This window comes from Streptomyces sp. NPDC036815, from assembly GCF_055609205.1.
Map to the genome: position 1 here is coordinate 227441 of NZ_JBVJPW010000010.1, position 56220 is coordinate 283660.

Annotated in this window: 54 protein-coding genes (1 of these 54 running past the window's edge); 26 read left to right on the forward strand and 28 right to left on the reverse strand. The window is 68.9% G+C overall.

Annotated features, from left to right (window positions below; genetic code table 11):
• The first annotated feature begins 109 nt into the window (after positions 1-109).
• A complete protein-coding gene (locus ACZ69I_RS22030; RefSeq protein ID WP_470834073.1) occupies positions 110-1603 on the forward strand; it encodes a YibE/F family protein in 1494 nt (497 codons plus the stop codon).
• A gap of 63 nt (positions 1604-1666) precedes the next feature.
• Here ACZ69I_RS22030 and ACZ69I_RS22035 read toward each other — a convergent pair whose 3' ends face one another.
• From ACZ69I_RS22035 to ACZ69I_RS22050, 4 genes are all read right to left on the reverse strand, one after another.
• Positions 1667-2104, reverse strand: a complete 438-nt coding sequence (locus ACZ69I_RS22035; RefSeq protein WP_470834075.1) for an SsgA family sporulation/cell division regulator — start codon at positions 2102-2104, stop codon at positions 1667-1669.
• A 103-nt stretch (positions 2105-2207) separates the two neighbouring features.
• The gene (locus ACZ69I_RS22040) at positions 2208-2921 is read right to left on the reverse strand and encodes an IclR family transcriptional regulator (RefSeq protein WP_470834166.1); all 714 of its coding nucleotides are present in this window, start codon (positions 2919-2921) and stop codon (positions 2208-2210) included.
• A gap of 386 nt (positions 2922-3307) precedes the next feature.
• Complete coding sequence (locus ACZ69I_RS22045; protein WP_361719010.1) at positions 3308-3529, reverse strand: DUF5326 family protein; 222 nt, start codon at positions 3527-3529, stop codon at positions 3308-3310.
• Positions 3530-3745: 216 nt separating this feature from the next.
• Positions 3746-4063: a cupin domain-containing protein gene (locus ACZ69I_RS22050; protein WP_470834077.1), complete on the reverse strand. Its 318-nt coding sequence runs from the start codon at positions 4061-4063 to the stop codon at positions 3746-3748.
• 111 nt (positions 4064-4174) lie between these two features.
• Here ACZ69I_RS22050 and ACZ69I_RS22055 point away from each other — a divergent pair, with 111 nt between their 5' ends.
• From ACZ69I_RS22055 to ACZ69I_RS22065, 3 genes are all read left to right on the forward strand, one after another.
• Complete coding sequence (locus ACZ69I_RS22055; protein ID WP_470834079.1) at positions 4175-4555, forward strand: phage holin family protein; 381 nt, start codon at positions 4175-4177, stop codon at positions 4553-4555.
• A 163-nt stretch (positions 4556-4718) separates the two neighbouring features.
• Positions 4719-5888: a cystathionine gamma-lyase gene (locus tag ACZ69I_RS22060; RefSeq protein WP_470834080.1), complete on the forward strand. Its 1170-nt coding sequence runs from the start codon at positions 4719-4721 to the stop codon at positions 5886-5888.
• A 248-nt stretch (positions 5889-6136) separates the two neighbouring features.
• Entirely contained in the window at positions 6137-6619 is a 483-nt protein-coding gene (locus ACZ69I_RS22065; RefSeq protein WP_467679123.1) for an NUDIX domain-containing protein, read from the forward strand.
• A 13-nt stretch (positions 6620-6632) separates the two neighbouring features.
• Here the strand turns inward: ACZ69I_RS22065 and ACZ69I_RS22070 are convergent, their stop codons facing one another.
• The gene (locus ACZ69I_RS22070) at positions 6633-8072 is read right to left on the reverse strand and encodes a globin domain-containing protein (RefSeq protein WP_470834083.1); all 1440 of its coding nucleotides are present in this window, start codon (positions 8070-8072) and stop codon (positions 6633-6635) included.
• A gap of 369 nt (positions 8073-8441) precedes the next feature.
• Positions 8442-9074 carry an HAD family hydrolase gene (locus tag ACZ69I_RS22075; protein ID WP_470834085.1) on the reverse strand — a complete coding sequence of 211 codons (633 nt, stop codon included), beginning with the start codon at positions 9072-9074 and terminating at the stop codon, positions 8442-8444.
• A gap of 178 nt (positions 9075-9252) precedes the next feature.
• On the opposite strand from ACZ69I_RS22075, the gene ACZ69I_RS22080 reads away from it, so the two are divergent.
• Positions 9253-10122 carry a GNAT family N-acetyltransferase gene (locus ACZ69I_RS22080; protein ID WP_470834086.1) on the forward strand — a complete coding sequence of 290 codons (870 nt, stop codon included), beginning with the start codon at positions 9253-9255 and terminating at the stop codon, positions 10120-10122.
• 72 nt (positions 10123-10194) lie between these two features.
• On the opposite strand, the gene ACZ69I_RS22085 is transcribed toward ACZ69I_RS22080, so the two are convergent.
• Both ACZ69I_RS22085 and ACZ69I_RS22090 read right to left on the reverse strand, forming a co-directional pair.
• Positions 10195-10623, reverse strand: a complete 429-nt coding sequence (locus tag ACZ69I_RS22085) for a GlcG/HbpS family heme-binding protein (RefSeq protein WP_467679131.1) — start codon at positions 10621-10623, stop codon at positions 10195-10197.
• Between the two features lie 64 nt (positions 10624-10687).
• A complete protein-coding gene (locus ACZ69I_RS22090) occupies positions 10688-11959 on the reverse strand; it encodes an MFS transporter (RefSeq protein ID WP_470834088.1) in 1272 nt (423 codons plus the stop codon).
• A gap of 139 nt (positions 11960-12098) precedes the next feature.
• Here ACZ69I_RS22090 and ACZ69I_RS22095 point away from each other — a divergent pair, with 139 nt between their 5' ends.
• Both ACZ69I_RS22095 and ACZ69I_RS22100 read left to right on the forward strand, forming a co-directional pair.
• Positions 12099-12557 (forward strand): MarR family winged helix-turn-helix transcriptional regulator, encoded by a 459-nt coding sequence (locus ACZ69I_RS22095; RefSeq protein WP_389716103.1) that lies wholly within the window; start codon positions 12099-12101, stop codon positions 12555-12557.
• Between the two features lie 78 nt (positions 12558-12635).
• Positions 12636-13088: a GNAT family N-acetyltransferase gene (locus ACZ69I_RS22100; RefSeq protein WP_470834091.1), complete on the forward strand. Its 453-nt coding sequence runs from the start codon at positions 12636-12638 to the stop codon at positions 13086-13088.
• Between the two features lie 68 nt (positions 13089-13156).
• Here ACZ69I_RS22100 and ACZ69I_RS22105 read toward each other — a convergent pair whose 3' ends face one another.
• The 3 genes from ACZ69I_RS22105 to ACZ69I_RS22115 form a co-directional block, all read right to left on the reverse strand.
• Positions 13157-14536 (reverse strand): serine hydrolase domain-containing protein, encoded by a 1380-nt coding sequence (locus ACZ69I_RS22105; RefSeq protein WP_470834093.1) that lies wholly within the window; start codon positions 14534-14536, stop codon positions 13157-13159.
• 62 nt (positions 14537-14598) lie between these two features.
• Positions 14599-15063, reverse strand: a complete 465-nt coding sequence (locus ACZ69I_RS22110; RefSeq protein WP_467679140.1) for a carboxymuconolactone decarboxylase family protein — start codon at positions 15061-15063, stop codon at positions 14599-14601.
• A gap of 64 nt (positions 15064-15127) precedes the next feature.
• Positions 15128-15598 (reverse strand): MerR family transcriptional regulator, encoded by a 471-nt coding sequence (locus tag ACZ69I_RS22115; RefSeq protein ID WP_470834095.1) that lies wholly within the window; start codon positions 15596-15598, stop codon positions 15128-15130.
• A 58-nt stretch (positions 15599-15656) separates the two neighbouring features.
• Between ACZ69I_RS22115 and ACZ69I_RS22120 the strand changes: the two genes are divergently transcribed.
• The 3 genes from ACZ69I_RS22120 to ACZ69I_RS22130 all read left to right on the forward strand — a co-directional run bounded on the left by ACZ69I_RS22120 (position 15657) and on the right by ACZ69I_RS22130 (position 18834).
• The gene (locus ACZ69I_RS22120; protein ID WP_470834096.1) at positions 15657-16610 is read left to right on the forward strand and encodes an SDR family NAD(P)-dependent oxidoreductase; all 954 of its coding nucleotides are present in this window, start codon (positions 15657-15659) and stop codon (positions 16608-16610) included.
• Positions 16611-16807: 197 nt separating this feature from the next.
• Positions 16808-17821, forward strand: coding sequence for an NADPH:quinone reductase (locus ACZ69I_RS22125; RefSeq protein WP_470834098.1), 1014 nt, complete (start codon positions 16808-16810; stop codon positions 17819-17821).
• A 167-nt stretch (positions 17822-17988) separates the two neighbouring features.
• Complete coding sequence (locus tag ACZ69I_RS22130) at positions 17989-18834, forward strand: class I SAM-dependent methyltransferase (RefSeq protein WP_470834100.1); 846 nt, start codon at positions 17989-17991, stop codon at positions 18832-18834.
• Positions 18835-18914: 80 nt separating this feature from the next.
• Here the strand turns inward: ACZ69I_RS22130 and dnaB are convergent, their stop codons facing one another.
• The gene (dnaB, locus tag ACZ69I_RS22135) at positions 18915-20390 is read right to left on the reverse strand and encodes a replicative DNA helicase (protein WP_470834102.1); all 1476 of its coding nucleotides are present in this window, start codon (positions 20388-20390) and stop codon (positions 18915-18917) included.
• 460 nt (positions 20391-20850) lie between these two features.
• On the opposite strand from dnaB, the gene ACZ69I_RS22140 reads away from it, so the two are divergent.
• Positions 20851-22188, forward strand: a complete 1338-nt coding sequence (locus ACZ69I_RS22140) for an MATE family efflux transporter (RefSeq protein WP_470834104.1) — start codon at positions 20851-20853, stop codon at positions 22186-22188.
• 124 nt (positions 22189-22312) lie between these two features.
• Here the strand turns inward: ACZ69I_RS22140 and rplI are convergent, their stop codons facing one another.
• The 4 genes from rplI to rpsF form a co-directional block, all read right to left on the reverse strand.
• Complete coding sequence (rplI, locus tag ACZ69I_RS22145; RefSeq protein ID WP_389716134.1) at positions 22313-22759, reverse strand: 50S ribosomal protein L9; 447 nt, start codon at positions 22757-22759, stop codon at positions 22313-22315.
• An 18-nt stretch (positions 22760-22777) separates the two neighbouring features.
• Positions 22778-23014, reverse strand: coding sequence for a 30S ribosomal protein S18 (gene rpsR / locus ACZ69I_RS22150; protein ID WP_003949403.1), 237 nt, complete (start codon positions 23012-23014; stop codon positions 22778-22780).
• A 73-nt stretch (positions 23015-23087) separates the two neighbouring features.
• Complete coding sequence (locus ACZ69I_RS22155; protein ID WP_470834105.1) at positions 23088-23690, reverse strand: single-stranded DNA-binding protein; 603 nt, start codon at positions 23688-23690, stop codon at positions 23088-23090.
• Positions 23691-23768: 78 nt separating this feature from the next.
• Positions 23769-24059 (reverse strand): 30S ribosomal protein S6, encoded by a 291-nt coding sequence (rpsF, locus tag ACZ69I_RS22160; RefSeq protein ID WP_016644628.1) that lies wholly within the window; start codon positions 24057-24059, stop codon positions 23769-23771.
• A gap of 266 nt (positions 24060-24325) precedes the next feature.
• On the opposite strand from rpsF, the gene ACZ69I_RS22165 reads away from it, so the two are divergent.
• The 3 genes from ACZ69I_RS22165 to ACZ69I_RS22175 all read left to right on the forward strand — a co-directional run bounded on the left by ACZ69I_RS22165 (position 24326) and on the right by ACZ69I_RS22175 (position 27006).
• Positions 24326-24640 carry a hypothetical protein gene (locus ACZ69I_RS22165; RefSeq protein WP_470834107.1) on the forward strand — a complete coding sequence of 105 codons (315 nt, stop codon included), beginning with the start codon at positions 24326-24328 and terminating at the stop codon, positions 24638-24640.
• A gap of 147 nt (positions 24641-24787) precedes the next feature.
• Positions 24788-25909: a lipid II:glycine glycyltransferase FemX gene (locus ACZ69I_RS22170; RefSeq protein ID WP_470834109.1), complete on the forward strand. Its 1122-nt coding sequence runs from the start codon at positions 24788-24790 to the stop codon at positions 25907-25909.
• A 65-nt stretch (positions 25910-25974) separates the two neighbouring features.
• Positions 25975-27006: an alanine racemase gene (locus ACZ69I_RS22175; RefSeq protein WP_467679167.1), complete on the forward strand. Its 1032-nt coding sequence runs from the start codon at positions 25975-25977 to the stop codon at positions 27004-27006.
• A gap of 97 nt (positions 27007-27103) precedes the next feature.
• Here the strand turns inward: ACZ69I_RS22175 and ACZ69I_RS22180 are convergent, their stop codons facing one another.
• Both ACZ69I_RS22180 and ACZ69I_RS22185 read right to left on the reverse strand, forming a co-directional pair.
• Positions 27104-28597 (reverse strand): glycosyltransferase family 87 protein, encoded by a 1494-nt coding sequence (locus ACZ69I_RS22180; RefSeq protein WP_470834167.1) that lies wholly within the window; start codon positions 28595-28597, stop codon positions 27104-27106.
• A gap of 176 nt (positions 28598-28773) precedes the next feature.
• Positions 28774-31536, reverse strand: coding sequence for a transglycosylase domain-containing protein (locus ACZ69I_RS22185; RefSeq protein WP_470834111.1), 2763 nt, complete (start codon positions 31534-31536; stop codon positions 28774-28776).
• A gap of 373 nt (positions 31537-31909) precedes the next feature.
• Between ACZ69I_RS22185 and ACZ69I_RS22190 the strand changes: the two genes are divergently transcribed.
• The 4 genes from ACZ69I_RS22190 to ACZ69I_RS22205 all read left to right on the forward strand — a co-directional run bounded on the left by ACZ69I_RS22190 (position 31910) and on the right by ACZ69I_RS22205 (position 35713).
• Complete coding sequence (locus ACZ69I_RS22190; protein WP_467679173.1) at positions 31910-32596, forward strand: PadR family transcriptional regulator; 687 nt, start codon at positions 31910-31912, stop codon at positions 32594-32596.
• A gap of 59 nt (positions 32597-32655) precedes the next feature.
• The gene (locus ACZ69I_RS22195; protein ID WP_467679175.1) at positions 32656-33738 is read left to right on the forward strand and encodes an inositol-3-phosphate synthase; all 1083 of its coding nucleotides are present in this window, start codon (positions 32656-32658) and stop codon (positions 33736-33738) included.
• A gap of 79 nt (positions 33739-33817) precedes the next feature.
• Positions 33818-35074 carry an MFS transporter gene (locus tag ACZ69I_RS22200; RefSeq protein WP_470834114.1) on the forward strand — a complete coding sequence of 419 codons (1257 nt, stop codon included), beginning with the start codon at positions 33818-33820 and terminating at the stop codon, positions 35072-35074.
• Between the two features lie 252 nt (positions 35075-35326).
• On the forward strand, positions 35327-35713 hold the full coding sequence (locus tag ACZ69I_RS22205) for an LppU/SCO3897 family protein (protein ID WP_467679179.1): 387 nt from the start codon (positions 35327-35329) through the stop codon (positions 35711-35713).
• A 114-nt stretch (positions 35714-35827) separates the two neighbouring features.
• Here ACZ69I_RS22205 and ACZ69I_RS22210 read toward each other — a convergent pair whose 3' ends face one another.
• Entirely contained in the window at positions 35828-37270 is a 1443-nt protein-coding gene (locus tag ACZ69I_RS22210) for a CCA tRNA nucleotidyltransferase (protein WP_470834115.1), read from the reverse strand.
• Between the two features lie 193 nt (positions 37271-37463).
• Here ACZ69I_RS22210 and ACZ69I_RS22215 point away from each other — a divergent pair, with 193 nt between their 5' ends.
• The 7 genes from ACZ69I_RS22215 to trxA all read left to right on the forward strand — a co-directional run bounded on the left by ACZ69I_RS22215 (position 37464) and on the right by trxA (position 47438).
• Complete coding sequence (locus ACZ69I_RS22215) at positions 37464-39842, forward strand: DUF6049 family protein (RefSeq protein ID WP_470834117.1); 2379 nt, start codon at positions 37464-37466, stop codon at positions 39840-39842.
• Positions 39843-39888: 46 nt separating this feature from the next.
• Complete coding sequence (gene murJ / locus ACZ69I_RS22220; protein ID WP_470834118.1) at positions 39889-42369, forward strand: murein biosynthesis integral membrane protein MurJ; 2481 nt, start codon at positions 39889-39891, stop codon at positions 42367-42369.
• Between the two features lie 118 nt (positions 42370-42487).
• A complete protein-coding gene (locus tag ACZ69I_RS22225; protein WP_470834119.1) occupies positions 42488-44203 on the forward strand; it encodes a protein kinase family protein in 1716 nt (571 codons plus the stop codon).
• A 40-nt stretch (positions 44204-44243) separates the two neighbouring features.
• Positions 44244-44984 carry an RNA polymerase sigma factor SigM gene (gene sigM, locus ACZ69I_RS22230; RefSeq protein WP_467679189.1) on the forward strand — a complete coding sequence of 247 codons (741 nt, stop codon included), beginning with the start codon at positions 44244-44246 and terminating at the stop codon, positions 44982-44984.
• On the forward strand, positions 44981-45871 hold the full coding sequence (locus tag ACZ69I_RS22235) for an anti-sigma factor family protein (RefSeq protein ID WP_470834122.1): 891 nt from the start codon (positions 44981-44983) through the stop codon (positions 45869-45871). The genes sigM and ACZ69I_RS22235 overlap by 4 nt, the downstream gene beginning before the upstream one ends.
• 213 nt (positions 45872-46084) lie before the next feature.
• A complete protein-coding gene (gene trxB / locus ACZ69I_RS22240; protein WP_467679193.1) occupies positions 46085-47062 on the forward strand; it encodes a thioredoxin-disulfide reductase in 978 nt (325 codons plus the stop codon).
• A 43-nt stretch (positions 47063-47105) separates the two neighbouring features.
• Positions 47106-47438, forward strand: a complete 333-nt coding sequence (gene trxA, locus ACZ69I_RS22245) for a thioredoxin (RefSeq protein ID WP_389716176.1) — start codon at positions 47106-47108, stop codon at positions 47436-47438.
• 121 nt (positions 47439-47559) lie between these two features.
• Here trxA and ACZ69I_RS22250 read toward each other — a convergent pair whose 3' ends face one another.
• The 9 genes from ACZ69I_RS22250 to rpmH all read right to left on the reverse strand — a co-directional run bounded on the left by ACZ69I_RS22250 (position 47560) and on the right by rpmH (position 54539).
• On the reverse strand, positions 47560-48177 hold the full coding sequence (locus ACZ69I_RS22250) for a GNAT family N-acetyltransferase (RefSeq protein WP_467679196.1): 618 nt from the start codon (positions 48175-48177) through the stop codon (positions 47560-47562).
• Between the two features lie 307 nt (positions 48178-48484).
• Positions 48485-49600, reverse strand: a complete 1116-nt coding sequence (locus ACZ69I_RS22255) for a ParB/RepB/Spo0J family partition protein (RefSeq protein WP_470834125.1) — start codon at positions 49598-49600, stop codon at positions 48485-48487.
• Positions 49597-50673, reverse strand: a complete 1077-nt coding sequence (locus tag ACZ69I_RS22260; protein ID WP_467679200.1) for a ParA family protein — start codon at positions 50671-50673, stop codon at positions 49597-49599. The genes ACZ69I_RS22255 and ACZ69I_RS22260 overlap by 4 nt, the downstream gene beginning before the upstream one ends.
• A gap of 316 nt (positions 50674-50989) precedes the next feature.
• The gene (gene rsmG, locus ACZ69I_RS22265) at positions 50990-51706 is read right to left on the reverse strand and encodes a 16S rRNA (guanine(527)-N(7))-methyltransferase RsmG (protein WP_470834127.1); all 717 of its coding nucleotides are present in this window, start codon (positions 51704-51706) and stop codon (positions 50990-50992) included.
• Positions 51707-51805: 99 nt separating this feature from the next.
• Positions 51806-52321: a Jag family protein gene (locus ACZ69I_RS22270; RefSeq protein ID WP_361719130.1), complete on the reverse strand. Its 516-nt coding sequence runs from the start codon at positions 52319-52321 to the stop codon at positions 51806-51808.
• 14 nt (positions 52322-52335) lie between these two features.
• Positions 52336-53652: a membrane protein insertase YidC gene (gene yidC, locus ACZ69I_RS22275; protein WP_470834129.1), complete on the reverse strand. Its 1317-nt coding sequence runs from the start codon at positions 53650-53652 to the stop codon at positions 52336-52338.
• 3 nt (positions 53653-53655) lie between these two features.
• The gene (gene yidD / locus ACZ69I_RS22280; RefSeq protein ID WP_467679208.1) at positions 53656-54012 is read right to left on the reverse strand and encodes a membrane protein insertion efficiency factor YidD; all 357 of its coding nucleotides are present in this window, start codon (positions 54010-54012) and stop codon (positions 53656-53658) included.
• Complete coding sequence (gene rnpA / locus ACZ69I_RS22285; RefSeq protein ID WP_467679210.1) at positions 54009-54380, reverse strand: ribonuclease P protein component; 372 nt, start codon at positions 54378-54380, stop codon at positions 54009-54011. Before rnpA ends, yidD begins: the two co-directional genes overlap by 4 nt.
• A 21-nt stretch (positions 54381-54401) precedes the next feature.
• Positions 54402-54539 carry a 50S ribosomal protein L34 gene (rpmH, locus tag ACZ69I_RS22290; RefSeq protein ID WP_006381191.1) on the reverse strand — a complete coding sequence of 46 codons (138 nt, stop codon included), beginning with the start codon at positions 54537-54539 and terminating at the stop codon, positions 54402-54404.
• A 367-nt stretch (positions 54540-54906) separates the two neighbouring features.
• Between rpmH and dnaA the strand changes: the two genes are divergently transcribed.
• Positions 54907-56220, forward strand: the 5' portion of a protein-coding gene (gene dnaA, locus ACZ69I_RS22295; RefSeq protein ID WP_467679212.1) for a chromosomal replication initiator protein DnaA. The gene runs 561 nt beyond the window's last position; the window shows 1314 of its 1875 coding nt (coding positions 1-1314); the start codon lies at positions 54907-54909; its stop codon lies off the right edge, out of view.

The window sequence follows — 56220 nt, forward strand, 5'->3', positions numbered from 1 at the left end:
CTCTCAGCCCGGTGCTCCGAGCTCCCGCGATTGCAAAGGTGGCTCCACGCTAGCGTCATCTCGGGCGCGCTGAACAGAGGGCCCCCTCCGTTCTTGCGATGATCGGGCAGTGACCACCACAGAGCCGCCGCTTCCGCCGCCCTCTCGTCCCCCGTCGCAACCGCCGGGCCCGACCCCGCCGTCGGACGGGAAGGGGCACGGCCACGGAGGAGATGGGCATGGAGGACATGGGCACGGGGGCCACGGACACGGGGGCCACGGGCACTCGCACAGTCACGGCCCCGCCGCGCCCGTCTCCAAGCACCTGCGCAAGGTCATCGCCGCGGTACTGATTCCCTTCGCCGCCGCGGTCGTCGTCGGCCTGGTGGTGCTGTGGCCGGGCGGCACACCGGGCCACGAGCGCACCGGTGTTGGGTTCGACCGGCAGACCCAGGCGGCGAAGGTCACGAAGGTGCAGGAGCTGCCCTGCAAGGACCTCAGCCCCTCCCAGACCCCGCCGAACGGTGACACCTCCACCGCCGAGGGCCAGTCCGCCCAGTCCCGGGCCGCGGGCACCTGCAAACGCGCGACGGTCGAGGTCAGCAGCGGCGACGACAAGGGCCGCACCTTCACCGAGATCATCCAGCCGGACTCGCCCCGTCAACTGCGGCAGGGCCAGCAGGTGGTGGTCGCCTACGAGCCCAAGGCCCCCGAAGGACTGCAGTACTCCGTCACCGACGTGAACCGCAAGCTCCCGATGGCACTGCTCGCCGGCATCTTCGCCCTCGCCGTCGTCGTGGTGGGACGGCTGCGCGGCGTGATGGCCCTGGTCGCGCTCGCCATCAGCTTCATGGTGCTCACGTTCTTCATCCTGCCGGCGATCCTGCAGGGCTCGAACCCGCTGGTCGTGGCGGTGATCGGGGCGAGCGCCATCATGCTGATCGCGCTCTATCTCTGCCACGGCCTCACGGCCCGCACATCGGTCGCGGTACTCGGCACGCTCATCTCCCTCCTGCTGATCGGCCTGCTCGGCTCGCTCTTCATCGGCTGGGCCTCCCTGACCGGCAACACGGACGACAACACCGGTCTCATCCACGGCCTCTACCCGTCCATCGACATGAGCGGCCTCCTGCTCGCGGGCGTCATCATCGGCTCCCTCGGTGTACTCGACGACGTGACGGTCACGCAGACCTCCGCGGTCTGGGAACTGCACCAGGCCAACCCGACGATGGGCTGGCGCGGCCTGTACCGCGCGGGCATCCGCATCGGCCGCGACCACATCGCCTCCGTCGTCAACACCCTCGTCCTCGCCTACGCGGGCGCCGCGCTTCCCCTCCTGCTGCTCTTCTCGATCGCGCAGTCCAGCGTGGGCACGGTGGCCAACAGCGAGCTGGTCGCCGAGGAGATCGTGCGCACCCTGATCGGCTCGATCGGCCTGGTCGCCTCGGTCCCCGTGACGACCGCGCTGGCCGCCCTGGTCGTCTCGGCGGACCGCACGACCGGGACTCCGGCGCCCGTCGGCGGCACGGGGCCCGGCATGGGCCTCTCCGCCCACACGGGCGCCACCGCTACCGGCCCTGCCCGCCCTTCCCGCGGCGGAAGGGGACGGCGCCGCAAACGGTGACCGCTCCCAGTGCCAAGAAATGCACCAAAATGCCACCCTCATCCGCCCCTTGACGGCGGCAGATCAGCCCGCGTTCTGCTCCTCCGCGAGGATCCGGTCGAGCGCCTCGTCGAGGTGGGTGTCGAAGTCGGCGAGCAACCGCTCCTGCCCGAGCGGCACCAGCCTGTCCGTACGGTCGAGGAAGGCGAGCAGCGGCGGAATGCCCACCCGGAACAGCGCCTGGTCCGCGCCGACCTGAAGCCTGATCAGCGCCTCGTCGAGCAACCCGGAATCGGTCGGCTCGACCCTCACATCCCCCTCCCCGCACGGCCTCCCCACCCCGTCGATCAACAACTCCCGCCCAAAGGTCCAGGTCACCGGGGCGTCCCCCGGCAGATGGAACGTCAGCTGCACGGCATAGGGGTCGTCGATCTCGTAGCGCAGCTCCACCGGGATGCGAAACGACAGCTCCTCGGAAACAAGGAAGCTCATCATGACCTCTGCCTGAACCGTCTCGCCCATCGCGCCTTACCCCGTCACGTAGCCCTCGAGGAGCCAGAGACCGACTCCCTGGCACCCTTGGCATCTTGCTCAACGCGCACACCAGATCACAAGGAGTGAGTTTTCAGATGCTGATAGAGAAGGCGAGTGTCCCTAGTAGCTTTCCGAGTTCACGCTGCAAACGCTGGGCTGCGGGCAGCAACCGATCGGCCTGGTAGGCGGGTACAGAGATGGCCATGGTCGCGGCGGTGTCACCCACTGTGATCGGAATCGCCGCGCAGACCGTGCCGAGCGCGTACTCCTGACGCTCCACGACGGGCTGCATCGGCTCCCTCGCTTCGAGTCGCCGCATGAAGGTGCGGTCGTCCCGGACCGAATAGCGAGTGACCGACCGGACCGGATAGCGGTCGAGGTGGTCCAGCCGCGCCTCACTGTTGAGTTGACCCAGCAGACACTGCCCGATCGCGTGGGCGTGCCCCGTCTCCCGGAAGTCCGCCCACTCCTCGACGGCGGGATTGCCCGGTGTGTCCGCGACGGCCACGAGGTCGATCTCGCCCTCGCGGTAGACCGCGAAGTACACGGGAACCCCGATGGTGTCGCGCCAGTGCGCCAGGGTCTCCTCGATCGCGCCACGCCGGTTCTGCTGCGCCCCGCTGCTGCCCAGCCGCTCGGCCGCCTCGCCGAGTACGAACACGCCCTTCTCCCTGCGCAGATAACCCTCGTGGGTGAGGGTGCGCAGCAGGTGGTAGGCGGTGGGGAGGGCAAGCCCCGCCTCCCGTGCCAACTGCTTCGCGGGCGCCCCGCCTTGATGCGCGGCGGCGGCTTCCAGCAACCGCATCGCCCGCTGTACGGAGCCGATGAGGGTCGGTCCGACGGAGGCGGTGGTGGCGTCGGCCGCTGCGGTGGGGGCATCCGCCGGTACGGCTGTGTCGACCGGTGTGGCGGACGCGTCGGCCGGTGCAGGGGTGGCGTCAATCGCTGAGGTGGTGGCGTCGACCGCAGCCAAGGTTCACTCCCGAAGCGCGTGAGGGGTCCGCCCGTGCCCGCAGGAGCGAGCGAAGGGCAGTGCACGTGCACCCGTCCACGGAGGGTCGACCTCCGCGTCGGATTCCGGACTCTAATCCTTGGCCACCGCTCTACGGCTCCGCTCGGGAAAACTTCCCCCTGCCGAGGGAACCGTTGCGAAAAATCACCCCTGCGAGGTCACCGGTTTCGGGCCCGCGGTCACCAGTCGGTGCGGGACGAAGAGGAGCCGGATATGAACTTCCGTACGACATAGATGAGTCCACCGACCAAAGCTACGAATAGCAGGGCCTTGAACAGCAGTCCGACCACGAATCCGACAACGGTCGCTATCACGCTGCCGAAGACGACGAGTGCGATGACGGGCACGGCCACCCACTTCACCCACCACGGCATTCCCGCAAAGATCTCCTTGGCTGCCATCGTCCTTACCTCTCTCCGCTCTGTCCGCACTTCCGCGCTCTTCGCATCGGTGCGGGTCTCTGAATCTCCGCAGGTTCCCGGCTTCTCGCATTCGATGCTAGGGCGCCAAAGGGCTCCGCGGGGGCCGCGGAGCCCTTGTCCTCCCCTGATCCGACCCTTAGAGAACCCCGAGGTCGCAGCCCTGAAGAGGTCAGCCTGCGGAGGGAGCTCGGACTCTCAGGACTCGGGCGGGGAGAAGACGACGAGTACGCGCAGGTCCTCGCTGATGTGGTGGAACTTGTGGGCCACCCCGGCCGGCACGTAGACGACGCTGCCCCGCGCCACCTGCGTGGTCTCCATGCCGACCGTGATCGAGGCACGGCCACTGACGACCATGTACACCTCGTCCTGCTGGTGCGGCTGCTGCGGGTCGGGCTCGCCGGCATCCAGTGCGTACAGCCCGACCGACATGTTCCGCTCACGCAGGAACTGCAGATACGCGCCGTCGTTCGCGGCGCGTTCCGCCTCCAGCTCGTCCAGTCGGAAAGCCTTCATCGCTCTCGTACACCCCTCGCTGATGCCCGTAGGACCGCCGGTGGGCCTGTCACTGGTCGCGGACCCCCACGAGCCGACCGTTCCCGGCCCGTGTCTGCCACGATCAGACACATGAAGAATTTTGTAGTCAAGACGATCGCCAACGCAGCGGCTCTCGCCGTCGCCGTGTGGCTGCTCGACAAGATCACCCTCACCGGCGACAGCACGGGCAAGAAGGTGGGCACGCTCATCGTTGTCGCCCTGCTCTTCGGGCTGGTGAACTTCCTGGTCAAGCCGGTGGTGAAGGTCCTCACCTTCCCCTTGTTCATCCTGACGCTCGGCCTGATCACCTTCGTGGTCAACGCCCTCATGCTGCTGCTCACCTCGTGGCTGGCCGACAAGCTGGACGTGAGCTTCCACGTCGAGGGCTTCTGGACCGCCGTTCTGGGCGGCCTGATCATCTCGATCGTCTCGTGGGCCATGAACGTCGTCCTTCCCGACGACAAGGACTGATCTCGACGGACAGTCGAGGGTCCCGGGGGAGCAAGGGAGCCGAGGGGCTCGCGGGTGTGTCCGAGAATGCTGGGGACGGCGAGCCGTAGCCTGCTCGGCGTTGTGTGTTTGTGCATTCGTGCATTCGTGCGTTTGTGCGTGAAGCAGTGGAGAGGCGGGCGGCATGACGGAATCGGGACCCATAGGCGACGGTGCGCCGCGCATCGGCGACGGCACGCGGGCGGTGCGGGCCGGGCTGCCCGAACCCGTGAAACACGAGCCGACACTGCCCGGGCCGGTATTCGCCGCCCACTTCCACCTGTCCGGTGACCCCACGGGCGGGTACGCCTACGGCCGTGACGACAACCCCACCTGGACGCACCTGGAGCGCGCCATCGGCGAGCTCGAGGCACCGGACTCCGCCGACGACGTCGAGACGCTGGTCTTCGGCTCCGGCATGGCCGCCATCTCGGCGGTGCTGTTCTCCCAGCTGCGCGCCGGTGACGCCGTGGTCCTGCCGGACGATGGCTATCAGGTGCTTCCGCTGGTCCGCGAGCAGCTCACCGCGTACGGCATCGAGGTGCGCACCGCCCCGACCGGCGGCGACGCCCAACTCGACGTCCTGGACGGCGCCAAGCTGCTGTGGATCGAGACGCCCTCCAACCCCGGCCTCGACGTGTGCGACGTGCGGCGGCTCGCCGACGCGGCACACGCGCGTGGCGCCCTGGTGGCCGTCGACAACACCCTGGCGACGCCGCTCGGCCAACGCCCCCTCGAACTCGGCGCCGACTTCACGGTGGCCAGTGGCACCAAGATGCTCACCGGCCACGGCGACATCCTCCTGGGGTACGTCGCCTGCCGGGACGCACAGCTGACCGCCTCCGTACGGAACTGGCGCAAGATCGTCGGCGCGATCCCGGGGCCGATGGAGGCCTGGCTCGCCCACCGTTCGCTCGCCACGCTCCAACTGCGCGCCGACCGCCAGAACGCGAACGCCCAAGCCCTCGCCGAGGCCCTGCGCGACCGCGCCGAGGTGTCCGGACTGCGCTATCCCGGATTGCCCGACGACCCCTCGTACAAGATCGCCTCGCAGCAGATGCGGCGCTTCGGGTGCGTGGTCTCGTTCACGCTGCCCACGCGCGCGCGTGCCGAGCGTTTCCTCGAGGCACTGCACCTCGTGGACGACGCCACGAGTTTCGGCGGGGTGCGGTCCACGGCCGAGCGCCGCCGTCGCTGGGGTGGAGACGCCGTTTCGGAGGGCTTCATCCGCTTCTCCGCGGGCGCCGAGGATCCCGACGATCTTGTGGCGGACGTGCTGCGGGCGCTGGACGAGTCGGCCGAGACGGCGGGCTGACCGCGCGGACCACCTCGCCACCCCGGACCGCCTCGCCACCCCGGACCGCCTCATCGCCCCGGACCGCCTTTCCGAGAGCGCGGCGGCGCCCCGGTCATAACGGTCCGAGCCTCCCTCTCCCGGCTCGGACCGTGGCCACACCGCTCGGGCGTACGAGCGGCTGCTGCGCGTCGGCGTCGACTGGGCTTGATGGGGGCGCGGCCGGTCCGCGATGTTTCACGTGGAACAGTCCGGGCCACATTCCCCCCATGACCGTCCGACCCGTGGTCAAGCGCACCGCACGCGCCGTCCTGCTGGACGGTGACGACCTGATCCTGATCAAGCGCACCAAGCCCGGTGTGGATCCGTACTGGGTCACCCCCGGTGGTGGCGTGGAGGCGGAGGACGACTCCGTCGTCGACGCGCTCCACCGCGAGGTCCACGAGGAGCTCGGCGCCAAGATCACCGACGTCGTGCCGTGTTTCGTCGACACCGTGGAGCACATCGGCGAGGACGGTGGTGCGACCGGAGTGAAGGTGCAGCACTTCTTCGTCTGCCGTCTGGAGTCCATGGACACCAGCCAGCGGCACGGCCCCGAGGTCGAAGAGCCGTGCGGCGAGTACGAGATCGTGCATGTGCCCTTCACCCGGGTCGGCATCGCCTCGGTCCACCTCGTACCGCTGTCACTGCGGCACTACCTGGACGGCAATATCGAGGGCGTACGCGCGATGCACGCCCCCGACCTGGGGTAGGTCCTGTCCGGCCCTACGGCGCCGCCATCAGTTCCTCGACGGAGTCGTGGCGGATCCGCCCCTCCGGGATGCCGATGTCGCGCAGGGCGTCCACCCCGTTGCGAATCATGCCGGGCGGACCCGAAAGATAGGCGTCGTACTCGTTCCACGGCCCGTACTCGCGCACGGCGTCCGGCAGTTGGGCCCGCTGGTCGACGATCGGGCGCACGGCCAGCCACGGATGGGTCTGCTGCAGTCGCAGCATCGTGTCGATGTCGTACAGGTCGTGATCGGTACGGGCCCCGTAGAACACCTCGACCGGGCGGCGACGGCCGTGCTCGGCCACGTCCTCGACGAGGGCCTTGATGGGCGCGATGCCGGTGCCACCGCCCAGGCAGAGCAGCCCGCTGTCCGTGGTGTGGTCGACGGTCATCGAACCGGCGGGCGCGCCGAGCCGCAGCACGTCACCGGGGCGGGCGTGATGCACCAGGGCGTTGGAGACCCAGCCGGCCGGTACCGCCTTGACGTGGAAGGACAGCAGCCCGTCGGAGCGAGGCGCCGACGCGAAGGAATAGTGGCGCCAGATCCGCGGCCACCAGGGAGTCTCCAGGCTGGTGTACTGCCCGGCGAGGAAGGGGTACGGCTGGTCGGGCCGGACCGTGACGACCGCTATGTCCGAGGTCCTGAGATCGTGCGAGACGACCTCGGCGAACCACCAGGCAGGGGCGCGCAGTTCGTCCTCGGCGGCCGCGTCGATCATGATCTGGGAGATCGTCGTGTACGTCCGGACCCAGGCGGCCTCGGTCTCCTCGTCCCAGACCGCGCTCGCGTACCGGCTCAGGGAGCCGATCAGGCACTCGCCGACGGCCGGGTAGTGCTCGGGCTGGGTGCCGTACTTGCGGTGCCCGCGGCCGAGGTTCTTCAGATACGAGACGAGCACGTCGGTGTGGTCGATGTGCTCGGCGGAAGTCAGCAGTGCCTTCAGGATCCGGTCCCGCTGGGTGTCCATCGCCGCGGGGAACAGGGCGCGCAGATCCGGGTGGCGGGTGAAGAGCAGCGCGTAGAAGTAAGAGGTGACCTGGTCGGCGACGGGAGCGATCTCGGCCATCGTGCGCTGCACCAGGACCGCGTCGGGAGAGGCCTTCCCCGCGGGCTTCGCCGTTGGGGTGGGCATGGGCGGCGAGGCCGGGTGCGGCTGAGGCGCCGAGGTCTGAGGGGCTGAGGGCTGCGGAGCCGGAGTCTGAGGAGTCGGAGTCTGAGGAGCCGGTGCCTGAGGAGGCGCGGCGGTGGGTATTCGCTCGTCGGCCGGCTCCGTGGCGGGCGTCGGTGCGGAGGTGTCGGTCGGCTGCCGCTCGCCGTCCTGGGGCCCCTGCGGGGGCTTGCGCGGGGTGAACCATCCGCTCCCGTCGCTGGAAGTGCCGTCGTCAGCCGACATGGTGGTCGGAGCGTCCATGCTGTGCCTCGCCTCGAACATCTCTCGGTCGGTCTGCGTACTCCCTGCCGGAAGCTGCCTGCTTTCCCCGCTCTGCCTCGACGGCCGTTACGGCCACATTGAACCCCGGCTTCCCGGACCCTACGGACAAGTAGGTCGAGAATGTGACATTGGCCGCAGTCGTCTCACGGCAGCATCCCATTACCTGCCGTCGCGCCGCCCCCATAACGGCAAGTACGGGTTCTGGATCTTTTCGCCCCGTTAGGCTTCTTTGCCTGCGTGCGTGCCCCCCGGAGTGCGAAGTGGCGCACCCGGCACGAACCGTGATCGACCCTACCGGCAGCCGCCGAACGCACAAGACCTTCTACCCTGCGCCTGCAATTCCATTGCCTCCTCCGCCAATTACCTCAATTACCGGTCGTGCCGGACCAATTCGTATGCCTTCCGCAGATCCCGCCCGACATACGAGTGGGTGGCCAGTCTCACCAGCCGCTGATCCGCATTGACCGCCACAGAAACGGGCACGACGCCGAACAACTCCAGGTCGGAAAGCGAGTCCCCATACGCGACGCAATCGCTCCGCCCCACCCCGAACTCTTCACAGAGGCGGTTCGCGATCTTCACCTTGGCCGCCGCGTTCAGAATGCCCGTCGGATCGACCGGCTCGGTGAACGGCACGGCCGGGAAACGCGATCCGTGTGCGGCGTGCGCGCCCCACCCGGTGAGCCGCTCCACGAAGAACGACGGCGAGAGAGACACGACAGCGCAGTAGTCCCCGCTCTCCCGGATCTCGGCCCATGTCTCCCGGATGCCGGTGAGCCAGGGCGCCCCGTCGAAGGCCGCCGTCACCTGTGCGTCCGTGAGCTCCGCCCACAGGGCGTGCACCCGCTCCGCGTACTGCGGTGAGTCGATGTGCCCCGCCACGAAGTCCCGCTCGAGCTCGGCGATCTCCGCGTCCAGGCCGAGCTGCCGCGATATCTCCACGGGGGCCGCTGTGCCGTGCAGCAGCGTTCCGTCCAGATCGAAGAGGTGTAGGCGTGCCATGCCGCCGAGGCTAGTACCCACGGTTACGCCCGCTGCCGGACGCCCCTGCCCTCGCTGCTGGGCACCGTGTTTCACGTGAAACACAGCCACCCAATCAGGGGCAAGGTGGCCGGAACCAGCGTGCTTCTGCCCACAAACGGGTGGACGCCGAGGATGTACGTCAGACAGCCTGACCCGCGTGTCGACACCTTCCCTCTCCGCACTGCCCATCCGCCGACTGACGCCCCGCGATCTGCTGGCCTGCGCCGACCTCTCCGAAGACCGGGGCTGGCCGCGTGAAGAACACAAGTGGGGTCTGCTGCTGTCGGCCGGAACGGGCTACGGCATCGACGACCCCGATGGCAACGGCCTGATCGCCGCCTATGTAGTGACCCGGTACGGCGCTCAGGAGCGCCCCGATCTGGCCGCGATCGGCATGGTCCTCGTCGCCGAGCGATACGCGCGCCAGGGCATCGGCCGTCAGCTGATGGAGTACGCCGTCGAGGAGGCGGGCACCACCCCGCTGACTCTCCACGCGACGCCGTTCGGCCGCCCTCTCTACGAACAGCTCGGCTTCAAGGTGATCGGCCGGGCCGAGATGGTCAGAGGGCACCTCACCCCCGCCGGACCGCTGCCCGACATCGCCACCCGACCGGCCACCGCGGAGGACCTGACCACCGTCCTCCGGCTCGACACCGAGGTCTTCGGTCACGACCGGATGCATGTGATCACCCGGCTCCCCGCCTTCACGGACCAGTTCCGGGTCGCGGTGGCCGACGGCGAGATCGTCGGTTACGCGGGTGCCTGGCCCAACATGGAGACCCATGTCGTGGGCCCGCTCGTCGCGCGGGACACCGAGACCGCGAAGGCGCTCGTCGCCTCGCTCGCCGCACACACCGAGCGTCCGCTGCGCACCGACATCGACGTACGGCACGAAGAGTTGCTGACGTGGGTGAAGGAGAGCGGCCTGGAGCACGTCGCCGACAACGCCGTCATGGCGTACGGAACGCCGGAGCTGCCCGGCGACTGGACCCGCCGCTTCGCGCCGCTGACGGTCGCCGCCGGCTGAGTCGGCCGCCCTGACACAGAGAGGCCCGTGCCCCAGGGTCCGGGGGACGGGCCTCTCTCGTACGCGCGTGCCTTATGCGAGGGCCTCCACGGCCGCCGTGGCGAAGCCGTGGTCCTGCTCGGGAGCGCCGCCACCGACGCCGACGGCACCGATCAGGCGGCCGTCGCGGTGGACCGGAACCCCGCCCGCGATGAAGAGCAGGGGACGGTCGAGGGCGGTGGGCAGAGTGTGGAAGAGGCCGCCGGGCTGCACCGCGTCGACGAGGTCGGCGGTCGGGGCGTTCAGCTGCAGGGCGGTGTAGGCCTTGCGGGTGCTGGTCTCACCGGAGATCAGGACGGCCCGGTCGTCCCGCCGGAAGGCGAGGAGGTGGCCGCCCGCGTCCAGGACGGTGACGCTGACCGTCACGCCGGCGGCGTCGGCCGCGCGACGGGCCGCGGTGACGAGTGCCTCGGCGTCCTCACTGGTCAGCGGGGCGACGGCGGTGGCGTGGGTGGTGCTCATGAGGGAGTTCTCCTTGCGGGGTGGTGCTGGGGGTGGGGGAAGTGGGGGACGGGAGCCGGGGGAGTCAGTGGTGGACGGGCGTCGGCTGCTCGACGGGCACGGATGACACTCCCGCCACACTCGTCTCACCCGTCGTACTCGCACCCGCACCCGCACCCGCACCCGCACCCGCCAAGACAAGGCCGGAACCTCCGGAGCGACGCTCCAGCGCCGCCGAGACGAGTGCCAGGACGAGGGCGGAGGCGGCGAGCACCGCACCGACCCAGTTCGGGGCGGTGTAGCCGAGACCGGCGGAGATGACGAGCCCGCCGAGCCACGCCGACAGCGCGTTGCCCAGGTTGAAGGCGCCGATGTTGACCGCGGAAGCGAGCGTCGGGGCGCCCGAGGCGTAGTCCAGGACACGCTTCTGCAGCGGCGGCACGGTCGCGAAGCCCAGGGCTCCGATCAGCAGGACGGTCACGGCCGCCGAGACCTTGTTGTGCGCGGTGAGGGTGAACAGGCCGAGCACCAGGGCGAGGGAGCCCAGCGTCACGTACAGCATCGGCATCAGCGCACGGTCCGCGAGCCGTCCGGCGACGAGGTTGCCGCCGACCATGCCGAGCCCGAAGAGGACGAGCAGCCAGGTGACGGAGGAGTCCGCGTATCCGGCGACGTCCGTCATCATCGGCGTGATGTAGGTGATGGCCGCGAAGACACCGCCGAAGCCGAGCACCGTCATCGCCATGGCGAGCAGCACTTGTACGTTGCGGAAGGCACCGATCTCGTCGCGCAGCCGCACGCCTTCGGGCTTGGGCAGGTCCGGTACGAGCTTGGCGACTCCGAGGAGGCCGAGGACGCCCAGGGCGGCGACGAGCACGAAGGTGGTCCGCCAGCCGATGGCCTGGCCGACGAGCGTGCCGAGCGGAACACCGACCACGTTGGCCACGGTGAGGCCCGAGAACATCATGGCGATCGCCCCGGCCTTCTTCTCCGGAGCGACCAGTTCGGCCGCGACGACCGAGCCGATGCCGAAGAAGGCGCCGTGGGCGAGGGAGGCGACGACGCGGCCGGCCAGCATCACGCCGAAGACCGGGGCCACGGCGGAGAGCAGATTGCCGACGACGAAGAGGCCCATCAGGAGCATCAGCATCCGCTTGCGCGGGATCCGGGTGCCGAGGGCGGTCATCAGGGGAGCGCCGAGCACGACGCCGAGGGCGTAGCCCGTCACGAGGAAACCGGCCGTCGGGATGGAGACACCGAAGTCACCCGCGACCTCGGGAAGCAGCCCCATGATCACGAACTCGGTGGTCCCGATCCCGAAGGCCCCGATCGCGAGAGCCAGAAGCGCGAGAGGCATGGATCTACCTTTCAAACGATTGCAGGTGCGCTTAACGTGCGTCCACAATAATTGCAGACGCGGGATATTTGCAAGCGCTGGATATTGCATCGGTGGACTACTCTGGGTGCAGCCACTCCGGGACGGAGGAACAAGAGCCATGACAGCGACAGACCCCGCACTCACCGCGCTCGCCCAAAGCTGGTGCGCCCTCTCCCTGCTCCACGGGAAGATCGAGGCGCGTGTCGAGCGCGCGCTCCAGGCCAAGCACGGCCTGAGCGTGCGGGAGTACGGACTCCTCGACGTCCTCAACCGCCAGCACGACGGCGAGGGCGGCCACCTGCAGATGAAGCAGGTCGCCGACGCCGTGGTGCTGAGCCAGAGCGCGACCACCCGCCTGGTGACCCGGCTCGAGGAGCGCGGCCTCCTGTCCCGCTACCTGTGCCCCACCGACCGCCGCGGCATCTACACGGACGTCAGCGAGACCGGCGCCGCGCTGCTCGCCGAGGCGCGTCCCACCAACGACGCGGCCCTGCGCGAGGCACTCGACGAAGCCGCGCAGAACCCGGAGCTGGCCCCGCTGGTCAGGGCCGTCGAAACGCTGCGCGTACCGGCTTAGCGGTTGTCGATGACCAGCCGGGAGCGGTCACGGAAGGTACGCCCCGGGCAGCGCGAGCGATCCACATAGGCTGCGGCCATGGGAGAACTCGAAATCCGCCCCGCCATAGCCGCAGATCTGTCCGCCATCGTGGGCATGCTCGCCGATGACCCCCTGGGCGCCGCGCGCGAGTCGCCGGACGACCTCACTCCGTACGCCACCGCGTTCGAGCGACTGGCCGAGGACCCGAACCAGCACCTGGTCGTCGCCGAGCGCGAGGGCCGCGTCGTCGGCACGCTCCAGCTCACGATCGTCCCGGGACTCTCCCGGAAGGGCGCCACTCGGTCGATCATCGAGGGCGTACGTGTCCACGCCGACGAGCGCGGCAGCGGGCTCGGCACGCGCTTCATCGAATGGGCCGTCGAGGAATCCCGCCGCCAGAACTGCCAGTTGGTGCAGCTGACCTCCGACGCCACCCGTGTCGACGCCCACCGTTTCTACGAGCGGCTCGGGTTCTCGGCATCCCACGTGGGCTTCAAGTTGCAGCTCTGAGGGACACGACGAGGCGGCTTGTTTCACGTGAAACAAGCCGCCTCGTCGTGCTATCCCCAGGAATGCGTCTACGGGAAGCCGCGCCACCCCTGCAGGTCCACCCCGCCAGGGACCGGCGCCCCCTCGTCGTACGGCGTGCGGGTGAAGACGAACGACCCCAGGTCGAGGTGGCTCACCGAACCGTCCACCCGCCGCACCGCCCGCAGCAGCTCCCCCGCGTAGTAGCCGTTGAGCCCCGTCCAGGTGCCGTCCCCGTTGGACCGGAACCGGGCTTGGCGCCCCGCCCCGGAGAGCGGGCCCACCTCGACCCCGCCGTCGGCCGTCAGCCGGAGCGCGAGCACCTGAGTCCCCCAGTACCAGGGTCCCGCCAACTCCAGCGCCTTCTCGTCGACTTCGGTGAGCGGCCGCCACGGCTCGGGGATGCGGGGCTCGGCGTCGGCCACGATCTTCACCAGGTCCACGGCCAGCGCCGCCACCTGCGGCCCCGACGTGCAGTTGGCGAGGGCGACCGTGGCCAGCCCGTCCGCCTCGCTCACCCACAGAGCGGCCACGAAGCCCGGAAGCGACCCACCGTGCCCGGCCAGGCTGCCCCTCTCCCACCGCAGCAGGTCCAGGCCCAGGCCGTACGCCCTGTCCCATTCCCCCGACTGCAACGGCGCCGACGGCGTCCGCATCTCCCGTACGGACTCCAGGCACAGCACCCGGTCATCGCCCTTCAGCAGGAAGGCCCCGAAGCGCGCCAGGTCCGCCGCGGTGGACCACAACTGCCCTGCCGGAGCCATCAGCCCCAGATCCTCGACGGGCTCGGGCATCATCACGTCCGCCCAGGGGTGCACGGCGAAGCCACCCGCGTGCGGTGCCTGAGGCTGTGCGCTCGTACGGCTCAGGCCCAGCGGTTCGAGCACCTCACGGCGCAGCACTTCCTCCCACCGAACGCCCCGCAACGCCTCCACCAGCGAACCGAGCAGCGTATAACCGGGATTGGAGTAGTGGAAACGACGACCCGAAGGGTGCTTGAACGGGTCCTGACCCAGTACGTCGGCGAGCTCCGGACGCGTCGAGCCGGGCGTGCGCTCCCACCATGCCCCAGGCGTCTCCGCGGCCAACCCGGCGGTGTGGGAGAGGAGTTCAGCAATGGTGACCTCTCCCGCTCCGGTCCCCGGAAGATGCTTCTCCAGCGGGTCGCCCAGGTCGAGCACGCCCTCGTCCCGGAGTCGCATGACCAGCACGGCGGTGAAGGTCTTGGTGATCGACCCGATGCGGTACTGGACGTTCTCGTCCGGTGCGTGCCCGTCCACCATGCTGCGGCCGCCGCTCCACACCAGCTCGCCGTCCCGGGCCACCGCGGCGACCAGCGATGGGGTCCGGCCCTCCGTCTGCGCGGTGGCGACGCGGTGCAGCAGGGATCGGCGGGTGAACGGGAGGAGCTCTTCATGGGGTGTTGTCATGAATCCAGTTGACCTGGGAGTCGTCGCCGAGTCGAGCGAATTCGTACCCGTACCCCGTCGGGTCAGGTCTCCCAGGGCATCGAGCCCGCGACCCGCCGCGTGGCGACGTTGATCCGGTCGAACATGTTGGACACGCCGACGGCGAGGACGATCGCGGCCAACTCCTGTTCGGTGAAGTGCTTCGCGGCCTCGTCCCAGACCGCCGCCGGCACCGGATCGGGCCGGTCGGCGAGCCGGGTGGCCGCCTCCGCGAGGGCGAGGGCGGCGCGTTCCGCGTCGGTGAAGCAGGCCGTGTGCCGCCAGGCGGCCACCGCTGAACGCTGCTCGTCCGTGACGCCCGCCGCTCCGGCACTCCGCGCGCTCGCGTCCACACAGACGCTGGATCCGTTGATCTGGCTCACGCGCAGTTGCACCAGCTCGATCGTCGTCTGGGGCAGGCCTTGCTTCCTGGCGATCCCGGACAGGACCAGCAAGGGCTTCATGGCCTCGGGGATGACCACGGCGGGGTTCTGCATACGAGCCTGCATTGAGTGTTCTCCTCAAGCGTCTGCCCGGCGCCGCTGCCTGCCGAAGCGACGTCGTGGTGGTCCGTCACTGCACCGACGAATCGCGACGCGGGAGTGTGAGCGGCGTCGGCGACCAGAGCCCGGCCGCCGTACCGTCGCGCAGGTGCCGCTCGTAGGTGACGACCTTGCCGTGGATGACGTCCAGGCAGGCGCCGAGGTCGTCGATCTTCGCGCGTACGGCCCGTTCGTGCTCCTGCAGGAGCGCCAGACGGTCCGGCTCGTTGCCGGGACCGGAGCGCACGAGCGCCGCGAATTCCCGGATCGTGGCGATCGGCATGCCCGAGTCCCGCAGCCGACCGCACAGCAGAAGCCAGTCCACATCGGCCTGTTCGTAGACCCGTTGTCCCCCGCCGGTACGTGGGATCTCCCGCAGGAAGAGCCCCTCCCGCTCGAAGAACCGCAGCGCGTGCACGCTCAGACCGGTCGCCTCGGCGACCTTCCCTATGGACAGCCCACGCTCCTTGGCGTCGGGCCGTCCGCCCGCATCCTCACTCATGCCGCGACCGTACAGATCCCTTGACCTAGCGTGCGGTCCAGGTTTTAGCGTCCAATCCATGATCACCGAACAGCAGAAGCTCGGCACCGGATTCGGCGCCCGCAGCACGGCCGACGACGTGCTCGCGGGCGTGGACCTGGCCGGCACCACGGCCCTGGTCACCGGCGGCTACTCCGGTCTCGGGCTCGCGGCCACCCGGGCCCTGGTCCGTGCGGGAGCGCATGTCGTCGTCCCCGCCCGCCGCCCCGAGACCGCGGAGAGCGCCCTGCGCGGTCTCCCCAGAACCGAGGTGCACACCCTCGACCTCGCTGACCAGGACAGCATCCGCGTGTTCTGCGACCGCTTCCTCGAGAGCGGCCGCTCCCTCGGCGTCCTCATCAACGGCGCGGGCGTGATGGCCTGTCCGGAGACGCGCGTCGGCCCGGGCTGGGAAGCTCACTTCGCCGTCAACCACCTCGGGCACTTCGCGCTGACCCAGCGCCTGTACCCGGCGTTCGCACCCACCGGCGCGCGGGTCGTGGCCGTCGCCTCCTCAGGACACTTCCTGTCCGGCATCCGCTGGGCCGACCTCCACTTCCGCACCGGCTACGACCGATGGCTGGCCTACGCCCAGTCCAAGACCGCCAACGCCCTCTTCGCCCTGCACCTCGACCGCCTCGGCGCCGACCGCGGCCTGAGCGCCTTCGCCGTGCACCCCGGCAGCATCCTCACCCCGCTGCAGCGCCACATCCCCCGCGAGGAGTGGCTCGCCCAGGGCTGGGTGACGCCGGACGGCACGCCGGCCGAGGGATTCAAGACGCCGGAACAGGGCGCGGCGACAGCGGTCTGGGCGGCGACGTCGCCGTTGCTGAACGGCCGCGGAGGGGTGTACTGCCAGGACTGTGACATCGCCGAGCAGGCCACCACCGACGACATGCTGACCGGCGGCGTCAAGCCCTGGGCCGTCGACCCCGACGCGGCATCCCGGCTCTGGGACCTCTCCTGCGAACTCACCGGTCTCAGCGCCTTCTGACGCCGGGCCAGGCGCGCGACCGCCCCTCGGAGCCCGGTCCCCTGAGATCCGCCAGGCCAGGTGGGGAGATCAGGTTTCGTCGAGACTCTCGGAATACCCGGATCCGCAAGGAGGTTCAGAGGGTGCCCCATACAGGGCGGTGTCCTCCCCAGGTGCCGGGCGACTGTCCCCAGGGGCGAACGAAGGAAGGGTGGGAGATGAAGTCCGTCATCCGGACGGCTGCCGGGGGCCCCGAGGTCCTCCAGCTCGTCGAGCGTCCGGTGCCCGAGCCCGGCCCCGGCGAGGTACGGGTCCGTGTGCACATCTCGGGCGTCAACCCCACCGACTGGCGTAGCCGCAGACGCGCGCTGCCGCAGGGCATGAACGAGCAGGTGCCCCACCAGGACGGCGCCGGGGTGATCGATGCCGTCGGTTCGCAGGTCGACCCGGAGCGGCTCGGACAGCGGGTGTGGATCTGGGAGGCCGCGTGGGAGCGGCCCTGGGGGACGGCACAGCAGTACACACTCGTCCCCGACCGGCATGCCGTCGCCCTGCCCGACCACGCGCCGTTCGAACTCGGCGCCGCCCTGGGTGTTCCGGCCCTGACCGCCCACCGCGCGCTGACCGTTCATGACAGCGGACCGGGGCGTATCGCGCCCGGCACCCTGCGGGGCACCACCGTGCTGGTGGCGGGCGGCGCCGGTGCTGTCGGCAACGCGGCCGTCCAACTCGCCCGCTGGGCCGGAGCGCGTGTCATCACCACGGTCAGCAGCCCCGCCAAGGCCGCGCTGGCGCGCGCGGCCGGGGCCCACCGCGTGGTCGACTACCGCACGCAGGACGCGACCGCCGAGATCCTGGACTTCGCCCCCGGGGGCGTCGATGTCGTCGTGGAGGTCGCACCGGGCGCCAACACCGAGCTCGACATCGCCGTGGCCGCCCGGGGTGCTGTGGTGGCCTACTACTCGGGTGGCGAGGGCGAACATCTTTCCGTCCCGGTGCTCTCCTCGCTGTCGGCGAACCTGCGCTGGCAGAGCGTCTTCGTCTACACCGTGCCACCGGCGGCGAAGCAGCAGGCAGTCACCGACGTCGCGGCGGCCGTAGCCGCGGGGGCGCTGCGGGTGGGCGAGGAAGCCGGGCTGCCGCTGCACCGCTTCGCGCTGGAGCGCGTCGCTGACGCCCACGCCGCGCTTGAGCAGGGTGTCGTGGGGAAGGTCCTGCTCGACATCCCGTGACCGTGGCACCGGCCGCTCGGCGTCGTGTACCTGTGTCCCGTCGCGTCGGAGCTGTCTCTCGGTCTTGATTCCTCACCTCAGGCCTGTGGCTGTCAGGGCGCTTCAGGCGCATCCTGTGCAGTGCGCGGAGTGGGCACGCGTGGGTTCTGGCCGGCCAGGAGGAATGCATGGAGAGCGCTCCGAGCAGGACGGCGATGTTTGCGGCCGTGTCGCGTGGATTGTTTCGCCTGGAGACAGCGTCGCCGTGGGTCCTGGATGACGTGCTGGCCCTGGTGCTTGTCGGTCCGGTATGGCGGGAGCTGCGAGACCGGTTCGATCCGCTGTTCCCCGACCCGGTCCGTCGCGAGTCCCGCGCGGCTGTCTGCACCCGCAGCCGGTACGCCGAGGACCGGCTGGCTGCCGGCGCCTTCACGCAGTACGTGATTCTTGGCGCGGGGCTCGACTCGTTCGCGTGGCGGCAGCCGGATCTGCTCGGCTCGCTGACGGTGTTCGAGGTTGATCATCCTGCTTCCCAGGCCTGGAAGCTCGATCGGGTCAGGGCGCTCGGCCTGCCGCTCAGCGACTCGCAGGTGTTCGTGCCGGTTGATTTCGAGGCCGAACCGCTTCAGGACGTTCTGGGCGCGGCCGGGTTCGACTGGGCGCAGCCGACGATGTTCTGCTGGACGGGTGTCGCTCCCTATCTGACGGCGCAGGCGATCGAGTCGACGTTGCGCACGGTCGCGGCGGCTGCTCCCGGGTCTGAGGTGGTGTTCTCCTACCGGGCCGAGGACTCTGTGCTGGACGACCTGGGAACGGAGTTCGCCCGGATCTACACACCGATCGCGGCTTCTGCCGACGAGCCTCTTCAGCCCGGCTGGCCGGTGATCGAGATCGACAGGCTGATCGGCCGGTGCGGGCTGGAGGTCGTGGACCATCCCGCACGTGCAGACCTCCAGCAGCGGTATTTCGCCGGCCGTACCGATGGGCTGCGGCCCTATACCTTCGAGACCCTGGTGACCGCGCGGGTCACCTGAACGAACGCAGCTCCGCGCTCATCAGGGGAGCGCGGCACGGGCCTGCCGACCTCTGTCTTACGAACCTACGACCCTGCAGATCAGGTCTGCGCCATGTCCACGAAGCGCGAGTAGTGCCCCTGGAAGGCGACCGTGATCGTCGCCGTCGGGCCGTTACGGTGCTTGCCGACGATGATGTCCGCCTCGCCCGCGCGAGGCGACTCCTTCTCGTACGCGTCTTCACGGTGCAGCAGGATCACCATGTCCGCGTCCTGCTCGATCGAACCGGATTCACGCAGGTCGGAGACCATGGGCTTCTTGTCCGTGCGCTGCTCGGGGCCACGGTTCAGCTGCGAGAGGGCGATCACCGGCAGCTCCAGCTCCTTGGCCAGGAGCTTCAGGTTTCGCGACATGTCCGAGACTTCCTGCTGACGGCTCTCGGACCGCTTGGAACCGCCGGACTGCATCAGCTGCAGGTAGTCGATGACGACGAGCTTCAGGTCGTTGCGCTGCTTGAGGCGGCGGCACTTGGCGCGGATCTCCATCATCGACAGGTTCGGCGAATCGTCGATGTAGAGGGGGGCGGCCGAGACGTCCGGCATGCGCCGGGCGAGACGGGTCCAGTCCTCGTCGGTCATGGTGCCGGAGCGCATGTGGTGCAGCGCCACCCGCGCCTCGGCGGACAGCAGACGCATCGCGATCTCGTTGCGCCCCATTTCGAGCGAGAAGATCACGCTCGGCATGTTGTGCTTGATCGAACAGGCTCGGGCGAAGTCCAGTGCCAGCGTCGACTTACCCATGGCGGGCCGGGCCGCGATGATGATCATCTGGCCCGGGTGCAGACCGTTGGTGAGCTGGTCGAGGTCGGTGAAGCCGGTCGGAACGCCGGTCATCTCCCCCGACCGCGAGCCGATCGCCTCGATCTCGTCGAGAGCGCCCTCCATGATGTCGCCGAGCGGCAGATAGTCCTCGGTGGTGCGCTGCTCGGTGACCGCGTAGATCTCGGCCTGGGCGCTGTTGACGATCTCGTCGACGTCGCCGTCGGCCGCGTATCCCATCTGGGTGATCTTCGTGCCGGCCTCGACGAGGCGGCGCAGCACCGCGCGCTCGTGGACGATCTCCGCGTAGTACTCGGCGTTCGCCGCGGTCGGAACCGTCTGGACCAGCGTGTGCAGATACGATGCGCCGCCGACCTTGGTGATCTCACCGCGCTTGGTGAGCTCGGCCGCCACGGTGATGGGGTCGGCCGGCTCGCCCTTCGCGTAGAGGTCGAGGATCGAGGCGTAGATCGTCTCGTGCGCGGGGCGGTAGAAGTCGTGGCCCTTGAGGACCTCGACGACATCGGCGATGGCGTCCTTGGAGAGCAGCATGCCGCCGAGCACGGACTGCTCCGCGTCGAGATCCTGCGGCGGAACGCGCTCGAACGACGACCCTCCGCCGTCCCAGCCGCTGTCCCTGCCGCGATCGTGCTGCTCGTCGCGGCCCCGTCCTCCGTCGCGGCGCTGACGGGATACGGGCAGACGGTCACTGGGACCGCTGTCGGCCCAGGGGTCGTCCAAAGGCTCGGAGATACTCACCGGGCCACCTCCTCCCGTCCGCCGAGCGGACCTCGCCGTGCCCCTCTTTCCTACGGCACGACACTGACAAATAAGGGGGCCCAACTCCGGTTCTGACGCGTCGGTTTTTCGGGGTTTCCGAGGTCGTACGACGAGGCGGGCGCCGGTCCACGGTAGGCCTGTGGGCACCGTCAGCCAATCTGGTTATCCACAGGCGGTGTGGATGACGGACCCTATGCTGTGGAGAACTCCGCCAAACCTGTGCACGGGCCGGTGGACAGCCCTGTGAACAAGCCCTCAGCGTCTTTCACACAGCGGCTCTGACCTGCACGTTTCCCGTCCACCGGCTGTGCAGAAGAAAAACTTCCCCAGTCGGACCAAGATCATCGGAAACCAGGCGTGACGGCGCGCCAAAGGACGGCTCAGGTAAGGGTCGCAATAGCATTGCATCTCTTACCTGTGGAAGATTACATTGGTGTCCATGACACAGGCTCCCGCGGCACCCAGGGCCGCCCGGCGACGGCACGACCGAGAGATCATCGCGCTCGCCGTTCCCGCCTTCGGCGCACTCGTCGCCGAGCCCCTCTTCGTCCTGGCCGACAGCGCCATCGTGGGGCACCTCGGCACGGCGCAACTGGCCGGTCTCGGCGTCGCCTCGGCACTCCTGACCACCGCGGTGAGCGTCTTCGTGTTCCTCGCGTACGCCACCACGGCCGCTGTCGCCCGCAGGGTCGGGGCGGGAGACCTCCCGTCCGCCATCCGCCAGGGCATGGACGGCATCTGGCTCGCGCTCCTCCTCGGTGCCTCCGTCATCGCCGTCGTCCTGCCCACCGCTCCCGCTCTCGTGGAACTCTTCGGCGCATCGGACACCGCGGCCCCGTACGCCGTCACGTATCTGCGGATCTCCTCGCTCGGCATCCCCGCCATGCTCGTCGTCCTCGCCGCCACCGGTGTGCTTCGCGGTCTGCAGGACACCCGGACCCCGCTGTACGTCGCGATCGGCGGCTTCGTCGCCAACGGCGCCCTCAACGTCGGCCTGGTCTACGGCGCGGACCTCGGCATCGCCGGCTCCGCCTGGGGCACCGTCCTCGCCCAGTGCGGCATGGCCGCCGTGTACCTCTACGTCGTCGTCCGCGGCGCGCGGCGGCACGGCGCCTCGCTGCGTCCCGACGCGGCCGGGATCCGGGCCTGTGCACAAGCCGGTGCGCCCCTCCTGGTCCGCACACTCTCACTGCGGGCCATCCTGATGATCGCGACCGGTGTGGCCGCCCGTCTCGGCGATTCCGACGTGGCCGCCCACCAGATCATTCTGTCCCTGTGGAGTTTGATGGCCTTCGCGCTCGACGCCATCGCCATCGCCGGGCAGGCGATCATCGGGCGTTATCTGGGCGCCGACGACCCGGAGGGCGCGCGCGCCGTCTGCCGTCGGATGGTGGAGTGGGGCGTCGCCTCGGGATTCGTCCTCGGCCTGCTGATCGTTCTCGCCCGGCCGCTGTTCATCCCGCTCTTCACCGGCGACGCCGCGGTGCAGGATGCGGCGCTGCCCGCTCTCGTGGTGGTGGCCATCGCCCAGCCGGTGTGCGGCATCGTCTTCGTCCTCGACGGAGTCCTGATGGGCGCCGGTGACGGGCGTTACCTTGCCTGGGCCATGATCGTCACGCTGGCCGTCTTCACGCCGGTCGCCCTGCTCGTGCCGACCTTCGGCGGCGGCCTGACCGCGCTGTGGGGGGCGATGACACTGATGATGGCGGTTCGGATGCTGACCCTGTGGCTGCGCTCCCGCTCCGGGCGCTGGATCGTCACGGGCGCCACGCGCTGAACGTCTGCGGGTGCTGTTTCACGGGGGTGCTGTTTCACGTGAAACAGCACCCCCGTGAAACACGTCGGGCCGCACCCCGAAGGGTGCGGCCCGACATGTGCTTCAGCTCTGCCAAGCGCAGTGCTTAGGCGGAGACGACCTCGACGTTGACCTTCGCGGCAACCTCGGGGTGCAGACGCACGGACGTCGTGTGGGCGCCCAGGGTCTTGATCGGCGAACCGAGCTCGACGCGACGCTTGTCGACCTTCGGGCCACCGGCAGCCTCGATCGCCGAAGCGATGTCAGCCGGGGTGACGGAGCCGAAGAGACGACCGGCGTCGCCGGAGCGGACGGCCAGACGGACCTTGACACCCTCGAGCTGGGCCTTGATCTCGTTGGCCTGCTCGATGGTCGCGATCTCGTGGATCTTGCGCGCACGACGGATCTGCGCGACGTCCTTCTCGCCACCCTTGGTCCAGCGGATCGCGAAGTTCCGCGGGATCAGGTAGTTGCGGGCGTAGCCGTCCTTGACGTCTACGACCTCGCCGGCGGCGCCGAGGCCGGAGACCTCGTGGGTGAGGATGATCTTCATTTTTCGGTCACCCTTCCCTTATCGCGCGGTGGACGTGTAGGGCAGCAGCGCCATCTCACGGCTGTTCTTCACGGCCGTAGCGACGTCACGCTGGTGCTGCGTGCAGTTGCCGGTCACGCGGCGGGCACGGATCTTGCCGCGGTCGGAAATGAACTTCCGCAGCATGTTCGTGTCCTTGTAGTCCACGTACGTGACCTTGTCCTTGCAGAAAGCGCAGACCTTCTTCTTCGGCTTGCGCACAGGCGGCTTCGCCATGGTGTATCTCCTGTGTGATCAAGAAGTGGGGTTACGGCCCACCCTCGGCCCGAGGGCCTGAAAGCCCTGAGGCTTAGAAGGGGGGCTCGTCCGAGTAGCCGCCACCGGAGCCGCCGGAGCTTCCGCCCCAGCCGCCACCGCCGCCGCCCTGCTGCTGGCCGCCGCCGGCCGGAGCACCGGTCGCCCAGGGGTCGTCGGCGGGAGCACCGCCGCCGCCCTGCGGCTGGCCGCCGCCGGGGTTTCCACCCCAGCTGCCGCCACCCTGCTGACCGCCGCCACCGCCGCCGCCGTAACCGCCCTGGCCACCTCGGCCGGTGGTCTTGGTGACCTTGGCCGTGGCGTTCTTCAGGCTGGCGCCGACTTCCTCGACGTCCAGCTCGTAGACCGTGCGCTTGATGCCCTCACGGTCCTCGTAGGACCGCTGCTTCAGCCGGCCCTGCACGACGACGCGCATGCCTCGCTGAAGCGACTCCGCGACGTTCTCCGCCGCCTGCCGCCAGACCGAGCAGGTCAGAAAGAGGCTTTCGCCGTCCTTCCACTCGTTCGTCTGGCGGTCGAAGGTGCGGGGGGTGGACGCGACACGGAACTTCGCGACCGCCGCACCGGAGGGGGTGAAGCGCAGCTCGGGGTCGTCGACAAGATTGCCGACGACCGTGATGACGGTCTCGCCTGCCATGGGGGAACCTCTCGGCGGGTTTGCTGCTGGCTGCTTGTTGCTGCTACTCGATTCCCGGGTGCTACTGAGCTAGGAAGCTCAGTGCATCTCGGGACGGAGGACCTTGGTCCGGAGGACCGACTCGTTCAGGTTCATCTGTCGGTCGAGCTCCTTGACGACCGCAGGCTCGGCCTGCAGGTCGATGACCGAGTAGATGCCCTCGGGCTTCTTCTTGATCTCGTAGGACAGACGACGACGGCCCCAGGTGTCGACCTTCTCGACCTTTCCGTTGCCCTCACGGACGACGGAGAGGAAGTTCTCGATCAGCGGGGAGACAGCGCGCTCCTCGAGATCGGGGTCGAGGATGACCATCACTTCGTAGTGACGCATGTGGAACCCACCTCCTTTGGACTCAGCGGCCACGGTCGTTCCGTGGCAGGAGGGTCGTGATGCGTACGCAACGGTATCCGCGACCACTGACAATCGGCTCCCGCGAGCGGGGGCTCATGCTGTGGCCAGGGCAGACACCGGTGCAGACGGTACAGAGTACCCGCACCGAGGCTTCCGGTTGAAATCCGGCGCCGGACGGGCAGAATCTGTACACATCGGGTGTCTATGGCGCTACGATGCGCCGCCTTACGCAGGAGGTGCCTCACATGGCACAAGCAATGCGACCGCACACCGCCACTTCCCTCTTCGCCACGGACGGCAAGGCCCATCCGTTCCAGGACACGCTCGTCGGCGTGACGCTGGTGCTGGGGGTGATCGCCTTCGTGACGGCGATGTTCCACAACCTCCATCTGATCAGCTCGTGGGCAGGCCTGATCGGGATCGCCACCGGCGCGTACGGCCAGTTCATCTCGGTGACCACGCGCGAGCGCTTCGGCCTGATCCTGGGGCTCGGCGCCTCGGCGGTCGGCTTCTTCCTCGGCATGGCGCACGGCGGACTCTTCGGCGGAATCGTCGGCTGACGGCCTTCCGGTGCCCCGGTCGCGGGAACGGCCGGGGCACTGAGTTCCGTACGCCCAGACGGGGCGCTCGCAGGGCGCAGTAGGCTTCGGCGCGAGAGCCGGAGCCCCTGAACCCATGGGGACACACCAGCCCGAGGAGCGCCCCGAATGAGTCTGACCCTGAGGACCATCAGTCGCGAGCAGCATCTGGCGTACATCCAGACACTGCCGTCGGCGAGTCATTGCCAGGTCCCGGCATGGGCTGACGTGAAGAGCGAATGGCGCTCGGAGAACCTGGGCTGGTCCGACGACAGGACCGGTCAGCTGGTCGGCGTCGGTCTGGTCCTCTACCGACAGCTGCCCAAGCTGAAGCGCTATCTCGCGTACCTCCCCGAGGGCCCGGTCATCAACTGGTACGCCCCGAACCTGGACGAGTGGCTGCAGCCGATGCTGGCCCATCTGAAGCAGCAGGGCGCCTTCTCCGTGAAGATGGGTCCGCCGGTCGTGATCCGCCGCTGGGACGCTCCGGCGATCAAGGCAGGCATCCAGAACCCGGACGTGAAGCGCCTGCGGGACACCGAGGCCACGCACATCGAGCCGCGTGCCTTCGAGGTCTCGGACCGGCTGCGGCGGATGGGCTGGCAGCAGGGCGAGGACGGCGGCGCCGGCTTCGGTGACGTGCAGCCCCGCTTCGTCTTCCAGGTGCCGCTGGCCAACCGCTCCCTGGACGAGGTCCAGAAGGGCTTCAACCAGCTGTGGCGGCGCAACATCAAGAAGGCCGAGAAGGCCGGCGTCGAGGTTGTCCAGGGCGGCTACCAGGACCTCGCCGAGTGGCAGCGGCTCTACGAGATCACCGCCGTGCGCGACAAGTTCCGCCCGCGGCCCCTCGGCTACTTCGAGCAGATGTGGCGGGCCCTCAACTCCGAGGACCCCAACCGCATGCGGCTGTACTTCGCGCGGCACAACGGCGTGAACCTGTCGGCCGCGACGATGCTCGTCGTCGGCGGACACGTCTGGTACTCCTACGGGGCCTCGGACAACATCGGGCGTGAGGTCCGGCCCTCGAACGCGATGCAGTGGCGGATGCTGCGCGACGCATACGCCATGGGGGCCACGGTCTACGACCTGCGCGGCATCTCCGATTCGCTGGACGAGACCGATCACCTCTTCGGCCTGATCCAGTTCAAGGTCGGCACCGGTGGCGAGGCCGCGGAGTACATCGGCGAGTGGGACTTCCCGCTCAACAAGCTGCTGCACAAGGCGCTGGACATCTACATGTCGCGCCGCTGATCCCGCACGATTTCCGCCACAACTCCGATACACCGCAGACACGAGAAAGGTTCCGGGATCCAGCCATGGCGCTCACGCTCTATGTCGACACCGCGCGCTGGCGGGCACACCAGAAGCACCTGCTGGAGCAGTTCCCGGGCATCGTCCCGGTCTGCAAGGGCAACGGCTACGGCTTCGGTCATGAGCGCCTCGCCGAGGAAGCCACGCGCTTCGGCTCAGACGTCCTCGCCGTGGGCACCACCTACGAAGCCGCCCGGATCAAGGACTGGTTCAGCGGCGACCTGCTGGTCCTGACCCCGTTCCGGCGGGGCGAGGAGCCGGTGCCGCTGCCCGACCGCGTCATCCGCTCCGTATCGTCGCTCGACGGCGTGTACGGCCTCGTGGGCGCCCGCGTCGTCATCGAGGTCATGTCCTCGATGAAGCGCCACGGCATCAGCGAGCAGGAGCTTCCGCAGCTGCACGCGGCGATCGAGGACGTACGTCTCGAAGGTTTCGCGATCCACCTGCCGCTGGACCGCACCGACGGCTCGGACGCCGTCGAGGAGGTCATCGGCTGGATGGACCGGCTGCGTGCCGCGCGCCTTCCGCTCCACACGATGTTCGTCAGCCACCTGAAGGCCGGTGAACTCGCCCGTCTTCAGCAGCAGTTCCCGCAGACCCGCTTCCGTGCGCGCATCGGCACGCAGCTGTGGCTGGGCGATCACGAGGCCACGGAGTACCGCGGCGCCGTCCTGGACGTCACCGCCGTCGCCAAGGGCGACCGCTTCGGCTACCGCCAGCAGAAGGCCGCCTCCGACGGCTGGCTCGTCGTGGTCGCGGGCGGCACCTCGCACGGTGTCGGCCTGGAGGCTCCCAAGGCGCTGCACGGCATGATGCCGCGGGCCAAGGGTGTGGCGCGTGCGGGCCTGGCGACCGTCAACCGCAACCTTTCGCCGTTCGTCTGGGCAGGCAAGCAGCGCTGGTTCGCCGAGCCGCCGCACATGCAGGTCTCGATCCTCTTCGTGCCCTCCGACGCCCCGGAGCCGAAGGTCGGCGAGGAGTTGGTGGCCCATCTGCGGCACACCACGACGCAGTTCGACCGGATCGTCGACCGCTAGAAGGCAACGCAAAAGAGCCGGTACGACTCGTCGTCGTACCGGCCCTTCCGCTTGTTCTCCTCCGGATGTTCGCCCTGAGCGAACACTCCGGAGGGCCTCAGCGCGGCAGGTCGGTGGCCGAACCCCACCGCACGACGGGCGCCCCTGTCGAGCGCCTCACCGCCTGCGTCACACGACCCGCGTGCCCGAGGACGAAGACGTCTCTCGCGCCGTCCAGGACACCCCCTGACGGGTCGTCCTCCCCGCCCTGCCGCACCACGTCCCGCTCCGGCATCAGGATGTCGCGCACGACCACGGCACACAGATACATGGTGCCCAACAGGTGCACGACGATGGCCAGTTGATAGCCCTCGGTCGGCAGGCCCTTATGGGCGTCCCCACTCGTCGTGTACGCCAGGTACATCCAGATCCCGAGGAAGTACGCGATCTCCCCCGCCTGCCAGATCAGGAAGTCACGCCAGCGCGGGCGGGCGAGCGCGGCGAGCGGAATCAGCCACAGGACGTACTGCGGCGAGTAGACCTTGTTGGTGAGGACGAAGGCGGCGACCACCAGGAAGGCGAGCTGCGCGAGGCGCGGGCGGCGCGGCGCGGTGAGCCCGAGCGCGCCGATGCCCAGGCAGGCCAGGAGCATCAGCGCCGTCGCCAGGGCGTTGACGGTGTCCGTGGTCAGCGGGGAATCCATGCGCTGGGAGAGGATCAGCCAGAAGGACCCGAAGTCGACGCCGCGCTCCTGGCTGAATGTGTAGAACTTCGACCAGCCGTCACCGGCGAGCAGTATCACCGGAAGGTTCACGACCAGCCAGGTGCCCACCGTGCCGAGCAGGGCCGTGCCGAATTCCCGCCATCGCCCGGCCCGCCAGCACAGGACCAACAGGGGCCCGAGCAGCAGTACGGGGTAGAGCTTGGCAGCAGTCGCGAGCCCGAGCAGCACACCGAAGGCGAGGACACGCGCGCGTGCCCACATCAGCATCGCGGCGGCCGTGAGAGCCACCGCGAGCAGGTCCCAGTTGATGGTGGCCGTCAGCGCGAGGGCCGGCGCCAGCGCGACGAGCAGCGCGTCCCAGGGGCGGCGCCGGTGGGTGCGCGCGACACAGATGGCGAGGACCGCGGTGCAGGCCATCAGTATCCCGGCGTTGACCATCCAGTAGATCTTCTCCTGGTGCTGGATGGATCCGCTGCCGGGAGTCACCCAGGAGGCCATCTCCATGAACACACCGGTCAGGACCGGGTATTCGAGGTATTCCATGTCGCCGGGCAGCCGGTCGAAGTACGGCACGAGCCCGTCAGCGAAGCCGCGCCCCTGGTAGAGGTGCGGGATGTCGGAGTAGCACGCGTGCGTGTACTGCGAGCTGGCTCCGAAGAACCACGCCCCGTTGTAGCACGGCATCTTCTGGATCATCCCGAGCGCGAACATCCCGAGTGCGACGAGCAGGATGACGCGCACGGGGGTCCACCAGCTCGCCGTGAACAGCACTCTTCGGCCGACGGGGCCCCCGATCAGCTCGCTGCCGGCCCTGGCGACCTCGTCCTCCTCGGTCGGCCGTACGGGCTCCCGCGGGCTCGCGGGCTCGTACGCGTTCGTACGGGCCATCTCCGCGCCGGGGTCTGCACTGTGGGGGTCTGCGCTGGGCATGCCCGCCATCCTGCCGTACGTAGCTGGGAACGCGGAGAGGACCGCCGCACCCATCGGTGCGACGGCCCTCGTTTCACGTGAAACATCCGTGGGGGAGTCCCGGCGGCCTGCCGGGGAGCGCCCACAGAACCGGCTCAGCCTCCCGCGCCGCGAATGAAGCCTCCGCCTCCGCCGTCTTCGTTGCCCTCGTTGGCTCCGCCACCGGCCGGATCCTCTGTCGCCGGTGGTGACTCGCCCCCTGGGCCGCCGTCGACGCCGCCCTGGCCTCCTCCGTTCCCCTGACCGCCGTTGTGGTTGCAGTCCCAGTCGAACGGGTCACAGGACTCGCCGGGGTCGGGCGACTTTGTCGGAGGCTTCTTCGTGGTCTCGGACGGCGAGGGCGTGGGTGACGTGGTCTTCTCCGGCTCCTCGGTCTTCGTCGGGGCCGTCGTCGGGGGCGGGGTCTCACCGACGAGCTCGCCGATCGGACCAGGCACGGGGAAGGGGATGGCTCGCGCGTTCTTGAGCGCCTGCTCCATGTAGTCCTGCCAGATCTTCGCCGGGAACGAAGCGCCGTGGATCTTCTCCTCGCCGCCCGTGCCGAACATCTCCAGGAACTCGCGCTTCTTGTTGGTCTCGTCGTCGTCGAGCCGGTACATGCTCACCGCCGTCGACAGCTGCGGGGTGTAGCCCACGAACCAGGCGGACTTGTTGCCGTCGGTCGTACCGGTCTTGCCGGCGACCTGGCGTCCCGCGAGCTTGGCCGAGGTGCCGGTGCCCCGCTCCACGACCGTCCGCAGCACGTCCGTGACGTTGTTGGCGACGTCCTCGTCGAAGGCCTGCTTGGTCTCCGTCTTGTGCTGGTAGACCGTGTCGCCCTCGTGCGTCACCTCCGTGACGGAGTACGGATCGTTCTGCTTGCCGCTGGCCGCGAAGGTGGAGTACGCGCCGGCCATCCGGATCGCACTCGGTGACGAGGTACCGAGCGAGAACGACGGGTAGTTGGCGCTGGCCATGGACCCGTCGTCCTTGAGACCGGCGGCCATGGCCGACTCCTTCACCTTGTCCAGACCGACATCCATGCCGAGCTGCACGTAGGCGGAGTTGACCGACTCCCGCATCGCCTCGCGGAGGTCGATCTGGAAGCTAGGAGGGTTGTACGACCGGCCACCGTCGTTCTTCTGGTTCCACTGCTTGCCCTCGCGGTCCGTCCAGACTTGGCCGTTGTACTTCTGGATCTTGAGCTCGTTCTTGCCGCTGTACAAGCTCTTCGGGTTGACGATGGTGCGCTCGGAGTTCGACTGCACCTCACCGAGATCCGGGTTCCGCACGCCGTACTTGAAGGCCGCGGCCAGCACGAACGGCTTGTACGTCGAACCGACCTGGGCACCGGTCTGGTCGGCGTTGTTGGTGAAGTGCTTCGTCGCGTCCACACCGCCGTAGATGGCCTGGATCGCACCGTCCTTCGGACGGACGGAGGCGCCGCCGAACTGGACGTGTGTGTCCTTCTCGGGCCGGACCTTCGGGTTGATCCGCTTCTTGCGGACCTTGTTCACCGACTTCTCGAGCTCCTTGACCTTCGTCCTGTCGAAGGTCGTGTGGATCTCGTAGCCGCCCCGCTGGAGCTGCTCGGCGGTGATGCTGGTGTTCCTGATGACGTACGCCTTGGCCAGGTCCACCAGGTAGCCGGTCTGGCCGCGCAGGTCAATGTTCGACCGGGGGTTCTGCAGCTTGGGGAACTTCCTGTACTTGTCCCGCTCCGCGGCGGTCAGACGGCCGTCCTTGACCTCCTCGTCGAGGATCCACGACCAGCGCTTCTTGGCACGCGCGGTGTTGTCGGTCTTGTTCGCCGCGGGGTCGATCTCCGGGGCTCCTGCGGGGTCGTAGTACGTGGCGCCCTTGAGCACGGTCGCCAGGAGAGCGCACTGGCTCGGGTCCAGTTCCTTGGCCTCGATGTTGAAGTACGCCCGCGCGGCCGCCTGGATGCCGTAGGCCCCACGCCCGTAATAGGCGGTGTTGAGGTACCCCGCCATGATCTCTTCCTTGGGGACCGTCCGGCCGACCTTTATGGAGATGAAGAGCTCTTTGAACTTACGCGAGAAGGTCTGCGACTGGTCGCCCAGACGCGCGTTCTTCACGTACTGCTGGGTGATCGTGGAGCCACCCTGGGTCTGCCCGCCCTTGGCCATGTTGACCAGGGCACGGGTGATGCCCATCGGGTCGACGCCCTTGTCCTTCTCGAAGGTCTTGTTCTCCGCCGACATGACGGCGAAGCGCATCTCCTCGGGGATGTCGTCGTAGTCGATGATCTGACGGTTGCGCTCACCACCGGTCGCGACCATCTGCTTGCCGTCGGCCCAGTAGTAGACGTTGTTCTGGGCCTTGGCCGCCTTGTCGACCTCCGGCACCTCCACCAGGGCGTACGAGATGCCGGCGACCGCCATCAGGCTGCCGAGGAACCCGAGGAACAGGCCGCTGACCAGGCGCCACGAAGGAACCCAGCGCCGCGCACCGGTCTTGTTCGCGCGCGGGTAGTCGATGAACCGCTTCTTGCGCGGCGGCTCCGCGCCGCGGCCTCTGCCCCGGCCGGCCCCGCCCGGGCCTCCTGAGCCGCCACCACCGCGTCGGCCGCCACCGCCGCCCGAGCGCCCACCGCCGTCGGGTGCCCGGCGTCGCCCACCGCTCGCACCGACCGAGCCACTGCGCTGTGCGGCACGCCGGGCCTCGGCCCTGCCGCCGTAAGTTCGGCCTCCGTCGTCCGGAGCGCCCGGTGCGGGCGTCCCGTAGGAGGAAGAGGGCGACCCGGTGTCGCCTCGCGGTGCCGCACGGCGGCCCGAAGGCGGCGCTTGGGCGCCACGCCTGGCCGCGGCGCGTCCGCCGCCCTGCGGCTGCGGCGGTTTGCGACGGTGCTCGCTCATCGAACGATTACTCCTCGGGCAGGCGCAGCTGTCCACGCCTGGAAACGGCGGCTGGTTTCCGGTCCCCCCGAAGTGCGGTCGCGCCCGGTCCGGAACGCACCCGCACTGCACCGGGGACCACGACGCTCCCCGGCGTCACTTGGTTCCCGGCGGCATACATGGCGCACAGACTACGCACCGTCAAAACCCTCGTAGAGCCGAAGTTCACCCCAAATCAGGCAAGTTACTTCCTACGAATCGGTGATGTGACGCCGTTCACCGTGCCCCCTCTTGTATCAACCGGATCGCCGTTCTATCGTCTCGATGTATCGAGTCGATACATCAGCTCGGCATAAAGGCCGTACTGAGGGACCGTGGCAGACGGGAGGCGAAGATGAGCAGGCGCTCCGGCATCCTGGAATTCGCCGTGCTCGGTCTGCTCAGGGAGTCCCCGATGCACGGCTACGAGCTGCGTAAACGACTCAATACGTCACTGGGAGTGTTCCGCGCCTTCAGCTACGGGACGCTCTACCCCTGCCTCAAGACGCTGGTCGCCAACGGCTGGTTGATCGAGGAGTCGGGCGGCACCCCTGAAGACGCCCTCGCAGCTCCACTCGCAGGACGTCGCGCCAAGATCGTCTATCGGTTGACGGCGGAAGGTAAGGAGCACTTCGAGGATCTGCTGTCGCAGACCGGCCCCGACGCATACGAGGACGAGCACTTCGCCGCCCGCTTCGCCTTCTTCGGGCAGACCTCGCGGGACGTACGGATGCGGGTGCTCGAGGGCCGCCGCAGCCGCCTCGAAGAGCGTCTGGAGAAGATGCGCGCCTCCCTGGCCCGTACCCGGGAGCGCCTGGACGACTACACGCTCGAGCTTCAGCGGCACGGCATGGAGTCCGTGGAGCGCGAAGTGCGCTGGCTGAACGAGCTCATCGAGAGCGAGCGAGCGGGGCGGGACCAGCAACGGTCCGCCCCCGACAGCTCCGCTCAGCAGAACAGCACATCTGGGGAGTCGGCGGGCCTGCCCCGGCGGCGGGAGACCAACCCGCCGCCGGATCCGTCCGACGACCCCGCCAAGTGAGACCCAGCGTTCCGCAGGGTTTCATCCGGAATACCGAGATCACACAGGGAGCAACCGGAATGGGTTCGGTTCGCGTAGCCATCGTCGGCGTGGGCAACTGCGCCGCCTCGCTGGTCCAGGGCGTCGAGTACTACAAGGACGCAGACCCGGACGCCAAGGTCCCGGGCCTGATGCACGTCCAGTTCGGCGACTACCACGTCGGTGACGTCGAGTTCGTCGCCGCCTTCGACGTCGACGCGAAGAAGGTCGGCCTCGACCTCTCGGACGCCATCGGCGCCAGCGAGAACAACACCATCAAGATCTGCGACGTGCCGAACAAGGGCGTCACCGTCCAGCGCGGCCACACCTACGACGGCCTGGGCAAGTACTACCGCCAGACCATCGAGGAGTCCGCCGAGGCCCCGGTCGACATCGTCCAGATCCTCAAGGACCGCAAGGTCGACGTCCTCGTCTGCTACCTGCCCGTGGGCTCCGAGGACGCCGCGAAGTTCTACGCGCAGTGCGCCATCGACGCCAAGGTCGCGTTCGTCAACGCCCTCCCGGTCTTCATCGCCGGCACCAAGGAGTGGGCGGACAAGTTCACCGAGGCCGGTGTCCCGATCGTCGGCGACGACATCAAGTCGCAGGTCGGCGCCACCATCACGCACCGCGTGATGGCGAAGCTGTTCGAGGACCGCGGTGTCCGCCTCGAGCGCACGATGCAGCTCAACGTCGGCGGCAACATGGACTTCAAGAACATGCTCGAGCGCGACCGCCTCGAGTCCAAGAAGATCTCGAAGACGCAGGCCGTCACCTCGCAGATCCCGGACCGTGAGCTGGGCGAGAAGAACGTCCACATCGGCCCGTCGGACTACGTCGCGTGGCTCGACGACCGCAAGTGGGCGTACGTGCGCCTCGAGGGCCGTGCCTTCGGCGACGTCCCGCTGAACCTGGAGTACAAGCTCGAGGTCTGGGACTCCCCGAACTCGGCCGGTGTCATCATCGACGCCCTGCGCGCCGCGAAGATCGCCAAGGACCGCGGCATCGGCGGCCCGATCCTCTCCGCGTCGAGCTACTTCATGAAGTCGCCGCCGGTGCAGTACTTCGACGACGAGGCCTACGCGAACGTCGAGAAGTTCATCAAGGGCGAGGTCGAGCGCTAAACAGCCCTCTCCTCGTCGCTTGTCGAGGGTCCCCGGGCATTCCGCCCGGGGGCCCTCCTCGTATGTGAGGCTGTGTCCCATGGCTGTCGTCGGTGACCTGCGGATACTGCTGCGGCTGCGGGACTTCCGGCGGCTGCTCGCCGTACGGCTGCTCTCGCAGGGCGCGGACGGCGTCTACCAGGTCGCGCTCGCCACGTACGTCGTCTTCTCCCCGGAGAAACAGACGTCTCCGGCGGCCATCGCCTCCGCCATGGCGGTCCTGCTCCTGCCGTACTCGCTGATCGGCCCCTTCGCGGGGGTTCTGCTCGACCGCTGGCAGCGCCGCCAGGTCTTCCTGTACGGCAACCTCCTGCGGGCCGCCCTGGCCGCGCTGACGGCCGTCCTGATGCTCAGCGGCGTCCCCGACTGGCTCTTCTACATCTCCGCCCTCTGTGTCACCGCCGTCAACCGCTTCGTCCTGGCCGGACTCTCGGCCGCGCTGCCACGCGTCGTCGACGCCGAACGCCTGGTCATCGCCAACTCCCTCTCGCCGACCGCGGGGACGCTCGCCGCGACCGTCGGCGGCGGACTCGCGTTCGTCGTCCGTCTGGTGGCGTCGGACTCGGACGCGGCGGTGGTCCTCCTCGGCTCCGGCCTGTACCTCTGCGCCGCGCTCGCCTCGCTCCGCATGGCCCGTGAACTGCTCGGCCCGGACCCGGACCTGGTGCCGCCACGGCTCGCTGCCGCGCTGGCCGGAACGGCACACGGGCTGAAGGCAGGGGTGCGCCACCTGACCCAACGACCCGCGGCCGCCCGCGCGCTGGCCGCGATGACGATGATGCGGTTCTGCTACGGCGCGCTGACGGTCATGGTCCTGATGCTGTGCCGGTACGCCTGGTCGTCGACGGAGCCCGACGGGCTCGCGCTGCTCGGCCTGGCCGTAGGGGTCTCCGGGGCGGGGTTCTTCGTGGCGGCTCTGGTGACGCCTGCGGCGGTGGGGCGGCTGGGGGCGGGCGGCTGGATCGTCGCCTGCGCGGCGACGGCGGCGGTTCTCGAACCCGGGCTCGGCCTCTCCTTCGAGTCCGCCCCGCTCCTCGTCGCGGCCTTCGTCCTGGGCCTGACGACCCAGGGCGCGAAGATCGCCACGGACACGGTGGTGCAGTCCGCGGTGGACGACGGCTTCCGCGGGCGGATCTTCAGCGTCTACGACGTGCTCTTCAACGTCGCCTTCGTCGGCGCCGCGGCAGTGGCCGCCCTGATGCTGCCGCCTGACGGCCGATCGGTTCCGCTGGTCGTTTCGGTGGCTCTGGTCTACGCGGCGGTTGCTGGCGCTATGGCCCGGTTTGACGCGCAGTAAGTGTCACATCAGTGACACAGAGGCTCTCTGGAGTTCAGAGATAGCGCTGCGCACGGATAACTTACGGGCGTCGTATTCGCGCCATCGCGCTTCCGTTCGAGGGGGACCCCCAAAGTGACCACTCCGCCGCCCCAGGGCCAGATGCCGTACCCGCCCCAGGGCCAGAATCCCTATGGCCAGCCCCAGGGCGGCGCTCCGTACGGCCAGCAGGCCTCGACGGCCCCGTACCCGGCGCATCAGGGACAGCCGGGTATGCCGCAGCAGCCGTACCCGCCCTACAACCAGGGTGGTCCGGTGCCCCCGCCGGCCGCCCCGCGTGGGCGTGGCAAGAAACTGCTCCTGCGGATCGGTGGCTTCATCCTGGTGGCGATCCTCATAGCCGTCGGCAAGACGATGCTCAACAAGAGCGACGCGGAGTCCACCTCGGTCGGCAGCTGCATGCACAACGAAGGCACGCAGTTCTCGCCGGACCTCAAGGAAGTCGACTGCTCCTCCAGCGAGTCCGAGTTCAAGGTGGTCGAGAAGTTCGACGACACCAGCGACAGTGACAAGTGTGAGGCCGTCAAGACCTCCGAGGTCGCCTACTACCAGAGCGGCAAGGGCCACAACGTCGTGCTCTGTCTGAAGAAGACCAAGTAGCAGACCGCCGAGGGGCGCTGTCTCACGGTTTCACGTGAAACAGCGCCCTTCGGCGTTTCCCGGGGTGGGGATGTTTCACGTGAAACATCCCCACCCCGGCTCCGTTCTCGAGCCTCAGCTCTGCGCGGCCCACCACTCCTTGAGTGCCGCCCCCGCCGCCTCCCGCTCCATCGGCCCGTTCTCGAGGCGCAGCTCCAGCAGGAACTTGTACGCCTGGCCGATCACCGGACCCGGGCCCACGCCCAGGATCTCCATGATGGCGTTGCCGTCGAGGTCGGGGCGGATCGAGTCCAGCTCCTCCTGCTCCTGGAGGCGGGCGATGCGCTCCTCCAGGCCGTCGTACGCGCGCGACAGGGCATTCGCCTTGCGCTTGTTGCGCGTCGTGCAGTCGGAGCGGGTCAGCTTGTGCAGACGCTCAAGGAGCGGGCCCGCGTCGCGTACGTAGCGCCGTACGGCCGAGTCCGTCCACTCTCCCGTGCCGTAGCCGTGGAAGCGCAGGTGAAGCTCGACCAGGCGCGAGACGTCCTTCACGAGCTCGTTGGAGTACTTGAGCGCCGTCATGCGCTTCTTGACCATCTTGGCGCCGACCACCTCGTGGTGGTGGAAGGAGACCCGGCCGTCGCCCTCGAAGCGCCGTGTCCTCGGCTTGCCGATGTCGTGCAGCAGCGCCGCGAGCCGCAGCGTCAGATCAGGGCCGTCCGTCTCCAGTGCCATCGCTTGCTCGAGGACGATCAGCGAGTGGTCGTACACGTCCTTGTGGCGGTGGTGCTCGTCCCGCTCCAGACGCAGCGCCGGCAGCTCGGGCAGGACCCGCTCGGCCAGCCCCGTCTCCACGAGCAGGGCGAGGCCCTTGCGCGGGTGTGCGGAGAGGATCAGTTTGTTCAATTCGTCCCGCACACGCTCCGCGGAGACGATGTCGATGCGCTCGGCCATCGCCTTCATCGCGGCGACGACCTCGGGAGCCACCTCGAAGTCGAGCTGCGCGGCGAAGCGCGCGGCACGCATCATCCGCAGCGGATCGTCCGAGAAGGACTCCTCGGGCGTGCCGGGGGTGCGCAGCAGGCGCTCCTCGAGATCGTCGAGGCCGCCGTGCGGATCCACGAACTCCTTCTCGGGGAGTGCCACGGCCATCGCGTTGACGGTGAAGTCGCGGCGCACGAGGTCTTCCTCGATGGAGTCGCCGTAGGACACCTCGGGCTTGCGCGAGGTCCTGTCGTACGCCTCCGAGCGGTACGTCGTGACCTCGATCTGGTAGCCCTCCTTCTGGCAGCCGACCGTGCCGAAGGCGATCCCGACCTCCCACACCGCGTCGGCCCACGGGCGGACGATCTTCAGTACGTCCTCGGGGCGGGCGTCGGTGGTGAAGTCCAGGTCATTGCCGAGCCGGCCCAGCAGGGCGTCCCTGACCGAGCCGCCGACCAGGGCGAGGGAGAACCCGGCCTCCTGGAAACGGCGGGCGAGATCGTCCGCGACAGGGGACACACGCAGCAGTTCGCTGACCGCGCGGCGCTGCACCTGGCTCAGTGCGCTGGGATTGTCTTCGTTGGCGTTCGGCACAACAGAAAAGGGTACGTGGCCCGGACGCCCGCGGCCGACCCGATTCCTCCCCGGCCCCACAGGGCTCCCGCCGCCGCTCCGGACAGGTCTTCCGATCACGTGGAGCAGTCCGCGGCACTTCGCCACAGCGCGCATCGTTACCATGCGTGGACGCACAACCGACGACCACTGACGACGAGGGACGGGCGAACGCGTGGCCGAGGCGGCAGACACCCCGGGGACAAGCCCCTCACCTGCCCGCCGGTGGCTGCGGCGCACCGCAGCACTGCTGGTGGGTACCCCCTTGCTGGCCGGCCTCCTGCAGGTCCCGGCAGGTCCTGTGGCACACGCCACAGTGCCCGGCGCCCAGGGCGCCGCCGTGCAGAGCGCGAAGGCCGACGCGACGGGCTCCCGCACCGTCGATGTCTCTGTGGACTCGCTCACCCCCACCGTTCCCGGCGAGGGCGACACCCTCACGGTGTCGGGGACGGTCACCAACAACGGCAAGCAGACGGTGAGCGGTGCCCAGGTCGGCCTGCGTGTCGCACCGGTCGGCTCCCGGAGCTCCATCGACAGCGCCGCCCGGCGCACGGGCTTCCAGCCCGGGTCCGAGGGCACCGAGGTCGGCGGGAAGTACGTCGACAAGTTCAGCAGGCTCGCTCCGGGGGTCCGGCAGGACTTCAGCATCTCCGTGCCGGTCAAGGAACTGCCCCTCGACGTGGACGGCGTCTATCAACTGGGGGTCGCCCTCACCGGCCAGACGAGCGCCCAGCCCTACCCGCAGGTGCTGGGCATCGAGCGCACCTTCCTGCCGTGGCAGCCCGACGCCGCGGGCACGAAGACGAAGACCTCGTATCTCTGGCCGCTCGCCTCCACCAACCACCTCACGGCGAAGACCGGCTCCGACGAACAGCAGACGCCCGTCTTCAAGAACGACGACCTGGCCGACGAGCTGGCCACGGGCGGGCGCCTGGAGCAGCTGCTGTCCCTCGGCAGCGGCCTGGACGTCACCTGGGTCGTCGATCCGGACCTGCTCTCCTCGGTGGATGCGATGACGAAGAGCTACCGCATCGAGAACCCCGACGGGAAGACCACCAGGCCGGGCAGACACCAGGCGGTCGCCAATCAGTGGCTCAACAACCTCCAGGCCGCCGTCAAGGGCAAGAAGGTCGTAGCCCTCCCCTTCGCCGACCCCGACCTCGCGTCCCTCGCGCACACCGGCAAGGCGGTCACCGGCTCGCTCGGCCACCTCAAGGAAGCCACCGACGTGGGCGCCAACGCGGTGAAGACGATCCTCCAGGTGAAGCCGAGCACCGACTTCGCGTGGCCCGCCGAAGGAGCGATCGACCCGTCGATCGTCGACGTCGCCACTTCCGCGGGCGCCCACTCGGTGATCGCCCGCAGCGACAGCATGGGGGAATCGGACGACCTGCAGTACTCGCCGAACGCCGCCCGCCCCATCGGCGGCGGCACGACCGCCGTGGTGGCCGACGCGCGCCTCTCGACGGCCTTCCAGCGCGATATGACCGACGCCGGGAACTCCACGCTCGCCGTCCAGGAGTTCCTCGCCCAGAGCTTGATGGTCAACCTGCAGAACCCCGACAAACAGCGGCACATCGTCGTCGCCCCGCAGCGCATGCCCACGGCCAGCCAGGCCCAGGCCATGCACAAGGCGCTCTCCGCTCTCGCCGACGAGAAGTGGTCGCAGTCCGAGGACCTGACCGCCGCGGCGAAGGCGAAGCCGGACCCGCAGGCCACCACCCGGGTCCCGTCGGCCGGTTCCTATCCGGCGTCGCTGCGCAAGCAGGAGCTGCCGCAGCGGTCCTTCGAGAACATCCAGAACACCCACAACCGGCTCGCCCGCTTCCAGGTGATCCTCACCGAGAAGGACCGCGTGGTCACCCCCTTCGGGAGGGCCATAGACCGTGAGATGTCCACGTCCTGGCGGGGGCGCCCGAAGGAAGCCAGGGCCTACCAGGACAGCGTCTGGGCCTACCTGAACGACCTCACCAGGCAGGTGTCCCTGATCCAGCGGGCCGACGCGAAGCTCTCCGGTCGCAGCGCGACCATCCCCGTGTCGGTGCAGAACAACCTGGTGCAGGGCGTCGAGCACCTGGTCCTGCGGCTTTCCTCGAAGAACCCCACCCGTCTGAAGATCGGCGACGGGCAGTTCGAGGAGAAGCCGATCAAGATCTCGGGTGGGCACTCCCAGTCCGTGAAGTTCACGACCACGGCCAATGCCAACGGCCCCGTCCCCGTGTACGCCCAGCTGTACACGGAGGACAACGAGCCCTACGGCGAGCCCGTCCGCTTCGACGTCAACGTCACCGAAGTCACCCCCACGGTGATGCTGGTCATCGCCGGCGGGCTGCTGCTCCTCGTACTGGCCGGGTTCCGGATGTACACGCAGCGCAAGCGCGCGGCCCGGAAGCAGGCCCAGGAAGGCCCGGACACGGGGCCGGACGACGGACCGGAGGGCGAATCCGGCACCGAACCCGGCAAGGACGACCCCGAGCAGCCGAGTGACCCGACACCGGACACCGCCCCGGAAAGCACCGACCCGTCGGACACGGGTGAGAGAGTGGACCGTTGAGCGATGTCGTGGCCGGTGGGCCCGGGGACGATGAGGTGGGGTAACCATGAACGCGCCGTACGACGGTGACCGTGGCCAGGGCACGGGCGGTTCCGCTTCGCCCGAGGGCCCACCGCCCGGCTCCCCCGAGCACGGGCAGGTACCACCGCAGCCCGCGCCGGACATGTATCTCCAGGACGCCTACGACCAGGACCCCTACCGGGCACAGGACCTCTCCGCCCAGGATCCGGTGACCGAGGCGCTCTACGACCGCGCGGCGCACCCCCCGCCGCCGCCCGGCACCTACCCTCAGCAGCCGCTCTACGCCCAGCCACCCGCCTCGCAGCACTCGCCGGACCCGCGCGTGTGGGCGCAGACCCCGCCCCCCGAGCCGGAGGGGGTGACCCGGCACCTCCCGTACGGCGACGACGCCCGTACGACGCAGTTCGTGGGCGTCGACGACCTGGTCACCCAGGCCGGCGAGGAACGCCACGAGCCGGATGCCTTCGCTCACCTCTTCCGCGACCAGCAGCCCGGTGGCTACCGCGGTCAGCAGGCCGACCACCAGCAGGACGCGTACCCGCAGGCCGGTTACCAGCAGGAGGGGTACCAGCAGAGCGGCTACCCACAGGGCGGCTACCCACAGGGCGCGTATCAGCAGGACGGCTATCCCCAGGACAACGGTTACCCCCAGGACAACGGCTACCAGCAGGGCGGCGGTTACCCGCAGGGGGACGACTACCAGCAGGGCGGCTCGTATCCCCAGGGCAACGGTTACCCGCAGGACAACGGCTACCAGCAGCCCGTCAGCGGTGGCTATCCGCCCGCCGTGGAGCAGCCGATCGTCCCCGCGCCGGCCGCCGACCCGACTCCGCCCGTCCCGGCGCCCGCACCCGTGCCCGCCGGCAAGTCCGGTGGCCGCGCGTCGAGCTTGCTGAAGTCCAGCGCCGTCATGGCGGCAGGCACGCTCGTCTCACGCCTCACCGGCTTCGTCCGCTCCGCCCTGATCGTCTCGGCGCTCGGCGTCGGCCTGCTCGGTGACACCTTCCAGGTCGTCTACCAGATCCCGACGATGATCTACATCCTCACCGTCGGCGGCGGCCTCAACTCCGTGTTCGTACCGCAGCTCGTGCGCTCCATGAAGGAGGACGACGACGGCGGCGAGGCCTACGCCAACCGCCTGCTGACCCTCGTGACGGCCGCACTGGGCGTGCTCACCGTCCTCGGCATCGTGCTGGCCCCGCAGCTGGTGCGGCTGATGTCCGTCCCGGTCGCCAACGATCCGGCGGCCACCGAGGTCGGCACGACGCTGCTGCGGTACTTCCTGCCCTCGATCTTCTTCATGGGCGTCCACGTGGTGATGGGGCAGATCCTCAACGCACGCGGCAAGTTCGGCGCGATGATGTGGACGCCGGTCCTCAACAACATCGTCATCATCTCCACGCTCGGCATGTTCATCTGGGTGTACGGCACCTCAGAGTCGTCCGGCATGACGGTCACCAGCATCCCGCCGGAGGCCGAGCGCCTCCTCGGTATCGGTGTGCTTCTCGGTCTCGTCGTCCAGGCCCTGGCGATGATCCCGTACCTGCGCGAGACCGGGTTCAAGCTGCGCCCGCGCTTCGACTGGCGGGGCCACGGCCTGGGCAAGGCCGCCAAGCTCGCCAAGTGGACGATCCTGTTCGTCCTGGCCAACCAGGCGGGCGCCCTCGTCGTCACCCAACTGGCCACCGCGTCCACCGTCGACCTGCCCTCGACGAGCGGCATCGGCTTCGCGGCCTACGCCAACGCGCAGCTCATCTGGGGCCTCCCGCAGGCGATCATCACGGTCTCCCTGATGGCGGCCCTGCTGCCCAGGCTCTCCCGTTCCGCGCAGGACGGGGACACGGGCTCCGTCCGCGACGACATCTCCCAGGGGCTGCGCACGACGGCGGTCGCCATCGTGCCGATCGCCTTCGGGTTCGTCGCGCTCGGCATCCCCATGTGCACGCTGATCTTCGGCTCCTCGGGCAGCGCGCAGGCCACGAACATGGGCTTCATGCTGATGGCCTTCGGCCTCGGCCTCATTCCCTACTCCGTGCAGTACGTCGTGCTCCGCGCGTTCTACGCCTACGAGGACACGCGGACGCCCTTCTACAACACGGTCATCGTCGCCGTCGTGAACGCCGCCGCGTCAGCTGCCTGCTACGTCGCCCTGCCCACTCGCTGGGCGGTGACCGGCATGGCCGCCGTCTACGGCCTCGCGTACGCCATCGGCGTGGGAGTGGCCTGGCGCAGGCTGCGCAAGCGTCTCGGCGGCGATCTGGACGGCGCCCACGTACTGCGTACCTACGCCCGCCTGGGCATCGCCGCACTGCCGGGCACCCTGCTCGGCGGCGGCGCCGCCTACGTGGTCACCAAGGGCCTCGGACAGGGCGTCGTCGGATCCCTGGCAGCGCTCCTCGCAGGGGGTGTGGTGCTGCTCGGCGTCTTCTTCGTCGCCGCGAAGCGCATGCGCATCGCGGAGCTCAACTCGATGGTCGGCATGGTGCGCGGCCGTCTCGGTCGCTGAGATGGTCGGCCTCGCACAACCATCGTCGGCCACCGTGTGTCGTGCATAGCGCCAGACTGTGGGCACAATTGGCTTTGGCGTCTGACGAAGCGCAATGGATGGGGAGGCAGGAACGACGGTGGCGGAACGGAGCACGGCTGCCGTCGACGTGGCAGACAACAGCGGTGACGAGCCGCTGACCGCCAAGGCGGAGCAGGCCACGGCCGACGGGGTGGCCCAGACCCGGGAGCGGGAAACGGCAGCAGAAGAAGACGTGGCGGAGAACGACGAGCCCACGGGCCACGGGGCCTCCTCACCCCCAGAACTGCACAGCGGCCACAAACTCGCCAGACGCTATCGACTCGAAGAGTGCGTCACCCGTCTGGACGGTTTCAGCAGCTGGCGCGCGGTCGACGAGAAGCTCCGCCGTGCCGTCGGCGTGCATCTCCTGCCCGCCGACCACCCGCGGGCCCGCTCGGTCCTCGCCGCGGCCCGTTCCTCGGCGCTGCTGGGCGACCCGCGCTTCGTGCAGGTCCTGGACGCCGTGGAGGAGAACGACCTCGTCTACGTGGTCCACGAGTGGCTCCCCGACGCCACGGAGCTGACGACGATCCTGGCCGCCGGCCCGCTGGAGGCGCACGACGCCTATCAGCTCGTCAGCCAGGTCTCCCAGGCCATGGCCGCCGCCCACCGTGAAGGCCTCGCGCATCTGCGGCTGACTCCGGGCGCCGTGCTGCGCACCTCCACGGGCCAGTACCGCATCCGGGGTCTCGCCGTGAACGCCGCGTTGCGCGGCATCAGCTCCGAAACCCCCCAGCGGGCGGACACAGAGGCGATCGGCGCCCTCCTGTATGCCTCACTGACCCAGCGCTGGCCGTACGAGGACGACGCGTACGGCCTCTCCGGGCTCCCCAAGGACATTGGCCTCATCGCCCCCGACCAGGTGCGCGCGGGCGTCCACCGCGGCCTGTCAGAGCTCGCCATGCGTGCTCTCGTCAACGACGGTGCGACCGCGTCCCGCCAGGACCCCCCGTGCACGACGCCGGAGGAGCTGGTGAAGGCGATCGGCGAGATGCCCCGCATCCGTCCGCCCGAGCCGGTGTTCACCGCGCCGCCCGAGTATCAGCGCACCACGTACCAACAGGGCACGTACGGCCGCCCCGCGGCCCATCCAGGAGTCACCCAGCCCGTACCGGCTCCGCTGCCGCCGTTGCAGAGCCGTACCGGCAAGGCACTCAAGTGGACCGTCTCCGCACTGCTCATCGCCGCGCTCGGACTGGGCAGCTGGCAGCTGGCGGATGCCCTGATGGACCGCGAGAACTCCAGCGATCCCGGCACGTCGCACACCAACGGAGGCGACGGCGACAAGGGTCAGCCGAAGCCCGCGAAGCCGATTCAGATCAAGAGCGGCCAGGAGCTGGTCCTCAAGGGCGATCCCCAGGCTCCGAGCGACGTCCCCAAAACCTTCGACGACGATCCCTCCACGCTCTGGCGCACCAAGACGTTCAGGGAAGGCCCGCGTCTTGCCCCGTACAAGCCCGGTGTCGGTATCGTCTACGACCTCGGATCGGAAAAGGACGTCTCGGAGGCGTCGGTGGCCCTGCGCTACCAGGGCGACCGCACCACGGTCGCGCTGTACGCCACGGACTCGCTGACTCCCTCCACCGACATCGCGTCCATGAAGAAGATCGGCACCGCCACCACTTCGGGCAAGACGGCGACGATCAAGAGCAAGAAGCCCGTGAAGTCGCAGTACGTTCTCCTCTGGATGACCGAGGTGCCCAACTCCGGCCAGGACGGGTACTACCAGGCGGGATACAAGCAAGCCATCACGGACGTGAAGCTCAGGGGCTGAAGGATCGGCCCGTCACGGCGCTGGGGGAGGGGGTTCGGCGATGGACGGCACCGCGCACGGTGACCTGAGCGATCAGGAACTCCTCACTCGGCATGTGGCCGGTGACAAGGACGCTTTCGGCGAGATCGTGCGGCGTCATCGTGACCGGCTCTGGGCCGTGGCCCTGCGCACGCTAGGAGACCGCGAGGAAGCCGCCGACGCGGTGCAGGACGCCCTGGTCTCCGCCTACCGTGCCGCGCACACGTTCCGCGGGCAGTCCGCCGTGACGACCTGGCTGCACCGGATCACCGTGAACGCCTGCCTGGACCGGGCGCGAAAAGCCGCCTCACGCAAGGCCACACCGATCGACGACACCGAGCGCCTCGAGCAGCTCCTGGAGCCGGAGGAGTCGGCTGCCGCGCCGGTCGAGCGGGGCGACCTGCACCGGGAGCTCATGGAGGCGCTGGGCACTCTGCCCCACGATCAGCGCGCCGCTCTCGTCCTGGTCGACATGCAGGGCTACCCCGTGGCCGAGGCGGCCAGTGTCCTCGACGTCCCCACCGGGACGGTCAAGAGCCGCTGCGCACGCGGCAGAGCCAGACTCCTGCCGCTCCTCACCCATCTGCGTACGGAGTCCGCTCCGGGCAAGGGGGACGAGGACGGCGGCGACGGCCAAGGGAGCGAGAAGCCCGGCTCGGGAAGGAACCGGACGCAGGGGGCATCCGTCCCACCGGCAGCGGAACCACGGGATACGGGACCGAGCGATTCAGCTGCTGTGAAGGGCGGAGGTGGGCGAGCGTGACAAGCACGACCGATACGGCCGGGCACCCGGACGTCGCTGAGATCTCCGATCTGACCGAGGGCCTCCTCCCCCCGTCGCGCACGAGCGACGTGCGCAGGCACCTGGACGGCTGCGAGCTCTGCGCCGACGTCTACGCCTCCCTGGAGGAGATCCGCGGCATGCTCGGCACCCTTCCGGGCCCGTCGCGGATGCCGGACGACGTCGCCGGGCGCATCGACGCCGCCCTCGCGGCCGAGGCACTCCTCGACTCTGCGCCCGCTGCCGCTCGTGTTTCACGTGAAACATCGTCCGCCCCAGTCTCGGCCGGGGGCACCGACAGGCCCGCAGGACATTCCCGCGCGGCCACCGGACCAGGACGCGGCGGCCGCTTCCGGAGCACGCGCCGACGGACGACCGTGCTCGGCGCCGTCTTCACCGCAGCCGCCATCGGCCTCGGGACCCTGCTGATCCAGACCCTGGGCAGCGACACCGACGGGACGGCCGGATCTGCCTCGAAGCGGCCCAACACCGCGAACTCCTTCACCGAAGGCAAGCTCGAGGGACGCGTCGCCGATCTCCTCAACAAGAACCACGTACGTAAGCCCCAAGGGCAGTCGGACGCCTCGACGCCGTCCTTCGACACACGCTCCAGCTCGGAGTCCCCCGAGAAGAACTCTCCGATGATCACGGTCCAGGTGCCGGAGTGCATCCAGCGCGGCATCGGTGACAGGACGCCGCTCGCCGCCGAAGAGGGCTCCTACGACGGCAAGGACGCCTACCTCGTGGTCGTCCCCCATGACTCCGACAGCACCAAGGTCTCCGCGTACATCGTCGATGCCGCCTGCGTGGGCGAGTCCTCACCGGACACCGGCAAGGTTCTCGCGAAGCACGCCTACCCTCAGGGCTGACAGCCCCGGGCTTTTTCCTCGCCTCGCCCTGCCGCGCTCGACGCTTCGGCCAGCGCTCTTGTGGCACATGGCACTCTTCCGCCTGTCGTGCTTCCGTGCGCTCGGCCATGTCGGGGAATGCATGCCCCGTAGGATCCGTTGGGTGGGGTGAGAGTCCTGAGACGGGCACCCACCAGCACTACACAGCAGTCCCCAGAGACGAGGAATCAAGCCGTGACCGACGTCCGTAACGTGATCATCATCGGCTCCGGGCCCGCAGGCTACACGGCGGCGCTCTACACCGCGCGCGCGTCGCTGAAGCCGCTGGTGTTCGAGGGCGCCGTCACCGCCGGCGGTGCGCTGATGAACACCACCGAGGTGGAGAACTTCCCCGGCTTCCAGGACGGCGTCATGGGCCCCGAGCTCATGGACAACATGCGGGCCCAGGCCGAGCGCTTCGGCGCCGAGCTCGTGCCCGACGATGTCGTCGCCGTCGACCTCAGCGGTGAGATCAAGACCGTGACGGACACCGTGGGCACCGTGCACCGCGCGAAGGCCGTCATCGTCACGACCGGCTCGCAGCACCGCAAGCTGGGCCTGCCGAACGAGGACGCCCTCTCCGGACGCGGCGTCTCCTGGTGCGCCACCTGTGACGGCTTCTTCTTCAAGGACCAGGACATCGCCGTGATCGGCGGCGGCGACACCGCGATGGAGGAGGCCACCTTCCTCTCGCGCTTCGCCAGGTCCGTGAAGATCGTGCACCGCCGTGACACCCTGCGTGCCTCCAAGGCGATGCAGGAGCGTGCCTTCGCCGACCCGAAGATCTCGTTCGTCTGGGACAGCGAGATCGCCGAGATCAAGGGCGACCCCAAGCTCGAGGGTCTGACGCTGCGCAACCTGAAAACGGGCGAGACGTCCGAGCTGCCGGTGACGGGCCTCTTCATCGCGATCGGTCACGACCCGCGCACCGAGCTCTTCAAGGGGCAGCTGGAGCTGGACGACGAGGGCTACCTGAAGGTCGACGCGCCCTCGACCCGGACGAACCTGACCGGTGTCTTCGGCGCCGGTGACGTCGTCGACCACACGTACCGTCAGGCGATCACGGCGGCCGGCACCGGCTGCTCCGCCGCTCTCGACGCCGAGCGCTACCTGGCGGCACTGTCCGACGCCGAGGCTCCCGAGCCCGAGAAGACCCCGACCGCCAGCGTCTGACCTACCCCATCTGTGCACCACCCCGAGAAATGAGGAGCCCGCAGTGGCCGGCAACCTGAAGAACGTGACGGACGCCTCCTTCGAGGAGGACGTCCTCAAGAGCGACAAGCCCGTCCTGGTGGACTTCTGGGCCGCCTGGTGTGGCCCGTGCCGTCAGATCGCGCCCTCCCTGGAGGCGATCGCTGCCGAGCACGGCGACAAGATCGAGGTCGTCAAGCTCAACATCGACGAGAACCCGGGCACGGCCGCCAAGTACGGCGTCATGTCCATCCCGACGCTGAACGTGTACCAGCACGGCGAGGTCGCCAAGACCATCGTCGGCGCCAAGCCCAAGGGCGCCATCGAGAAGGACCTGGCGGACTTCATCGCCGAGTAGCCATTGGCGATGTTTCACGTGAAACACGAATGGACCAGCCCCCGAGGGGCTGGTCCATTCGTCGTTCAGTGACCTTCGTTCTGCTCCGGCTCCGTTCCTCCCGTGAGGACCGCCCGCGAGTTCACAACGGTCGGAGCGCAGGCTCCTTCTGCACCGCCCCCAGCAGTCGGTCGAGCGCCAGCTCGACGTCCTCCTTCCAGGAGAGCGTCGTCCGCAGTTCGAGCCTCAGCCTCGGATAGGCGGGGTGCGGGCGGACCGTCTTGAAGCCCACCGCCAGAAGATGCTCCGCAGGCAGCACACACGCGGGCTTCTCCCACCGCGCGTCCCCGAAGGCCTCGATCGCCTTGAACCCTCTGCGCAGCAGGTCCTTCGCGACCGTCTGGACCATCACTCGGCCCAGCCCCTGCCCCTGGTACCCGGGCATGATCCAAGCCGTCATCAGCTGGACGGCATCCGGAGACACCGGGCTCGTGGGGAAGGCCGTGGAGCGGGGCACGTACGCCGGAGGGGCGTAGAGCACGAAGCCGACCGGCACGTCGTCGACGTAGACGACGCGACCGCAGGAGCCCCATTCCAGCAGGACGGCGGAGATCCACGCCTCCTTCTCCGTCTCCGCGGTGCCGGCCTTTACCGCGGCCTGGCCGCTGACCGGGTCCAGCTCCCAGAAGACGCATGTCCGGCACCGTTTGGGGAGATCCGGGAGGTTGTCCAGTGTGAGCGGTACGAGCCGACGCCCCATGAAGGCGGTTCCTCATTTCCATCGGCCGCCGCACTACGGGCAGCTGTCAGAGCGCTGCGTTCCCTGAGCAGGCTGCCGACGAAGCCGCCGACCGCTCCCAACCCCAGGCCCGCGGTCATCAGTCCGGTGCGGCTCATCGATCGCATGGCCCCCGCCTCCCCAAAGAGGTGCCGTCAGGTGGATGCGCCATACCCGATCGCATCGTATCCACGATGTGATTGCATCGAAACCGTAAGAAAGCAAAGAGCGGGCCGTGTTCCGGTACCAACCGGACACGGCCCGCTCTCGCGGTGCCGATCCCCGAGGATCAGCCCTTGTCGTCCTCGTGGGCGTCTTCCGCCTCGTCCTCGCCCTGGCCGCTCTTCAGCACCGGGCCCTCGCCCGGAGCCAGCGTGCTGAGGATGCGCTCCAGGTCCTCCAGAGAGGCGAAGTCGACGACGATCTTCCCCTTCTTCTGGCCCAGATCCACTCGGACCCGGGTCTCGAACCGGTCGGAGAGCCGCGTGGCGAGGCTGCTCAGCGCTGGCGAGAGCCGGGCACCCGCGCGCGGCCCCTTCGCCTTCGGGGCCCGCTGCGGCCGCGAACCCATGAGGGTCACGATCTCCTCGACGGCACGCACCGAGAGGCCTTCTGCCACGATCCGGTGGGCGAGTCGGTCCTGCTCCTCCGAGTCCTCGACGGAGAGCAGTGCTCGGGCATGGCCCGCGGAGAGAATCCCGGCGGCGACCCGGTTCTGCACCGTCGGCGAGAGCTTCAGCAGCCGCAGGGTGTTGGAGACCTGCGGGCGGGACCGGCCGATGCGGTCCGCCAGCTGGTCGTGCGTGCAGTTGAAGTCCTTCAGCAGCTGGTCGTAGGCGGCGGCCTCTTCCAGCGGATTCAGCTGGGCACGGTGCAGGTTCTCGAGCAGCGCGTCCAGGAGGAGCTTCTCGTCGTCCGTGGCCCGCACGATGGCCGGGATGCGCTCCATGCCCGCTTCCCGGCACGCACGCCAGCGCCGCTCGCCCATGATGAGCTCGTAGCGCGCGGGACCCAGCTGCCGTACGACGACCGGCTGGAGAAGCCCGACCTCCTTGATGGAGGTCACCAGCTCGGCGAGAGCGTCCTCGTCGAACACCGCACGCGGCTGCTGCGGGTTGGGCTTGATGACGTCGAGCGGCAGCTCGGCGAAGTGCGCACCGGCGACAGTCTGGTTCTCCGGCGCCTCCGCCGCGTGCTGAGGCGGCTCGACCGTTTCATGTGAAACAGGGCTCTGGGAGAGCGCTGTCACCTTCGCGGCCGCCACTCCTCGCTCGGCGGTCAGTACCGGCACCGCCGAGGGAGAGGTAGAGGCGCCTCCCGCGCTCTGCGAGGGCTGCCTCTCCGTCGGGGCCGCAGGGATCAAGGCGCCGAGGCCTCGCCCCAGTCCCCTCCGTCGCTCGCTCACTGCATCCCCTCCGTCATGCTGTGCTGGTCGTTCTGAGCGCCCGTGTGGGCGTGCTGGACGTCGTAGCGGACTCCGACTCCGCGCAGCGCGATCTCTCGTGCCGCTTCGAAGTAGGAGAGGGCGCCGCTCGACCCCGGATCGTAGGTGAGCACCGTCTGGCCGTAGCTCGGGGCTTCGGAGATGCGGACCGACCGCGGGATGCTCGTCCGCAGGACCTCTTCGCCGAAGTGGCTGCGCACCTCGTCCGCCACCTGGGAGGCGAGCCGCGTCCTGCCGTCGTACATGGTGAGCAGGATCGTCGACACATGCAGGTTCGGGTTGAGGTGCCCGCGTACCAGGTCGACGTTGCGCAGGAGCTGGCCGAGCCCTTCCAGCGCGTAGTACTCGCACTGGATGGGGATCAGCACCTCGGCGCCGGCCACCAGGGCGTTGACCGTCAGCAGGCCGAGCGACGGCGGGCAGTCGATGAGGATGTAGTCCAGCGGCTGCTCGTACGCCTGGATGGCGCGCTGCAGGCGGCTCTCCCGTGCTACCAGCGACACCAGCTCGATCTCCGCACCGGCGAGATCGATGGTGGCCGGGGCGCAGAAGAGTCCTTCCACATCGGATACCGGCTGGACGACGTCGGAGAGCGGCTTGCTCTCGACCAGGACGTCGTAGATGGACGGGACCTCGGCGTGATGGTCGATGCCGAGAGCCGTGGAGGCGTTGCCCTGCGGGTCGAGGTCGATCACCAGGACACGGGCACCGTGCAGAGCGAGCGAGGCGGCGAGGTTGACGGTCGTCGTCGTCTTGCCCACCCCGCCCTTCTGGTTGGCGACCACCATGACGCGGGTCTGTTCAGGACGTGGCAGACCCTCGCCTGCGCGGCCGAGTGCTTCTACTGCCAGTTGGGCAGCACGACCGATGGGTGTGTCGTCCATCGGGGTCGGTGTTTCACGTGAAACATCCTCCCCCGCCGATTCGGTACGGGGGCCGGGGACCGGATCGGTCATCGGTCCCGCGATGTTGGCGTCGGACCGCAAGGATTCACTCTCCTCGACATCAGGCTCGCAATGAACAGAGCCTCCCATGCTTTGAGGTTCGTGAACCAGCGAGGCCCGGTCTTCTGTGGACGAATCCACCTCTGTGGAAAACTCCGTGCCCTTATCGAGGGAACCGAGTGGCCGGCGGTCGCGAGGTTCCGCAGCGCGGCCGCGACTGATGATGCCATGCAGCAGTGAGCGACGTTTCACGTGAAACACGATGCACGGCAGCCGGGGTGCCGCTGGTGCGACACCCCGGTATGGGTACGTTTGACTGCTTTTGTGGAGTACGGCTCGTCGTCAGGACGGATCAGCGACGGCGCTGCGGGAGGCCCCGAGACGCGCCGACGGAGCTGGCTGAGATTCAGCGGCGACGACGGGCGCGGCCGGCGCGGGCGGCCTTGGCCCGCTTCGCCGCGAAGCGCACACCGCCGGGGCTCTCCCCGACCTCGACCCGGACAACGGTGGACTGCGGGTCCACGACGCCCTCGCCCACATGCAGCACCGAGATGTCCACCGCACCGAGCTTGCTCAGGGCGGCGCCTGCCGCCTTGACCTCTTCCTCGGCGGTGTCGCCCTTGAGCAGCAGCATCTCCCCGTACGGACGGAGCAGCGGTACGCCCCAGGCCGCCAGACGGTCCAGCGGCGCGACGGCTCGCGCGGTCACCACGTGGACGGGCGGCAGCTTGCCGAGGACTTCCTCGGCGCGGCCCCGCACCACCGTCACATGGTCGAGCCCGAGCAGCTCCACGACCTCGGTGAGGAAGTTCGTGCGCCGCAGCAGCGGCTCGAGGAGAGTGATCTTCAGGTCCGGGCGGACGAGCGCCAGAGGGATGCCCGGCAGGCCGGCGCCCGAGCCGACATCGCACACCGTGACGTTCTCGGGCACGACCTCGGACAACACGGCGCAGTTCAGCAGGTGCCGCTCCCACAGCCGGGGCACTTCGCGCGGGCCGATCAGGCCTCGCTGCACTCCCGCATCGGCCAGCAGTTCCGCGTACCGGACCGCGTCCGAGAAGCGATCACCGAATACCGTCCGGGCCTCTTCCGGCGCCGGGGGGAGTTCCGCTGCCTCCGTCACGGGGACCGTCCTTCCGTACCGCACTGGGGTGGCTGTCTATCAGGCTGACAAAGATCGGCCCCGCCTGCGAACAGACGGGGCCGGGAAACGCTGTGCCGATCAGGCAGGGAGGACGACGACGAAGCGCTGCGGCTCCTCGCCCTCGGACTCGCTGCGCAGGCCGGCGGCCTTGACCGCGTCGTGCACGACCTTGCGCTCGAAGGGGGTCATCGGCTCGAGCTTGGCCGGCTCGCCCGAGCTCTTCACCTCGGCCGCGGCCTTGGCGCCCAGCTCCGAAAGCTCCTCGCGCTTCTTGGCACGGTAGCCCGCGATGTCCAGCATCAGACGGCTGCGGTCACCGGTCTCGCGGTGGACGGCGAGACGGGTGAGCTCCTGGAGGGCTTCGAGGACCTCGCCGTCGCGGCCGACCAGCTTCTGCAGATCGCGGCTGCTGACGTCGCTGATGATCGAGACAGCGGCCCGGTCGGCCTCGACGTCCATGTCGATGTCGCCGTCGAGGTCGGCGATGTCGAGCAGACCCTCGAGGTAGTCCGCCGCGATCTCCCCCTCCTGCTCGAGGCGGGAGAGGGTGTCGCCGGCCTCAGCTGCGGCGGAGGTGGTGGTGCCTTCCGTCACTGGATGGGCTCCTTCTACTTCTTGGAGGACGGGTGCTTGGGCCGCTGCTGGCCCTTGCGCTGCTGTCCCGACTTGGCTCGGCTGCGCTGACCGGAGCCGGGCTTGTTGCCCTGCTTGTTGTCGCCACCGGTCTGCTTGGTCATGGGGGAGTCGTCCGCGGGCTCGGCCTCGGACTTCTCCAGCGACGTCTTCGCGTCGGGAACGGCGTCCGCCTTGGTGGCACCGGCCGCACCCTGTGTCGGGGCCGCCTGGCGCTTGGACTTGCTCTGCCGCTTGGGCTGCTGGCGCTTCGGGGCGCCGCCCGCGGTGGTGCCGTCCTCGGTCTCGGTGACGACGGTGCTGTCGCTCTCCACCACGGTGCCGTCGGTCTGGGCCGCGAGGCCCGCCTTGGTCAGGCCGTTGATGAACTTGCGCTCGAACTCGTTGCGGTCACGGCCCTTGGCGACGATCGCCTTGATGACGTTCGTGTTGCCACGTCCCCGCACCGACTTGGAGTGCACGACCTGCTTCTGCAGGCGCTCCAGGAAGGCGGCCTGCGCCTTGGAGCCGGGGGTGGGGTTGCGGCGGATGACGAACATCTGCTGGCCCATGGTCCACACGTTGGTGGTCAGCCAGTAGACGAGGACACCGACCGGGAAGTTGATGCCGAAGACGGCGAACATGACCGGGAAGACGTACATCAGCATCTTCTGCTGCTGCATGAACGGCGTCTTGACCGTGGTGTCCACGTTCTTCGTCATCAGCTGGCGCTGCGTGAAGAACTGCGACGCCGACATCATGATGATCATGATCGCGGTGACGACCCGGACGTCGGTCAGGGTCGCGCCGAGGGAAGCGACCTTGTCCGCGCTGTCGGTGAACTTCGCGGCCAGCGGGGCACCGACGATGTGCGCCTTACGCGCGCTCTCCAGGAGCTGGTCGTCGATGACGCCGATCGTCTTGCCGGTCGCGATGCCGTTGAGCACGTGGTACAGGGCGAAGAAGAACGGCGACTGCGCCAGGATGGGAAGGCACGAGGAGAGCGGGTTGGTACCCGACTCCTTGTACAGCTTCATCATCTCTTCGGACTGGCGCTGCTTGTCGCTCTTGTAGCGCTCCTGGATCTTCTTCATCTCGGGCTGCAGCGTCTGCATCGCCCGAGTGGCCTTGATCTGCTTCACGAAGAGCGGGATCAGGCAGATCCGGATGAGGATCACCAGGGACACGATGGACAGGCCCCAGGCCCAGCCCGTGTCGGGACCGAAGATCTTCCCGTACACCGAGTGGAACTGGACGATGACCCACGAAACTGGTGTCGTGATAAAGCTGAAGAGACTGGCAATCGTGTCCACTAATCAGGCTCCTTGAGCATGGGACGGGGTCTCGGTCTCGGCGGCCGTTCCCGGGGGCAGGTCCCCGGTCGGCGCGCCTGCGGCGGAGGGCCCGCCCTTGCGTTCGCGCCAGGCAGCGCGCAGCATCTCGTGCCACCGCGGACGCTTGCGCGGCGGAACATGGTCGACTCCGCCCGGCGACCACGGATTGCACCGCAGGATGCGCCAGGCAGTGAGCGCCGTTCCCTTGATCGCACCGTGCCGGTCGATGGCCAGGAAGCCGTAGCGGGAACACGACGGGTAGTACTTGCACACCGGGCCCAGGAGTGGACTGATCGTCCACTGGTACAGCTTGATCAGAGCCAGCAGCGGGTACTTCATCGCGCGCCCCCTCCCAGCAGCCGCTCGAGGGCGGCATCCAGGTCTCGGGCCAGCTGTGCATGGTCGGCGTCGCCCGCTCCGGGCAGCGCTCGTACTACTACCAGGCTACCGGGGGGCACCTTGGCCACCCGGTCGCGCATGAGATGGCGAAGTCTGCGCTTCACCGCATTGCGTGTGACCGCTCCACCCACGGCCTTGCTGACGACGAAACCCGCACGTGTCGGGGGAAGGCTCTCCCCTGGCACGTGCGGGTCCGTTGCACCGCTGCGTAGATGGACGACGAGAAGCGGGCGTCCGGCCCGGCGTCCTCGACGTACCGCGGTCGCGAAGTCTTCGCGCCGCCTCAGCCGATGCTCGGTAGGCAGCACGACGTCATGACCTGACTGGGATCAGGCGGACAGGCTGGCGCGACCCTTGCCACGACGGTTCGCAAGAATCGCGCGGCCGGCGCGGGTGCGCATCCGCAGGCGGAAGCCGTGGGTCTTGGCGCGGCGACGGTTGTTCGGCTGGAAGGTGCGCTTGCTCACTCGGGGGCTCCAGAAATGATCGTGTGGTGGCGGGACATCGCCTGGCTGTCACCGTGCGCCCACGAGAAGCTCGCGAATACGCACCGAGTGCACCGCTTCACAATCACAGATCGTGATCTTTGCCCATCGGAGGCAGGCGGCAGCAGCCATCGACAACTCGACCTGGTCACGGTACGCGGGGCTACGCCATCCGGTCAAACCGGCCGCCGGGGGGAGACACTGTGCACAGCCTGTGGACAACAACTTGAACCCTACCGGTCGCCCTGACTACCGTGACGGAACTCCGATTCGTTCCCTTCCTTCTCCCCATACCGATTTCCGTCCCGAGAACCACACGTTCGTGGGACCCCGTGAGAGAGCGTGCCCTGTGGCTGACGTACCTGCCGATCTTGCCGCAGTGTGGCCACGAGTTCTGGAACATCTGCTGGGTGAGGGCCGCGGGCAGGGCGTCGAGGCGAAGGACGAGCGGTGGCTCCGGAGCTGCCAGCCCCTGGCACTCGTCGCCGACACCGCACTCCTGGCCGTTCCGAACGAATTCGCCAAGGGCGTACTGGAAGGCCGCCTGGCCCCCGTGGTCAGCGAGACCCTGAGCCGCGAGTGCGGCCGCCCGATCCGTATCGCCATCACCGTCGACGACTCCGTCGGCGAACCCATGGGCCCCCCGGCCCCGCCCGTCCAGCACCAGTCCGCTCCTCAGCACCCGCAGTCCCACCAGCAGCGCTACGAGGAGCCCGAGCTGCCGCCCGCCTCCGGTCAGGGGCACGACTCCTACGAGAGTTACGGGCGCCGCCCCTCGGACGAGCACCAGGACGGCTCGCGGTCCAACCAGATGCCGACCGCACGCCCCGCCTACCCGGAGTACCAGCGCCCGTCCCCCGGCGCCTGGCCGCAGCCGCAGGACGACTACGGCTGGCAGCAACCCCGGCTCGGCTTCCCCGAGCGGGACCCGTACGCGAATCCGGTGCAGCAGCCGCAGCACGACTACCGCTCGCAGCCGCCGCAGGAGCGTTCGCACTACGAGCAGCAGCGCTCCGATCCGCAGGACCGGCGTGAGCGGCGCGACATGTCCGAGCCGCCCGGCGGCCACCGCGGCGGGGGCCACGGGGGCCACGGAGTGCACCGGGGCGGGCCTGTGGGGCCCACCTCGTCCAGCGGCGCCCCCGGCCCGCTGGCCGCGCAGCCGGCGCCCGCGACGGGGCCCGGCGAGCCCACCGCGCGCCTCAACCCGAAGTACCTCTTCGACACCTTCGTCATCGGCGCGTCGAACCGTTTCGCCCACGCGGCCGCGGTCGCCGTCGCCGAGGCACCCGCGAAGGCGTACAACCCCCTCTTCATCTACGGGGAGTCGGGGCTCGGCAAGACGCACCTGCTGCACGCCATCGGGCACTACGCCCGCAGCCTCTACCCCGGCACGCGTGTGCGCTACGTGAGCTCGGAGGAGTTCACCAACGAGTTCATCAACTCCATCCGCGACGGCAAGGGCGACAGCTTTCGCAAGCGCTACCGCGAGATGGACATCCTGCTCGTCGACGACATCCAGTTCCTCGCGGACAAGGAGTCGACGCAGGAGGAGTTCTTCCACACGTTCAACACGCTCCACAACGCGAACAAGCAGATCGTTCTCTCCAGTGACCGGCCGCCCAAGCAGCTGGTCACCCTGGAGGACCGGCTGCGCAACCGC

Excerpts from the sequence above, each read along its gene's own strand:
- ACZ69I_RS22035 (WP_470834075.1), bottom strand. The coding sequence starts at position 2,104 with ATGGGCGAGACGGTTCAGGCAGAGGTCATGATGAGCTTCCTTGTTTCC.
- ACZ69I_RS22040 (WP_470834166.1), bottom strand. The coding sequence starts at position 2,921 with ATGCGGTTGCTGGAAGCCGCCGCCGCGCATCAAGGCGGGGCGCCCGCG.
- ACZ69I_RS22045 (WP_361719010.1), bottom strand. The coding sequence starts at position 3,529 with ATGGCAGCCAAGGAGATCTTTGCGGGAATGCCGTGGTGGGTGAAGTGG.
- ACZ69I_RS22050 (WP_470834077.1), bottom strand. The coding sequence starts at position 4,063 with ATGAAGGCTTTCCGACTGGACGAGCTGGAGGCGGAACGCGCCGCGAAC.
- ACZ69I_RS22055 (WP_470834079.1), top strand. The coding sequence starts at position 4,175 with ATGAAGAATTTTGTAGTCAAGACGATCGCCAACGCAGCGGCTCTCGCC.
- ACZ69I_RS22060 (WP_470834080.1), top strand. The coding sequence starts at position 4,719 with ATGACGGAATCGGGACCCATAGGCGACGGTGCGCCGCGCATCGGCGAC.
- ACZ69I_RS22065 (WP_467679123.1), top strand. The coding sequence starts at position 6,137 with ATGACCGTCCGACCCGTGGTCAAGCGCACCGCACGCGCCGTCCTGCTG.
- ACZ69I_RS22070 (WP_470834083.1), bottom strand. The coding sequence starts at position 8,072 with ATGTTCGAGGCGAGGCACAGCATGGACGCTCCGACCACCATGTCGGCT.
- ACZ69I_RS22075 (WP_470834085.1), bottom strand. The coding sequence starts at position 9,074 with ATGGCACGCCTACACCTCTTCGATCTGGACGGAACGCTGCTGCACGGC.
- ACZ69I_RS22085 (WP_467679131.1), bottom strand. The coding sequence starts at position 10,623 with ATGAGCACCACCCACGCCACCGCCGTCGCCCCGCTGACCAGTGAGGAC.
- ACZ69I_RS22090 (WP_470834088.1), bottom strand. The coding sequence starts at position 11,959 with ATGCCTCTCGCGCTTCTGGCTCTCGCGATCGGGGCCTTCGGGATCGGG.
- ACZ69I_RS22095 (WP_389716103.1), top strand. The coding sequence starts at position 12,099 with ATGACAGCGACAGACCCCGCACTCACCGCGCTCGCCCAAAGCTGGTGC.
- ACZ69I_RS22100 (WP_470834091.1), top strand. The coding sequence starts at position 12,636 with ATGGGAGAACTCGAAATCCGCCCCGCCATAGCCGCAGATCTGTCCGCC.
- ACZ69I_RS22105 (WP_470834093.1), bottom strand. The coding sequence starts at position 14,536 with ATGACAACACCCCATGAAGAGCTCCTCCCGTTCACCCGCCGATCCCTG.
- ACZ69I_RS22110 (WP_467679140.1), bottom strand. The coding sequence starts at position 15,063 with ATGCAGGCTCGTATGCAGAACCCCGCCGTGGTCATCCCCGAGGCCATG.
- ACZ69I_RS22115 (WP_470834095.1), bottom strand. The coding sequence starts at position 15,598 with ATGAGTGAGGATGCGGGCGGACGGCCCGACGCCAAGGAGCGTGGGCTG.
- ACZ69I_RS22120 (WP_470834096.1), top strand. The coding sequence starts at position 15,657 with ATGATCACCGAACAGCAGAAGCTCGGCACCGGATTCGGCGCCCGCAGC.
- ACZ69I_RS22125 (WP_470834098.1), top strand. The coding sequence starts at position 16,808 with ATGAAGTCCGTCATCCGGACGGCTGCCGGGGGCCCCGAGGTCCTCCAG.
- ACZ69I_RS22130 (WP_470834100.1), top strand. The coding sequence starts at position 17,989 with ATGGAGAGCGCTCCGAGCAGGACGGCGATGTTTGCGGCCGTGTCGCGT.
- ACZ69I_RS22140 (WP_470834104.1), top strand. The coding sequence starts at position 20,851 with ATGACACAGGCTCCCGCGGCACCCAGGGCCGCCCGGCGACGGCACGAC.
- rplI (WP_389716134.1), bottom strand. The coding sequence starts at position 22,759 with ATGAAGATCATCCTCACCCACGAGGTCTCCGGCCTCGGCGCCGCCGGC.
- rpsR (WP_003949403.1), bottom strand. The coding sequence starts at position 23,014 with ATGGCGAAGCCGCCTGTGCGCAAGCCGAAGAAGAAGGTCTGCGCTTTC.
- ACZ69I_RS22155 (WP_470834105.1), bottom strand. The coding sequence starts at position 23,690 with ATGGCAGGCGAGACCGTCATCACGGTCGTCGGCAATCTTGTCGACGAC.
- rpsF (WP_016644628.1), bottom strand. The coding sequence starts at position 24,059 with ATGCGTCACTACGAAGTGATGGTCATCCTCGACCCCGATCTCGAGGAG.
- ACZ69I_RS22165 (WP_470834107.1), top strand. The coding sequence starts at position 24,326 with ATGGCACAAGCAATGCGACCGCACACCGCCACTTCCCTCTTCGCCACG.
- ACZ69I_RS22170 (WP_470834109.1), top strand. The coding sequence starts at position 24,788 with ATGAGTCTGACCCTGAGGACCATCAGTCGCGAGCAGCATCTGGCGTAC.
- ACZ69I_RS22175 (WP_467679167.1), top strand. The coding sequence starts at position 25,975 with ATGGCGCTCACGCTCTATGTCGACACCGCGCGCTGGCGGGCACACCAG.
- ACZ69I_RS22180 (WP_470834167.1), bottom strand. The coding sequence starts at position 28,597 with ATGGCCCGTACGAACGCGTACGAGCCCGCGAGCCCGCGGGAGCCCGTA.
- ACZ69I_RS22185 (WP_470834111.1), bottom strand. The coding sequence starts at position 31,536 with ATGAGCGAGCACCGTCGCAAACCGCCGCAGCCGCAGGGCGGCGGACGC.
- ACZ69I_RS22190 (WP_467679173.1), top strand. The coding sequence starts at position 31,910 with ATGAGCAGGCGCTCCGGCATCCTGGAATTCGCCGTGCTCGGTCTGCTC.
- ACZ69I_RS22195 (WP_467679175.1), top strand. The coding sequence starts at position 32,656 with ATGGGTTCGGTTCGCGTAGCCATCGTCGGCGTGGGCAACTGCGCCGCC.
- ACZ69I_RS22200 (WP_470834114.1), top strand. The coding sequence starts at position 33,818 with ATGGCTGTCGTCGGTGACCTGCGGATACTGCTGCGGCTGCGGGACTTC.
- ACZ69I_RS22205 (WP_467679179.1), top strand. The coding sequence starts at position 35,327 with ATGCCGCAGCAGCCGTACCCGCCCTACAACCAGGGTGGTCCGGTGCCC.
- murJ (WP_470834118.1), top strand. The coding sequence starts at position 39,889 with ATGAACGCGCCGTACGACGGTGACCGTGGCCAGGGCACGGGCGGTTCC.
- sigM (WP_467679189.1), top strand. The coding sequence starts at position 44,244 with ATGGACGGCACCGCGCACGGTGACCTGAGCGATCAGGAACTCCTCACT.
- ACZ69I_RS22250 (WP_467679196.1), bottom strand. The coding sequence starts at position 48,177 with ATGGGGCGTCGGCTCGTACCGCTCACACTGGACAACCTCCCGGATCTC.
- ACZ69I_RS22260 (WP_467679200.1), bottom strand. The coding sequence starts at position 50,673 with ATGGGAGGCTCTGTTCATTGCGAGCCTGATGTCGAGGAGAGTGAATCC.
- yidD (WP_467679208.1), bottom strand. The coding sequence starts at position 54,012 with ATGAAGTACCCGCTGCTGGCTCTGATCAAGCTGTACCAGTGGACGATC.